The 57671-nt window shown below is 39.1% G+C and carries 45 protein-coding genes and 2 tRNA genes (1 of these 47 running past the window's edge); 20 read left to right on the top strand and 27 right to left on the bottom strand.

All coding sequences use genetic code 11. The features are described from left to right. On the bottom strand, positions 1-692 hold the 5' portion of the coding sequence (locus R3X28_RS16980; RefSeq protein ID WP_154369039.1) for a DUF5686 family protein. 1804 nt of this gene lie to the left of the window's left edge; the window shows 692 of its 2496 coding nt (coding positions 1-692); the start codon lies at positions 690-692; its stop codon lies beyond the left edge, outside the window. 108 nt (positions 693-800) lie between these two features. Beyond that, positions 801-1778 (bottom strand): pyruvate dehydrogenase complex E1 component subunit beta, encoded by a 978-nt coding sequence (locus R3X28_RS16975; RefSeq protein WP_154369041.1) that lies wholly within the window; start codon positions 1776-1778, stop codon positions 801-803. Between the two features lie 184 nt (positions 1779-1962). On the opposite strand from R3X28_RS16975, the gene R3X28_RS16970 reads away from it, so the two are divergent. The 5 genes from R3X28_RS16970 to R3X28_RS16950 all read left to right on the top strand — a co-directional run bounded on the left by R3X28_RS16970 (position 1963) and on the right by R3X28_RS16950 (position 6923). Beyond that, positions 1963-2709: an electron transfer flavoprotein subunit beta/FixA family protein gene (locus R3X28_RS16970; RefSeq protein ID WP_317665926.1), complete on the top strand. Its 747-nt coding sequence runs from the start codon at positions 1963-1965 to the stop codon at positions 2707-2709. A 94-nt stretch (positions 2710-2803) separates the two neighbouring features. Then, positions 2804-3772, top strand: a complete 969-nt coding sequence (locus R3X28_RS16965) for an electron transfer flavoprotein subunit alpha/FixB family protein (protein WP_317665925.1) — start codon at positions 2804-2806, stop codon at positions 3770-3772. 87 nt (positions 3773-3859) lie between these two features. Continuing rightward, positions 3860-4489, top strand: a complete 630-nt coding sequence (locus tag R3X28_RS16960) for a bifunctional nuclease family protein (RefSeq protein WP_154369047.1) — start codon at positions 3860-3862, stop codon at positions 4487-4489. A gap of 20 nt (positions 4490-4509) precedes the next feature. Beyond that, positions 4510-5973, top strand: coding sequence for a NupC/NupG family nucleoside CNT transporter (locus tag R3X28_RS16955; RefSeq protein ID WP_282056769.1), 1464 nt, complete (start codon positions 4510-4512; stop codon positions 5971-5973). Positions 5974-6098: 125 nt separating this feature from the next. Next, entirely contained in the window at positions 6099-6923 is an 825-nt protein-coding gene (locus R3X28_RS16950; protein WP_282056767.1) for a thymidylate synthase, read from the top strand. Between the two features lie 77 nt (positions 6924-7000). Here the strand turns inward: R3X28_RS16950 and R3X28_RS16945 are convergent, their stop codons facing one another. After that, positions 7001-7297, bottom strand: coding sequence for an isoamylase early set domain-containing protein (locus tag R3X28_RS16945; protein WP_154369052.1), 297 nt, complete (start codon positions 7295-7297; stop codon positions 7001-7003). Between the two features lie 497 nt (positions 7298-7794). Between R3X28_RS16945 and R3X28_RS16940 the strand changes: the two genes are divergently transcribed. Together R3X28_RS16940 and R3X28_RS16935 are read left to right on the top strand one after the other, a co-directional pair. Continuing rightward, positions 7795-8181 (top strand): 2TM domain-containing protein, encoded by a 387-nt coding sequence (locus R3X28_RS16940; protein ID WP_154369054.1) that lies wholly within the window; start codon positions 7795-7797, stop codon positions 8179-8181. A gap of 92 nt (positions 8182-8273) precedes the next feature. Further along, positions 8274-8768 (top strand): dihydrofolate reductase, encoded by a 495-nt coding sequence (locus R3X28_RS16935; RefSeq protein ID WP_317665921.1) that lies wholly within the window; start codon positions 8274-8276, stop codon positions 8766-8768. Between the two features lie 4 nt (positions 8769-8772). Here R3X28_RS16935 and murI read toward each other — a convergent pair whose 3' ends face one another. Next, entirely contained in the window at positions 8773-9561 is a 789-nt protein-coding gene (murI, locus tag R3X28_RS16930) for a glutamate racemase (protein ID WP_317665919.1), read from the bottom strand. 18 nt (positions 9562-9579) lie between these two features. Beyond that, positions 9580-11262, bottom strand: coding sequence for an alkaline phosphatase PafA (gene pafA / locus R3X28_RS16925; RefSeq protein WP_317665917.1), 1683 nt, complete (start codon positions 11260-11262; stop codon positions 9580-9582). A 111-nt stretch (positions 11263-11373) separates the two neighbouring features. On the opposite strand from pafA, the gene R3X28_RS16920 reads away from it, so the two are divergent. Together R3X28_RS16920 and R3X28_RS16915 are read left to right on the top strand one after the other, a co-directional pair. Continuing rightward, positions 11374-12111, top strand: coding sequence for an MlaE family ABC transporter permease (locus R3X28_RS16920; protein WP_154369060.1), 738 nt, complete (start codon positions 11374-11376; stop codon positions 12109-12111). Next, complete coding sequence (locus R3X28_RS16915) at positions 12111-12878, top strand: ABC transporter ATP-binding protein (RefSeq protein WP_154369062.1); 768 nt, start codon at positions 12111-12113, stop codon at positions 12876-12878. The genes R3X28_RS16920 and R3X28_RS16915 overlap by 1 nt, the downstream gene beginning before the upstream one ends. On the opposite strand, the gene R3X28_RS16910 is transcribed toward R3X28_RS16915, so the two are convergent. From R3X28_RS16910 to R3X28_RS16900, 3 genes are read right to left on the bottom strand one after another with little or no spacing between them, the layout of a single operon-like run. Continuing rightward, positions 12875-14341: a DUF389 domain-containing protein gene (locus R3X28_RS16910; protein WP_317665914.1), complete on the bottom strand. Its 1467-nt coding sequence runs from the start codon at positions 14339-14341 to the stop codon at positions 12875-12877. The two genes, R3X28_RS16915 and R3X28_RS16910, sit on opposite strands and share 4 nt — an antisense overlap. Positions 14342-14343: 2 nt before the next feature. After that, positions 14344-15423, bottom strand: a complete 1080-nt coding sequence (locus R3X28_RS16905) for a mannose-1-phosphate guanylyltransferase (protein WP_317665913.1) — start codon at positions 15421-15423, stop codon at positions 14344-14346. Between the two features lie 4 nt (positions 15424-15427). Further along, a complete protein-coding gene (locus R3X28_RS16900; protein ID WP_154369068.1) occupies positions 15428-16030 on the bottom strand; it encodes a SprT-like domain-containing protein in 603 nt (200 codons plus the stop codon). A gap of 124 nt (positions 16031-16154) precedes the next feature. Between R3X28_RS16900 and R3X28_RS16895 the strand changes: the two genes are divergently transcribed. Together R3X28_RS16895 and R3X28_RS16890 are read left to right on the top strand one after the other, a co-directional pair. Beyond that, positions 16155-16505 carry a ribose-5-phosphate isomerase gene (locus R3X28_RS16895; RefSeq protein WP_317665910.1) on the top strand — a complete coding sequence of 117 codons (351 nt, stop codon included), beginning with the start codon at positions 16155-16157 and terminating at the stop codon, positions 16503-16505. An 88-nt stretch (positions 16506-16593) separates the two neighbouring features. Then, the gene (locus R3X28_RS16890) at positions 16594-16812 is read left to right on the top strand and encodes a DUF2892 domain-containing protein (RefSeq protein ID WP_282056753.1); all 219 of its coding nucleotides are present in this window, start codon (positions 16594-16596) and stop codon (positions 16810-16812) included. A gap of 86 nt (positions 16813-16898) precedes the next feature. On the opposite strand, the gene R3X28_RS16885 is transcribed toward R3X28_RS16890, so the two are convergent. The 6 genes from R3X28_RS16885 to porV form a co-directional block, all read right to left on the bottom strand. Continuing rightward, positions 16899-17579, bottom strand: a complete 681-nt coding sequence (locus R3X28_RS16885) for an SDR family oxidoreductase (RefSeq protein ID WP_317665908.1) — start codon at positions 17577-17579, stop codon at positions 16899-16901. Next, a complete protein-coding gene (locus R3X28_RS16880; RefSeq protein ID WP_317665906.1) occupies positions 17579-18625 on the bottom strand; it encodes a M28 family metallopeptidase in 1047 nt (348 codons plus the stop codon). The genes R3X28_RS16885 and R3X28_RS16880 overlap by 1 nt, the downstream gene beginning before the upstream one ends. 81 nt (positions 18626-18706) lie before the next feature. Then, on the bottom strand, positions 18707-20335 hold the full coding sequence (locus R3X28_RS16875) for a pyruvate dehydrogenase complex dihydrolipoamide acetyltransferase (RefSeq protein ID WP_317665904.1): 1629 nt from the start codon (positions 20333-20335) through the stop codon (positions 18707-18709). Positions 20336-20342: 7 nt separating this feature from the next. Next, the gene (pdhA, locus tag R3X28_RS16870; protein WP_317665902.1) at positions 20343-21338 is read right to left on the bottom strand and encodes a pyruvate dehydrogenase (acetyl-transferring) E1 component subunit alpha; all 996 of its coding nucleotides are present in this window, start codon (positions 21336-21338) and stop codon (positions 20343-20345) included. 213 nt (positions 21339-21551) lie between these two features. Next, entirely contained in the window at positions 21552-22034 is a 483-nt protein-coding gene (gene cdd, locus R3X28_RS16865) for a cytidine deaminase (RefSeq protein WP_317665901.1), read from the bottom strand. 77 nt (positions 22035-22111) lie between these two features. Then, a complete protein-coding gene (porV, locus tag R3X28_RS16860) occupies positions 22112-23257 on the bottom strand; it encodes a type IX secretion system outer membrane channel protein PorV (protein WP_282056749.1) in 1146 nt (381 codons plus the stop codon). A gap of 438 nt (positions 23258-23695) precedes the next feature. Here porV and gldJ point away from each other — a divergent pair, with 438 nt between their 5' ends. After that, positions 23696-25366 (top strand): gliding motility lipoprotein GldJ, encoded by a 1671-nt coding sequence (gene gldJ, locus R3X28_RS16855; RefSeq protein WP_154369083.1) that lies wholly within the window; start codon positions 23696-23698, stop codon positions 25364-25366. 63 nt (positions 25367-25429) lie between these two features. Further along, positions 25430-26707 carry a UDP-N-acetylmuramoyl-tripeptide--D-alanyl-D-alanine ligase gene (locus tag R3X28_RS16850; RefSeq protein WP_317665900.1) on the top strand — a complete coding sequence of 426 codons (1278 nt, stop codon included), beginning with the start codon at positions 25430-25432 and terminating at the stop codon, positions 26705-26707. A 31-nt stretch (positions 26708-26738) separates the two neighbouring features. On the opposite strand, the gene R3X28_RS16845 is transcribed toward R3X28_RS16850, so the two are convergent. Both R3X28_RS16845 and R3X28_RS16840 read right to left on the bottom strand, forming a co-directional pair. Further along, positions 26739-26813, bottom strand: a tRNA-Val gene (locus R3X28_RS16845). Positions 26814-26935: 122 nt separating this feature from the next. After that, positions 26936-27220, bottom strand: coding sequence for a hypothetical protein (locus R3X28_RS16840; RefSeq protein WP_282056745.1), 285 nt, complete (start codon positions 27218-27220; stop codon positions 26936-26938). A 586-nt stretch (positions 27221-27806) separates the two neighbouring features. On the opposite strand from R3X28_RS16840, the gene fsa reads away from it, so the two are divergent. The 4 genes from fsa to R3X28_RS16820 all read left to right on the top strand — a co-directional run bounded on the left by fsa (position 27807) and on the right by R3X28_RS16820 (position 32680). Next, complete coding sequence (gene fsa, locus R3X28_RS16835) at positions 27807-28463, top strand: fructose-6-phosphate aldolase (protein ID WP_154369087.1); 657 nt, start codon at positions 27807-27809, stop codon at positions 28461-28463. Between the two features lie 578 nt (positions 28464-29041). Then, positions 29042-30187, top strand: a complete 1146-nt coding sequence (locus R3X28_RS16830) for an endo-1,4-beta-xylanase (RefSeq protein WP_317665899.1) — start codon at positions 29042-29044, stop codon at positions 30185-30187. A 27-nt stretch (positions 30188-30214) separates the two neighbouring features. Beyond that, entirely contained in the window at positions 30215-31642 is a 1428-nt protein-coding gene (locus R3X28_RS16825; RefSeq protein ID WP_317665897.1) for an MFS transporter, read from the top strand. An 18-nt stretch (positions 31643-31660) separates the two neighbouring features. Beyond that, positions 31661-32680: a glycoside hydrolase family 43 protein gene (locus R3X28_RS16820; RefSeq protein ID WP_317665895.1), complete on the top strand. Its 1020-nt coding sequence runs from the start codon at positions 31661-31663 to the stop codon at positions 32678-32680. 83 nt (positions 32681-32763) lie between these two features. Here R3X28_RS16820 and R3X28_RS16815 read toward each other — a convergent pair whose 3' ends face one another. The 11 genes from R3X28_RS16815 to R3X28_RS16765 all read right to left on the bottom strand — a co-directional run bounded on the left by R3X28_RS16815 (position 32764) and on the right by R3X28_RS16765 (position 49556). Then, the gene (locus R3X28_RS16815) at positions 32764-34422 is read right to left on the bottom strand and encodes a glycoside hydrolase family 43 protein (RefSeq protein WP_317665893.1); all 1659 of its coding nucleotides are present in this window, start codon (positions 34420-34422) and stop codon (positions 32764-32766) included. A gap of 3 nt (positions 34423-34425) precedes the next feature. Beyond that, positions 34426-35472 (bottom strand): endo-1,4-beta-xylanase, encoded by a 1047-nt coding sequence (locus R3X28_RS16810; RefSeq protein ID WP_317665892.1) that lies wholly within the window; start codon positions 35470-35472, stop codon positions 34426-34428. A gap of 283 nt (positions 35473-35755) precedes the next feature. Further along, the gene (locus R3X28_RS16805) at positions 35756-39940 is read right to left on the bottom strand and encodes a two-component regulator propeller domain-containing protein (RefSeq protein WP_317665890.1); all 4185 of its coding nucleotides are present in this window, start codon (positions 39938-39940) and stop codon (positions 35756-35758) included. Between the two features lie 16 nt (positions 39941-39956). Beyond that, positions 39957-42821: a DUF5060 domain-containing protein gene (locus tag R3X28_RS16800; protein WP_317665888.1), complete on the bottom strand. Its 2865-nt coding sequence runs from the start codon at positions 42819-42821 to the stop codon at positions 39957-39959. A 622-nt stretch (positions 42822-43443) separates the two neighbouring features. Beyond that, a tRNA-Val gene (locus R3X28_RS16795) sits at positions 43444-43518 on the bottom strand. A 58-nt stretch (positions 43519-43576) separates the two neighbouring features. Further along, positions 43577-44788: a folylpolyglutamate synthase/dihydrofolate synthase family protein gene (locus R3X28_RS16790; RefSeq protein WP_317665886.1), complete on the bottom strand. Its 1212-nt coding sequence runs from the start codon at positions 44786-44788 to the stop codon at positions 43577-43579. After that, the gene (locus tag R3X28_RS16785; RefSeq protein ID WP_317665884.1) at positions 44789-45688 is read right to left on the bottom strand and encodes an energy transducer TonB; all 900 of its coding nucleotides are present in this window, start codon (positions 45686-45688) and stop codon (positions 44789-44791) included. It abuts the gene before it with no gap. 146 nt (positions 45689-45834) lie between these two features. Beyond that, positions 45835-46221: an ExbD/TolR family protein gene (locus tag R3X28_RS16780; protein ID WP_154369110.1), complete on the bottom strand. Its 387-nt coding sequence runs from the start codon at positions 46219-46221 to the stop codon at positions 45835-45837. A 6-nt stretch (positions 46222-46227) separates the two neighbouring features. After that, positions 46228-46920, bottom strand: coding sequence for a MotA/TolQ/ExbB proton channel family protein (locus R3X28_RS16775; RefSeq protein WP_154369112.1), 693 nt, complete (start codon positions 46918-46920; stop codon positions 46228-46230). Positions 46921-46970: 50 nt separating this feature from the next. Then, complete coding sequence (nhaD, locus tag R3X28_RS16770; protein WP_154369114.1) at positions 46971-48308, bottom strand: sodium:proton antiporter NhaD; 1338 nt, start codon at positions 48306-48308, stop codon at positions 46971-46973. Positions 48309-48323: 15 nt separating this feature from the next. After that, positions 48324-49556: a Glu/Leu/Phe/Val dehydrogenase dimerization domain-containing protein gene (locus R3X28_RS16765; RefSeq protein WP_154369116.1), complete on the bottom strand. Its 1233-nt coding sequence runs from the start codon at positions 49554-49556 to the stop codon at positions 48324-48326. Positions 49557-49829: 273 nt separating this feature from the next. Between R3X28_RS16765 and R3X28_RS16760 the strand changes: the two genes are divergently transcribed. From R3X28_RS16760 to R3X28_RS16750, 3 genes are all read left to right on the top strand, one after another. Beyond that, the gene (locus R3X28_RS16760) at positions 49830-50972 is read left to right on the top strand and encodes an acyl-CoA dehydrogenase family protein (protein WP_317665879.1); all 1143 of its coding nucleotides are present in this window, start codon (positions 49830-49832) and stop codon (positions 50970-50972) included. Between the two features lie 315 nt (positions 50973-51287). Then, entirely contained in the window at positions 51288-55796 is a 4509-nt protein-coding gene (gene gltB, locus R3X28_RS16755) for a glutamate synthase large subunit (RefSeq protein ID WP_154369118.1), read from the top strand. Positions 55797-55804: 8 nt separating this feature from the next. Beyond that, on the top strand, positions 55805-57271 hold the full coding sequence (locus R3X28_RS16750; protein ID WP_282056731.1) for a glutamate synthase subunit beta: 1467 nt from the start codon (positions 55805-55807) through the stop codon (positions 57269-57271). Positions 57272-57671: the final 400 nt, after the last annotated feature.

Genomic DNA, 57671 nt, shown 5'->3' with positions numbered 1-57671 from the left:
TACAAATCCTCAACAAAAGCAATAATCGCTTGATTGTTTTCAAAACCCGAATTCTTATTACCTAGTAAATCTTCCTTTTCAACATTTGTGGTATTGTCACCATAAACCTTTGAGAAAGTTTCGTTCAAGAAAATAGGGAGGTAGGTCTTACCCGTAATACGGGAAGTATCAAGATCTTGAAAAACAAATTCCAACCCTTTGAAAATCTTCTTTTTCATTAGGGCACTATCAATAGTATTAAGATCGAACTCTACTTTTTCGTATTTATCATATTGGTATTGTTTAAACTTACGTAAACCATTTTCCCTCTTCTTGGACCATATTTTTCGAAGAATATCTATCGCCGGATTGTTCTTTTTGGGTTGTTTTCCTCCAAAAACCACAACCTCACCCAATTGCTGGCTAGACTCTAGCAACTCTACCCGCATTTTATAGTTCACCCGGTTGGGCAATTCGATTTCTTTGGTTTCATATCCCATAAAGGAAACCACCAAAACTTCATACGTAGTATCCGATTCAAGATAAAAGCTACCGTTTTCATCTGTTATGGTTCCCTCGGTAGAATTCTTGAAGAGCACATCGGCAAACGGAACAGGCTCACCGAATTCATCCACAACAGCACCCCCGACCTTGGTTTGCGAAAGGGCCACAACACAGAAAAACATAAAAAAAAGAAATAGGAATCTATTCATTTGCAACCAATATTCTATCTACCCCTAAAGTAGGGTATTGCTCAATTAAAAAAGCTTCGCCAACACTTGGTCGGAGAAGCTAAATTTCCTTTACAATTATGTACTCCTTTATTTATAAAGAACCTTTTTAACAGCGTTGATAACATCGTCTTTATTCGGCAACCACTCAGCCAGTAAAACAGGTGAATATGGTGCTGGGGTATCGGCGGTGTTTATTTTTTGGATAGGAGCATCCAAATAATCAAATGCATTATTTTGAACATGGAAAGTAATTTCTGTTGCCACATTTCCAAAAGGCCAAGCTTCTTCCAAAATAACCAAGCGATTTGTTTTCTTTACTGAGTTCAAAATGGCATCATAATCCATAGGCCTAACCGTACGTAAATCTATGATTTCACAGCTAATACCTTCTTTAGCCAATTCATCTGCAGCTTTATCAGCTTCCTTTATGATCTTTCCAAACGATACAATAGTAACATCGGCACCTTCCCTTCTAATATCGGCAACACCCAAAGGAATGGTATAATCACCTTCTGGAACTTCACCTTTATCACCGTACATCTGCTCAGATTCCATAAATATTACAGGGTCGTTATCCCTGATAGCTGACTTTAACAAGCCTTTGGCGTCGGCCGGATTTGATGGAACAACTACCTTTAATCCGGGACAATTCGCAAACCAGCTCTCTAAAGCCTGGGAATGCGTGGCCCCCAATTGACCTGCAGAACCAGTAGGTCCACGAAAAACAATAGGACAACTAAATTGTCCGCCGGACATTTGCCTGATTTTCGCAGCGTTACTTATAATTTGATCAATCCCGACCAATGAAAAGTTAAAGGTCATGAATTCGATAATCGGCCGATTACCGGTTAACGTAGAACCTACGCCAATTCCGGAAAAGCCTAATTCAGAAATAGGGGTGTCGATAACACGATCAGGACCAAACTCGTCCAACATGCCTTTAGAAGCCTTATAAGCGCCATTGTACTCTGCGACTTCCTCACCCATTAAATATATGGACTCGTCTCTTCTCATTTCCTCTGACATAGCCTCTGCTATGGCTTGCCTAAACTGTAATGTCTTCATCTAATGCTTTTATATTAATGTTATCCGTTCGGATAAAAACGAAAGCAAAAATAGCAAATTATATATCAATTTAAAGACTCATGGAATTAAAAAAATAACAAATTTTACTATGCGTGCATAGTATTTTTGAAAAAGATTACCTATCTTAGCTCGATTCTTTTAAAGACTTGAAAACATTACATTTATGAAGATATTAGTTTGTATAAGCAACGTTCCGGACACAACCTCCAAGATAAATTTTACCGATGGAGATACTAAATTTGACACTAATGGTGTTCAATTTGTGATTAATCCAAACGATGAATTCGGGCTTACACGAGCCATGTGGTTCAAAGAAAAACAAGGAGCTACTGTTCATGTTGCATCCGTTGGGGGCCCAAGTGCCGAACCCACAATAAGGAAAGCCTTGGCAATCGGCGCAGACGAGGCCATTCGTGTGAATGCAGAACCGACCGATGGTTTCTTTGTAGCCCAACAGCTGGCCGAGGTCGTGAAAAATGGTAGTTACGACCTTATTATTGCAGGTAGGGAATCTATAGACTATAATGGTGGTATGGTTCCCGGCATGTTAGCTACCTTATTGAACATGAATTTCGTAAACACCTGCATAAACATTGAAATTGACGGCAACGATGTTACTGCGGTACGAGAAATAGATGGTGGAAAAGAGAAAATCGGCACCACCCTTCCTTTGGTCATCGGAGGCCAAAAAGGCCTCGTTGAAGAAAGTGACCTGCGAATACCCAATATGCGGGGAATCATGATGGCCAGAAAAAAGGTATTGACCGTGGTAGAACCTATTGAGGCAACAATCGCTACCACTGATGTGAAATTTGAACAACCCGCACCTAAAGGAGCAGTAAAACTTGTAGATGCGGACAATGTAGGTGAGTTGGTAAACCTCTTACATAATGAGGCCAAAGTGATTTAAGTCTTTCTCAAATGCTTCGGGCCATAATACCCGAAAAACTAACCCAATAACAAATTCCCGAAAAAAATTCAGGAAAAAAATCAAAGATAAATTTATGTCAGTATTAGTATATACAGAATCAGATAATGGCAAATTCAAAAAGAACGCCTTTGAAGTTGCCTCATATGCCAGTGAAGTCGCAAGGCAGATGGGCACAACAGCCACAGCAATTTCCATTAATGCAAACGATAATGAAAGTTTAGGTCTATACGGCATTTCAAAAGTATTGAATGTCGCTAACGACCAATTGAAAGTTTTCAACGCCAAGGCATATGCCCATGCGATAGCGCAGGCCTCTAATAAGGAAGAAGCCAAGGTCATTATCATAAGCTCTAGCTCGGACACCAAGTTCCTTGCCCCTATCTTGGCGGCAAAATTGGAAGCGGGCTATATTGCCAATGTGGTCGCAGCACCCGAAAGCACAAGTCCTTTCATCGTTAAAAGAACGGTGTTCAGTAATAAAGGATTTGCCCATTCGCAAATCAATACCGAAATAAAGGTAATCGGAGTATCAAATAACTCATTCGGACTGGTCGAAAACAATACATCGGCCAATATTGAAGATTTTTCACCTTCCCTTGATGATACTGCATTCTCAATAAAATCACTTGAAATAGACAAAGTGGTCGGTAAAGCGACCATTGCGGACTCCGAAATAGTCGTATCCGGTGGACGAGGTCTTAAAGGCCCGGAAAACTGGGGCATGATCGAGGAACTTGCCGAAGTACTCGGAGCTGCAACAGCATGCTCAAAACCCGTATCGGATATGGGATGGAGACCACATAGTGAACACGTTGGGCAAACTGGAAAGCCAGTAGCCAGCAATCTTTACATCGCCATTGGTATTTCCGGAGCCATACAGCATTTGGCAGGGGTCAGCTCCTCTAAAACAAAAGTGGTCATCAATACCGATCCTGAAGCACCCTTTTTCAAAGCCGCGGACTATGGAATTGTGGGCGACGCCTTTGAAGTAGTACCTAAACTCATCGAAAAATTAAAAGAATTTAAAGCGCAAAACGCTTAATTTTTGTTAATTTGCGCCTCTAAGGGCTGTTCAATCTATTGGCCATGCCCTTTGATTTGAACAGCCCGTTGTGGTTTATTACAGCCTATGAGTTTAGTACGATTAAAAATTAAGGGGATTTCCTATAGCCAAACCCAAAATGGTGCATATGCCCTTATATTGAACGAGGTTGACGGTGATCGCAAGCTTCCTATAGTCATTGGGGCCTTTGAGGCCCAATCTATCGCCATAGCCCTTGAAAAGGAAATAAAACCTCCTAGACCTTTAACGCATGACCTATTCAAGAATTTTGCGGACAGGTACGATATTGTCATCAAACAGGTTATCATTCATAAATTAGTCGATGGCGTGTTTTATTCCAGTATTATCTGTGAACGTGATAATATAGAAGAAATAATTGACGCCAGGACAAGCGATGCCATAGCGTTGGCACTTCGATTCAATGCTCCTATATTCACTTACAAGACCATACTTGACAAAGCCGGTATATTCCTGAAATTTACATCGAAAGAAACAGATGAAGATAAAAATGACGAAAGTATCATGGTAGATGAGATTTTGCAAGAGGGCGATACCGTGGAGATTGATCAAGGAGCGAGCGATGCCTTTACCGAATTGACCATTGATGAGCTGAACAAGGAATTGGAAAAAGCCGTTGCCAACGAAGACTACGAAAAAGCGGCCAAATTAAGAGATGAAATTTCAAAACGAAATTAAACTAAAAGAGCATTCTACCTATGAAAACTAATTACTGGATGCTTTTTTTGCTTCTGCTAATATCCTCAACATCATTCGCCCAAATAAATGCAGTCCAAGACACTTTAGCCTCGGTCACCGAAACCATTGCATTACATTCAACAGACACCAACCAGGTAACTGAGATTATCCCGAATGCAGGATTTTCAATCAATAGTCTTTGGCGAGGTATACTAGGCATGATTTCCCTTATTCTGATTTCATTCCTTTTTAGTGCCAACAGAAAGGCCATTAATTGGAAGACCGTAGGTATGGGCCTAGGTATACAGGTTTTGTTGGCCATTGGAATTCTACAGGTTCCTTTTATTAGAAGGATCTTTGAATTCTTGGGAATGATTTTCAACGAATTATTGAATTTCACTTTGGCAGGTAGTGAGTTCATTCTAGGTAACCTTCTTAATCTTGACAATCCGAACATCGGCTATATTTTTGCCTTTCAAATTCTGCCAACCATAATATTCTTCTCGGCATTGACCTCGGTTTTATTCTATTTGGGAATTATCCAAAAAATAGTAAAAGGATTGGCATGGTTACTCACCAAATCATTAGGCATCTCAGGGCCCGAAAGCCTCTCTGTTGCCGGTAATATATTCTTGGGCCAAACCGAATCACCACTCATGATCAAAGCTTATCTCGAAAAAATGAATAAGTCGGAAATTCTTTTGGTAATGATCGGAGGCATGGCTACGGTTGCTGGAGGGGTTTTAGCAGCATATATTGGTTTTTTAGGAGGAAATGACCAACAATTAAGACTTGAATTCGCCAGACACCTTATTGCGGCTTCCGTTATGGCAGCACCCGGGGCAATCGTGATTTCAAAAATATTATACCCACAAACAGAAGAGGTAAATACCGATGTATCCGTTTCCTCGGAAAAAATCGGGGCAAATCTTCTTGATGCTATAGCCAATGGTACATCAGAAGGACTAAGATTGGCCGTTAACGTAGGCGCAATGTTATTGGTTTTCGTAGCTTTTATCGCCATGATAAACGGTATCTTGGGCTGGGTCGGGGACATGACCACACTGAATGACTGGATTGCCTCAAATTCTTCTTATCAAGCATTTTCCCTGGAATCTATCCTAGGAACCATCTTTGCACCACTAATGTGGTTAACGGGCGTACAATCAGAAGATATAATGCAGATGGGACAGTTATTGGGCATTAAATTGGCCGCAAGTGAATTTGTAGGATATATTCAATTGGCTGAATTAAAAGATGTTGCCAGTGCCACCCACTTTACTTATAACAAATCAGTTATTATGGCTACCTATATGTTATGCGGATTTGCAAATTTCGCATCTATAGGTATTCAAATAGGCGGTATTGGATCGTTGGCACCCGGCCAACGGAAAACGCTGTCCGAATTTGGAATGCGAGCCGTTCTTGGAGGCTCCATTGCTTCTTTACTTTCTGCTACGATTGCAGGAATGATATTGGGCTAATCGTCTATCGTTGATAAAATTTCATAAGAATAACCCTTACGTTCGTAAAAGTAGATGGCCATTTCATTATTTTTAGCCGATTAACAAATAACTTTTGAAAACCCATATTCGGGTCAGCGGTTCATATGAAACAATATCACGATTTACTAAAGCAAGTTTTGGAAAATGGTTGCCAAAAAGGCGACCGAACAGGAACAGGGACCTTGAGTGTTTTCGGTCACCAAATGCGTTTTGACCTAAGTGAAGGTTTTCCCATGGTAACCACCAAAAAATTACATTTAAAATCGATTATTCACGAATTATTATGGTTCTTGAAAGGTGACACGAACATTGCATACCTTCAGGAAAACGGAGTGCGAATTTGGAACGAATGGGCAGATGACAACGGTGATTTAGGCCCTGTTTACGGACACCAGTGGCGTAATTGGAACAGTGAGGACATAGACCAGATAAAAGAGGTTGTCCACAGCCTTAAACACAATCCGAACAGTAGAAGGATGCTGGTATCCGCTTGGAATCCCAGTGTACTGCCGGACACTTCCAAATCATTCGCCGAGAATGTCGCCAATGGCAAAGCTGCACTTCCGCCATGCCACGCTTTTTTCCAGTTTTATGTTGCAGATGGCAAATTATCATGTCAATTGTACCAACGTAGTGCAGATATCTTTTTAGGAGTCCCTTTCAATATTGCATCTTATGCCTTGTTCACTTTAATGATGGCACAAGTCTGTGGTTACCAACCCGGGGAATTCATCCACACCTTTGGGGATGCCCACATTTATAACAATCACATGGAACAGGTTGAACTTCAATTAAGCAGGGAACCTAGACCATTACCTAAAATGCTGATCAATCCTGACATCAAGGACATATTCGATTTCAAATTTGAAGATTTCACGTTGGTAGATTACAACCCCCACCCACATATAAAAGGGGTCGTGGCGATATGACCAAAAAAAGTAACCCAAAATAAAAAGGCCCAAAAGTGTATTCTTTTGGGCCTTTTTATTTTCTTTATTTTCTATTCTCAAACATCAAGAACCGCATTCTCAGCTCCTGCATAATCATTCCATTGGTAACGATCAGCTTCCGCCTCGTTCACATAATTTCCATCTACCAAATACCTGAATTCATAGGTGTTCTCTTTAGGAAGGTCTAACGTACCCTTGAAAGTCCCGTTCTTTAATTTTTTTAATGAGCTCCCTTTAGGGTTCCAATTGTTGAAATCACCAACAACGGCAACTTTCTTAGCTTCTTCAGCCGGAACTGTAAATGTAACTTTACAAACTGGCTTTGATTTTAAATATTTTTTTACAATTCCCATAACATGAACAATTTAAATTTAGTACAAAATTAAAGCATTAAACATCTCATTACCAATGATTAATGTCATTTTTATCATTTTAACAATATATAGGGTACATTTGGCATTGCTTCTTAAAAACCATACATCCAAATTCCTAACTAAGTAATAAGAACACGCTACTTTTAAAGCACTTACTATGTTATTTATAGCATTTATGGTTTCTTCGGCTTTATAAGGATGAAATCCCAACCGATTTGCTTCCCTCCTTTGCGAACAGATAATTGTATTGATCATTACATATTCAACCCATAAATCACCTCCTAATCAATTAGATATAAATATGATTATGGTCATTTCATAAAGCAATAGAACTTACGTATATCATCCCAGAAGAAGCTGCATTGGCATATAAAAATTCTTTATAATCCGCGAATATTTATGACAACCATTCATTCATCTAAATAATCAATAAAGGCCAAATAACGTATCTTTGTATCTTAAAGAAAGTCATTCGTATGTTTAATAAGGATAAAAAGCAAACGGAATTAAATTTAGAACAACACGACTTAATGGAGTCTGCCCAAACTCGTATAAAGCAAAAGAAAAGACTTTATGAGCATTTTGTCATATTCCTTGTCGGAAGTGTTTTTCTTGTGTTGATCAATAAAATATTGAAATTCGGCGAAGCGTATGATTGGTTTATTTGGGCCATTACTTTCTGGGCCTTTTTATTCGCAATACATGTTTTCAATGTTTTTATAACGCAAAAATTCATGGGAAAGGAATGGGAAAGGAATCAACGCGAGAAGTTGGTCATAAAACAAAAACAGCGAATAGCGGAAATACAAAAAGAAATTGAAACGGAATTTCCCCTTTCGAAAATCAACAAAAAAATCGATTGAGATCCTGCCTCCCAATTTCTTTCAAATTTTCGGCTTTATGATGATCGGTCTATTTTTTGTTACTATTTAACTAAAACAAAAATAAAACAACAGTGCAGACCATCACCATCATAGCGGCTGTAGGCGAAAACAACGCCTTAGGAAAAGATAATGACTTGCTTTGGCATTTACCCGATGACTTTAAACGATTTAAAAAATTAACGACCGGACATTTTATTATAATGGGAAGAAAAACCTTTGAGAGTTTTCCCAAACCTTTGCCCAATAGAACCCATATTATCGTAACCAGGGACAAAAACTACACGACCGATCATGACCAATGCTTAGTGGTGCATTCCTTGGAAGATGCCATAAAACTAACACATAAAGATGACTCCCCTTTTATCATTGGAGGCGGGGAAATTTATAAGCAAAGTGAGAAATTTGCCGAAAAATTGGAAATCACCAGGGTTCATTCAGAATTCAAAGCCGATACTTTCTTTCCGGAAATCGATGAAACGATTTGGCAGTTAACGGAATCCGAATTTCATCCTATCGACCAAAAACATAAATATGCGTTCACTTATTTAACGTATCACAGAAAATAGATTTTTAAAAATCTAGGTATGACAATTTAAGAGAAGGACCGTATCCTTGTAAAAAACTTTCGAGAATATTCACATTGGCATTTGATATAAATTGGAAAGTGGTTTTCTCACCGGCATTGCACAATAGATCGTTCTTTTCCAAAACGGCTTTTGTTTGCCGAGCAACCGCCTCGCCAGAATCTATTATATTGATATGGGCCGGCAACATATCTTTTATGACAGGAAGCAAATATGGATAATGGGTACACCCCAGGACCAAATGATCTATTCCTGCAACTACCATTGGATTCAGGTATTTTTCCAATAAAGCTTTTGTTTCCGGAGCGTTTATTTTATTACTCTCTATCAATGGTACCAAACCGGTCCCTACTTGTTCATAGATGTGTATTCCGGCAGCATGGTTCTCCGTTGTACTATGAAATAAAGAGCTGGATAACGTCCCTTGCGTGGCCAATACCCCGACCTTTTTCGATTTTGATTGTAATGCAGCTGGCTTAATGGCCGGTTCAATACCGATAAAAGGTACAGTATAATGTTTGCGTAAATAATCTATGGCATTGGTCGTTGCGGTATTACATGCTACCACGACAAGCTTACAACCTTTAGCCAATAACAATTCGGTGTTCTTAATGCACAACTGAATTATTTCATCCTTGGATTTCTCCCCATAAGGAGCATTTTTGCTATCGGCCAAATATATGGTACTCTCATTAGGAAGTAATGAATGTATTTCTTTCCATATAGATGTACCACCAATTCCTGAATCAAAAATACCAATAGGGTGATCATTCATACATTTCCTGTAATATAATTACTCCAACACTTTTGATATCGGCATACCGATGTCCCCACTGGGAAAGGCAATACCCAATAATGCGGATATGGTCGGTGCCACATCCGAAATTTCGGTACGAGCAGTGGTGCTCCCCTTTTTAATGCCCTTACCGTAAAAAAGCAGCGGTACGTGCGTATCGTATATCTGGGGTGAACCGTGGGTAGAACCTGTCATGGAATAGCTTATTGTCCCTGGCTTCAAGACCATTAGAATATCACCGGAACGCTTTTGATTGTAACCATTCTGTAAAATATAAGGAATACCTTGGACATAATCATTCTCCCACATTTGATGCGCCGTGTACACCCTATCGAAATCCTCATAGTTCAACAACTCCATCGCAATATCTTCCTGTACCTCTTTCAACTTCAAATCAAGGTTTTTAATAATGTCATGATCCAAAAACATTTGATTGTTCGAAATATTCTTTACTATATCGGTAGTACCGAACTTGTATTTTAGATATTCGTTAAACCTCGTTTTAAGATTATCCCCGTTCACATAACCTGCAGGTATTTTCAAGTCCCTCAAATACGCTGGTACATGTATGGCCGCATGGTCGGCCGTTAAAAAAACGGTATAATCATGTTCTCCGACTTTATTGTCCAATGCCTTGAATAAACGGGCCAAATCCTCATCCAGTCGAATGTAAGTGTCCTCTATTTCTTTTGAATTTACACCGAATTTATGCCCTACATAGTCGGTACTTGAAAAACTCACTGCTAAAAAATCAGTAATTGTATCACTTCCTAAATTCTCTCCTGCCAAAGCAGCAATGGCAAAATCAGCCGTTATACTGTTGCCAAATGGCGTGGCTTTTATCATATCGAATTCCCCATTAGTGTCCCACAATGAAGGTAAATCATGAGGGAAAACCGGAGCACTCTCCCCTTCGAACAAACCTTCATAGTTATTATTGTCAGAACCACTCTCAAGATAAGTATTGATGTCTTTTATTGTCGACCATTGTTTTTTATAACTTTCTGCCACATTGGAGGCATTGAAATCCATGACCCATTGTGGCAATTCATCCATATAAAATGAACTTGTTATCCATTTGCCCTCATTTTTACCTTGAAACCAATAAGCTCCATTGGCCAAATGCCCTCCGGGCAGTACCGCACCCCTATCTTTCAAAGCAATTGCAATGGTCTTGCCCCTTAATTGGGAATGCAAGCGCAATTGATCGGTTACAGTGGTAACCATCATACGGTGTGGCGACATTTTACCGGCGTCCGAGGTGGTTCCCACCGAATTATAAGAATCATCGGCCGCACAATAGACCGATTTACCCAAATCCTTATCATACCAGTCATTTGCAATAATACCATGCGAAGCAGGTGTTGTACCGGTATAAACCGAAGCGTGTCCCGGGCCTGTATAGGTAGGTGCATAATTAAAATGATTGTTCTTGCAATTAAAGCCATCATTGACCAATCTTTTGAACCCGCCGTCACCAAATTGCCCCCAAAAACGGGTAATATAATCGTATCGCATTTGATCCACGACTATACCTACGGCCAATTTAGGCGTAGTTCGCAATTGGGCCGTATTTTCAATGTTAATTTTGTTCTTGGATTTTTTTTGACCCGATGCGTCAAAAGAGTTGAAGATTACTAAAAAAAGGAGTAAAACTAAGGGAAATCTATTCTTGTACATTTAATGAAAATTGATGCTACAAAAATATATAAATAAACCCTTAAAAGATTAAATCAAGGTTAAAAGACATTCTTAATTCCTATTTTTACAGTCATAAGTCTATACCATTCTATGAATTACCTAGCATCAATCGGAAGTTATGCAATAATGATTAAAGAGGTTTTTAGGAAACCTACAAAATGGCGCATAATGAAATCATTGATACTCAAAGAGATAGATGAACTCATTTATGGTTCATTGGGTATTTTAATTTTTATTTCCTTTTTTATCGGAGGTGTCGTAGCCATACAGACCGCACTGAACATCACCAGTGAACTTATACCCAAAAATTTAGTGGGCTTCGCAACACGGCAATCTATCATTTTGGAATTCGCCCCCACTTTCTGCTCTATCATCATGGCAGGAAAAGTAGGTTCTTACATTACCAGTAGTATCGGCACTATGAGGGTTACCGAACAGATTGATGCTTTGGAGGTGATGGGGGTCAACGCACTTAATTATTTGGTATTCCCCAAAATAATCGCACTATTATTATATCCTTTCATAATAGCAATATCAATGTACGTGGGAATTTTTGGAGGATGGGTCGCAGGTGTTTTTGGAGGCTTTAGTACAAGCGCGGATTTTATCGAAGGTGTTCAACTCGATTTTATCCCTTTTCATGTCACCTATGCATTTTTAAAAACACTGGTATTCGCCTTTGTTTTGGCCACCATACCTTCTTATCATGGTTTTTACATGAAAGGTGGGGCACTTGAAGTGGGCAAGGCCGCAACGACCTCTTTTGTTTGGACAAGTGTAGTGATCATTATTTTGAACTATATACTAACACAACTTTTATTGGGCTAATGATAGAGGTAAACGACATACATAAATCTTTTGGTGACACCCATATTTTAAAGGGTATCAGCACCGTTCTTGAAAAAGGAAAGACCAACTTGATCATTGGACAGAGTGGCTCAGGAAAAACAGTGTTCATTAAATGCCTTTTGGGACTTTTTACGCCTGACAAAGGAACAATAAGTTTAGACGGTAAAATATATTCTCAATTATCGGCCCGTGAACAACGTAATCTAAGGCAGGACATGGGTATGGTATTTCAAGGAAGTGCCTTGTTCGATTCTATGACCGTGGAAGGTAATGTCATGTTTCCTTTGGAGATGTTCACCAATCAATCCCGATCGGAAATGCAAGATCGTGCCAACATCGTATTGGAAAGAGTGAATCTTGTCGATGCCCATAAGAAATACCCTTCTGAAATTTCCGGTGGTATGCAGAAACGGGTTGCGATTGCCAGGGCCATTGTCATGAACCCAAAATATCTCTTTTGCGATGAACCTAATTCGGGGTTAGACCCAAGAACCGCAATAATCATTGACAACCTTATTCAGGAAATCACCAAGGAATTCGATATCACTACGGTAATCAACACCCATGACATGAACTCGGTGATGGAGATCGGTGAAAAAATCGTTTTCCTTAAACATGGAATCAAAGAATGGGAAGGCACCAAGGACGAAATCTTCAAGACCGACAATGAGGCGGTAACGAATTTCGTTTATTCTTCCGAATTATTTAAAAAAGTAAGACAAATGTATATTGAAGAACGTAATTAATCCTGAATCACTTCTTTCAATTGAATCGTTGAGTCCTTTAACCTGAGTTTTAACCAAGCATGTAGTTTCTTGGTATCCTCGACCGTTTGCACCCTTTTGGCATCCCTTTTCCATTTAACCTCAAAAATGGGGATAGTATCCATCTTCTTAAAATCGGTCTGTATGGTCGGTGAAAAACCAAGGGATTCCAAGTTCGTATAATTGGTTTTTGCCTCAACACTAACATCTGCAAAAGGAATGGACATTTTTCCCAATTTACCCAACTCTTCTTCCAATAGTTTAATACGGGTATCCTTATCCTCTATTTGCGTTTTTTGCGTTTCATATAATTGATCTACATATTTCAGCTGATCCACTTGCTCATTTTTGGCTCCTTGTATTATATGCAGTTCCGTATTCTTCAATCGATCAAAACTTGCCTCATCTTCCTTTTGTTTGTTCCAAGTGGCAATCACATTATCCGGCACGGTCTCATTACCCATAAACACCAACTCTATATATGGATTTTCACCTTTATTGAATTCGATATCAGTAAAGTCATCCATAAACCTACCAGATCCCTCAAATTGATAAGGGGCTATTTTTTCTTCTACAAAACGTTGCGCTTGCTTTCTAAATAAGGATTCTTGAAGGGCATCCCAAAAGGTCATTCCTGCCGGAATCATAACCAAAATGGCAAAAAGTGAAGCTACCCTACCGATAAGCCTTCGCTTTTGCGAATTTACATATCGCACCATGGGAAAACGAAGCAATTTCAATACTAGAAAAGTTGCCAATGCAATAAATATGGTATTGATACTGAACAAGTACATAGCACCCGTTGCATAATCGTAATTACCTATGGCCAATCCAAAACCTACTGTACATAAAGGCGGCATCAATGCAGTGGCAATGGCCACACCAAAAATAACGGATGCTATGGTACCTTTTTTGGCCCTGGCTATCACGAGGGCGAGACCACCAAAAAATGCGATCAATACATCCCTGATATCAGGTGCAGTACGGGCCAATAGCTCCGAAGACTCATCCCGCAAAGGAAATATGGCAAAAAACAAATAGGCCGTTAAAACACTGAGTACGACCATTACCGTAAAGTTTTTTAAAGACCTACGTAAGGTATCCACATCATTCACAGCCAATGAGAGCCCAATACCCAAAATCGGGCCCATTAATGGGGAAATTAACATGGCGCCGATTACAACAGCAGTTGAATTGGCATTTAATCCGATCGAAGCTATAAAAATAGAACAGATCAAAATCCATGATGTATGCCCCTTAAAAGGAATATCTGCGATAATCGCTTCCTTAGTGGCTTCTTGATCGGTATTACTTCGGATATCCAAAAGCTCTAAAAGAAACTTTTTTGTGCTTCCGAGCAAACCTTGAATATCTTTCTTTACCTCTTCCCCACTATTGGAATTGTTAGGCGGAACCGCGTGATTATCGTTTCTATTCTCTTCCATATTTAAGCGTACTTATCACCATACTTGTCTTTTACCTTGGCCAACACTTGTTTTATATCCTGCTCTTTGGATTTTGGATAAATCAAAAGCACTTCTTCCTTGTCTACAATGATATAATCCTCTAGGCCATCCACAACCACGATTTTGCCTTTTGGGGACCTGATCATGTTGCCATGGGCATCTTGACTCAAAACCTTGCTATTGACCACCGCATTGTTATCCGAATCCTTTTCCAATTTATCGTACAAGGACCCCCAAGTTCCCAGATCGTTCCAATCGAAGGTGGCCGGACGCACATAAATAGATTTGGATTGTTCTAAGATAGCATAATCTATCGAAATATTTTCTGCCTTAGGGTAGTTCTCCTTAATGAATTTACTTTCACTGGAGGTATTATAATCATCCATACCGGAACAAAACAACTCGTATTGGGAAGGCTGATAATTCTTAAAAGCGTTGACTATAGTATTTACACTCCACATAAAGATTCCGGCATTCCAAAGAAAATTGCCTTGGGCCACAAACTCCTTAGCGGTTTCATAATCTGGCTTTTCCCTAAATTGGTTGACTTTCTTCAACGTTGAATCGTTATCTTTCTCGAATTCAATATAGCCAAAACCTGTATTGGGAAATGTGGGTACAATACCCAAGGTACATAAAACCTCTTCTTTTTCACACTTATCAAAACACTCAATGACATCACTTGCAAAAGCATTCTCATCTTCGATCCAGTGATCACTTGGAGCTACGATCATAACACCATTGGGATTCATTTTCTGGATTTTCAATGCTGCATACAGAATACATGGTGCCGTATTACGCATTGCAGGTTCCAGAACAACCTGTTCTTGCTTAACCAAAGGCAATTGCTCCAAGACCAAATCATTGTAACGCTCATTGGTAAGGATCAATATATTCTCGGTAGGCACGAATTTGTTCAGGCGTTGAAAAGTCTTCTGGATCAGGCTTTGCCCAGCACCTAACATATCGTGGAATTGCTTTGGGTTTTCTGTTGTACTGATTGGCCAAAAACGGGAACCTACCCCTCCGGCCATTAAGACTGCATAATAATTTTTATTCATTTTTTTAATCTTTTATTAATTCCACTTCGGCATTCGGTTGAAACAAATATAGTTTTCCCGAAGATAGTTCTACACATTCGTAACGTTTTATACGTTTATTCCCTTTTTTAAATAGTTTACCATTATATATACGGAATACACTTCCTAAAGGTAATTCGAAAACGTAGGTTTTATCAAGATGTTGTGAATCATATTGTTTTAAAGCTAGCGATAATACAGCATCGGTATCACTGCTCGCCTTAGGATTTTTAAAATGTTTGGCAAGGACCGGAAGAAGTTTTGAAGGGAAAATTTCCGGTCTTATAAAGGGTAACATGAGGTATTGAAAAGTCTTCTTCCATTCCAACCCATGGGGCTTTATATGTCTACCATACTTTTCAAATGCCGCCAAATGGGCAATTTCATGAACTAACGTTATTAGAAAACGATACTTGTTCAACGTCGCATTGATTGTAATTTGGTGCATCCCATTCGGCAATCGGCGATAATCACCATGTCGTGTAACCCGTTTATTAACTATTTTTAAATTTACGCCCGTAGATTTTATAAGTTGTAAACAGGGTTCAACAGCCCTTTCCGGTAAATATTTTAGAAGAATGCCATCCATCTGGACAAAAATAGGATTTTTAGGAATCCATATTTATTAACTGTCCAGATTCTCCAAAAATTAATCCAAAATATACTAATTTGGTCTTTAAAAGTGAGTTATCACCCATTGAATAGACAAGAAAATGCCTAAAACCGTTTACCGAGTTTATGTTATTGAACTATCTAAAAGGGTTTTTACGGATAATTACAAGTTCAGGGCGGCCAACCCGCAATTCAATGGCGTACTTCAATGCCTTTATGTTGGTATGACCAGTAAATCTCCCAAAGAGCGTTTCGATCAACATAAAAATGGTTTCATAAATAAAAAAGGACATAAGTTATCTTCCAGAATCGTCGAAAAATACGGCATGTACCTTAGACCTAGTCTTTATAACCATATTGCTCCTTTATATTCCCGTGCCGAAGCCCTTAAAATGGAAGAAACCCTTGCTTTGGAATTACGAAGACAACGGTATGCCGTATGGTTCAATTAGCTGAACATCAACGTTTTCATTTTGTTTTTTCGTTCTTTTGATGTAATTTTAATCCTACACAACCCGTCAACCACTAATTCTTAGAACAATGATAAAAAACATGGGGCTTTCCGATAGAATGGTCCGGCTCGCATTAGCGGTCGTTATTACAGGACTCTATTTTACGAACAATTTACCGCAATCCGAAGGGCTGGTATTTTTAGCAATAGCCGGTATTTTCATGTTCACCAGCTGCATTAGTTTTTGCCCTATTTATGGTCCCTTTGGGCTCGATACTACTAAAAAGAAGGACAAACAATCCCGGTAGGGAATTTAGTCGCTTTTAGGATAGGTTGCTGCCATTATCGTAACTTTTCCAAATAGCTGTTTTTTCGTAGGAACCCTACTATTAAACTATGGTGTACTATTACTTACCTGTAGTAATTTGCCATTGAACATTTGATGTCCTTTAAGGGCAAAATCCTTTATATAATTTGCCATTTCAAAAGCAGTAACAGGTGCTTGATAACCTGGAAAAGCTTCCTCCAACATTTCGGTCTGAACAGCCCCCAATGCCAAAACATTGAATGACGGACCTGTTTCCTTGAACTCCTCGGCCCAAAGTTCGGTCAACGTAATCACGGCCCCTTTACTAGAACTATAAGCGGATAATCCCGGAAATTTCATACTCCCTTGAACCCCACCCATAGAACTTATGGTAACAACATGACCCTTTTCCGACATTTTAGGAACTACCAATTTCGTAAGGTTGGCAACACCAAAAACATTAACCTGATATACGGCCTCGAATTCCTGCGGTTCTATCTCCAAAAATGGTTTGTTCAATAACCGCCCTGCATTATTAATCAATACATCAACCGTTTCCCAGTGCTCATCCAAATAGGCACTAACCTTTTCCAAATCATCTTTTTTAGTGATATCAAAAGGAATGGTCTTTATATTAACAATCTTCAAAGAATCTAAAGTTTCAGTATTCCGTGATAAAGCCAAAACCTTGTGACCCTCCTTGGCGAAGAGCTTCACCAACTCAAAACCTATTCCACGACTGGTACCTGTTATGATTATATTTGCCATTAATTGTACTTGATTTCTTGAACTTCTGAATTGGTTATCCCTATTATGACGGGTATGAATGAATTTATTAGTTTGGCCATATGCTCAAAATCCATTTCTGAAACTTCATCCCCTACTTTATGATAGTGATCAAAATTGGTGAAATCAAAAGTCGAGAATGTTTGGGACGGTACATTGAATTCTTGGTGAAACGGAAAATTATCAGAACGCATGAACAAATTGAATTCTTTTGCAGAAGGAAGGAACCCAACAAGCTTTTCCGTAGCATACCCATTACAGATGTCTGCCAAATTAGACTCTCCGAACCCTGTCAAATAAGCATCATAATCCTTAGCTATCATCGGCACACCGACCATTTCAAAATTCAACATAGTATATAGATTGAATTCTTCTTCTTTTAGTCGTTTGGCCAACTGTTTGGAACCGAGCAAACCTTTTTCCTCTGCTGTGAAAAAAGCAAAAACCAAACTTCGTTTATTAGCATGGGTCATTCCGAAATATCGAAGTAGCTCCAATACTACGGTTGTTCCTGAAGCATTATCATTGGCCCCATTGGCAATGGCATCACCGTTAACCGGTCTTTTGGTCCCAATATGATCATAATGGGCCCCTATCAAAACAAATTCATTCTTCAACTCAGGATCGGTACCTTCTAAAACTCCAACAATATTATAAGCTGGCTTTCCAAAGTCAGTAAGTGTATCCTTATAGGTTTTAAAATATGGACGAATCTTATTCTCCTCCAAAATATCTTCAATATATTGGGCGGCCTTTTCTATGCCCGGACTTCCCGTATCCCTTCCGTTTAAATCATCAGAAGCCAAAAACCCCATAAGTTGGGCAACTTTGTCACTCTTGGTAAACCCATAACCTAAAGTCCCGTTCAAAGAACCAACTACCTTAGCATCAACCTCCTCATTAGAGACCGTACTACCTTTTAACCCCTCAGGGCCACCCGGAACACCTGGATAATCAGTAGATTTTGATTGAGTTGCACCACAACCAAGGAGTAATAACAATAAAACGGATTGAATGATTTTTTTCATGGAGTTCGGATTACGATTTAAAGATAAAAAAACATCCGCCATAGGCGGATGCTTTAATTCAATAATATTTTACCGACAAACTTATGCCAGCATGGTTACAGGGTTTTCCAAATAAGCCCTTAGTGTCTGTAAAAATTGTGCTCCTGTAGCACCATCAACCGTTCTATGGTCACAAGCCAAAGAAAGTTTCATGGTATTACCAACAACTATCTGACCATTCTTTACCACAGGTTTTTCTATGATCGCCCCTACGGATAAAATAGCCGAATTAGGTTGATTAATGATCGAAGTGAATTCTTGAATTCCGAACATACCCAAATTGGAAACCGTAAAGGTACTACCGTCCATTTCTGCAGGGGTCAATTTTTTGTTTTTGGCCCTACCTGCCAAGTCTTTTACCGATGCTCCTATTTGGGTTAGGCTCATTTGATCGGTGAACTTAAGCACTGGCACTACCAATCCGTCTTCAACGGCAACGGCAACACCAACATGAATATGGTGGTTATATTTCGTCGTATCGCCTTTCCAAGACGTATTTACTTGTGGATGTTTTTTTAGAGCCATCGCACAAGCCTTAACGACCATATCGTTAAACGACACCTTAATATCAGGCAAACTGTTAATCTGAACTCGTGAAGCGATCGCATTATCCATATCTACTTCTATACCCAAATAATAATGGGGAGCAGTGAATTTGGATTCTGATAGTCTTTTCGCAATAGTCTTACGCATTTGCGAATTTTTCGTTTCTTCAGAACTTTCCTCTCCTACAGGCAAATTAACCGGTGCTACAGGGGCACTGGAAGCAACTGCCGATGCAGTTGAGGCTGGTTGAGCTGCTTTTTGGGCGGGTACGAAATTCTCTATATCTTTCTTAACTATCCTACCGTGTTCTCCGGAACCTTTGACTTCATTCAAGGAAATTCCTTTTTCCTTGGCGATTTTCTTGGCCAATGGAGAAGCGAAGATTCGCTGACCATCATTACTTGTTGTACTAGCAGCTTCCTGAGTGGTTGCGGCAGCCTTTTCTTCCTTAACCGGTTCTGGGGAAGCTTCTTGGGCTTTACCTGCAGTCGAACCTGCATTCAAAACAGCATCAACATCTGTGCCTTCTGGTCCTATAACGGCCAAAACAGCATCTACTGGTGATGATTCTCCCTCTTGGATACCTATATATAATAAAGTCCCGGAATAAAAAGACTCGAATTCCATAGTGGCCTTGTCAGTTTCTATCTCGGCAAGGATATCCCCTTCTTCGACAGTATCACCAACTTTCTTAAACCAAGAAGCAACGGTACCTTCCTCCATGGTATCGCTCAAACGCGGCATTTTCACGATTTCAACACCTTCTGGAATTTCTGCCGTACCCGCATTACTTGGGGCAGGGGCTTCAGTTGCCGTCTCTTCTACTGGTTCGGATGTGGCCTCACTTGTTACAGCACCACCATTCAACAATCCAGAAATATCCTCACCCTCTTCACCTACAATGGCCAAAAGTGAGTCTACCGGCGCACCTTCTCCTTCAGGAATGCCTATATGCAACAAAGTACCTTCATGAAAGGACTCAAATTCCATCGTTGCCTTATCAGTTTCAATCTCGGCCAAAATATCTCCCTCTTCAACCTTATCTCCAACTTGTTTAAGCCATTTTGCCACGGTACCTTCTTCCATGGTATCGCTCAAACGCGGCATATTAATCACTTCTGCCATCTAATTATTATTTATGTTGTACAAATGGGTAGTCTTCTTGATCATAGACTACATCATATAATTGATTTATTGGAGGATAATCAGATTCCTCAGCGAATTTCTCACATTCGGAAACGCGTTTTTTAACCCGACTATCTATTTCCTTTAGTTCATCTTCAGATGCATATTTCTTATCCAAAATCACTTCTTTTACCTGTGTTATTGGATCGATTTTCTTATACTCTTCGACCTCATCCTTGGTTCTGTAGTGTTGCGCATCTGACATGGAATGACCTCTATAACGATACGTTTTCATTTCCAAGAAAGTTGGACCACCACCACTTCTGGCACGTTCGATAGCCTTACTCATTTCTTTGGCTACGGTCACAGGATCCATACCATCGACAGGACCACATGGCATTTCGTAGCCCAATCCCAATTTCCAGATATCAGTGGAATGTGATGTTCGTGCTACCGATGTTCCCATTGCATAACCATTGTTCTCACAAACGAAAACCACTGGTAATTGCCAAAGCATGGCTAAGTTGAAACTTTCGTGAAGGGAACCTTGACGAACGGCACCATCACCCATATAACACAAGGTTACAGAATCCCTTTTAAAATACTTATCGGCAAATGCCAAACCGGCACCCAAAGGAATTTGCCCCCCAACGATACCGTGACCACCATAAAAACGGTGTTCTTTAGAGAAAATATGCATAGAACCCCCCATACCTTTAGAGGTACCTGTGACCTTACCATATAGTTCGGCCATCACATTTTTCGGATCCACTCCCATACCTATAGGCTGAACGTGGTTCCTGTATGCGGTTATCATTCTATCTTTTGTAAGATCCATGGCATGTAATGCCCCTGCCAATACGGCTTCCTGACCATTATACAAATGAAGGAATCCCCTAACTTTTTGCTGTATATAAACCGCAGCCAATTTGTCTTCGAACTTCCTCCAGAATAACATATCCTCGTACCACTTCAGATAGGTTTCTTTGGTGATTTTTTCCATTAATCGTTGTTTAATTAAAATTTATTTCTTCATGAAGCCACTAAAATCGGACTTTAAAGCTCCGAAAAACAGCGGAACAAAAATACACATATTAATCAATCAGTAAAAAAATAAAGATAAAAGCTTCTCACAAAAAATATAGCGTTAATCCAAAGAATAACAAAACCGACGCATTTAATGATATTTGAAACCACTCATTTTAATACTCGCCTCCTATAAATAGGTGTTATTGAATCCTAACGGAAGAATATCGGCGAGAGACTTACATTTAATCACCTCCCCTTTTTCTCCCATCATAAGAATGGGAATAGGCGCTTTCTGCCTAAACTCATACTCTGAAATGGCCTGCCTACAATTGCCACAAGGAGCGGCCGGAGTATCTACCAAGTGATTTTTGGACATTGCGGTTATCGCAATTGCCTTTATGACGACACCGGGAAATTTTGCCCCGGCATGGAAAACGGCAACCCGTTCAGCACATAGACCCGAAGGATAGGACGCATTTTCCTGATTATTACCGATAACTACTTCCCCATTTTCGAGCAACACGGCTGCCCCCACCAAAAAATTGGAATAGGGTGCATAAGCATCTTTTCTTGCCTTTATGGCAGCTTGCATCAATTCTTGATCTTGTGAACCTAATTCCTCTACAGACCCATAAACTTGGTATTCAAAGGAAATCGTTTGTTTTTTCATAGCTAAAGACCATATGTAATCGTCTAAAATAACAAAACCTGCACAATGGCAGGTTTATTTTTCAATTTTAATTTTGTTTAATCATTATAAAACTCTTCCCCTAAACTGAAAGTCAAGGAAAAGCGAAGTGTATTTTCTAAAGGGTTCTTAACTTGGGATGTGGAGAATAGATAAGAAAGATCAATCTGTGCGGCCTTGAATTTGAATCCGGCCCCCATGGTGAAAAACTTTCTAGAGCCCTTATCCTCACTTTCATTGAAATATCCCGTTCGGAGCATAAAGGCATCTTGATAGGTATATTCGGCTCCTAAGGCCCAGGTAAACTCTTTTAATTCTTCACCGAAACCATCGGGTGCATCACCGAAAGATTTAAAAACCCCACTAAGAAATCCTACCTGTTGGTACTCATCATTATCTTCAGAGTCTATATCCCCATCTTCGTCGAAATCTTGAGGGGTCGGCACTAAAAGTTTATTGAATTCCGAAGTAATCCCTATCACATTATCTTGATCAAGAATAAAATCGAATCCGGCTCCGAACGACAGATTGGTCGGCAAAAAGTTTTCCTGCCCACCTTCATCATAGGTCATTTTTCCTCCGAGGTTAGATATATTGAATCCGGCCCTCCATCTTCCATCGAAATTGTCATATGCGATTTCCCTAGAACGGTAATACCCTGCGATATCTACCGCGAACGAACTTGCCGCCTGAGAATCCTCACTGCCATTTTGTGGCAATTTTAAATTTGACCGTATAAACCTACCTCCTACGGCCATTGAAAAGGTAGGGCTAAGTTTTAAAGAATACGACCCATCAAATGCCAATTCATTGGGCTTGGCCAATGTACCAGGGTCATTGGCGAACTGCCGAAGTTCTATTTCACCCAAAGTAAAATACCTTAGACTAAGGGCAAACGCACTACGCTCGTCTAATTTATTGTAAAAACTAGCGTTCAATAATGATATATCGGTAATTAAACTTTCTAAATAAGGAGTGTAACTAACCCCAATACCCATTTTTCGTTCCGCGAAAGCGAACTTTGCAGGGTTCCATTGTTGTGAAAATGCATCGGTCGAGGTTGCAACCCCCATATCCCCCATACCGGCGGATCTAGCATCGGCCGCAATGGTCAAAAAGGGTACTGCCGTGGTAATAACCCTATCATCTTGGGCCGACATTTTCGCAACAAAGGCCAATAATAGCAAAAATGGAATCTTCTTCATCGGTATTGGTCTTATTTTCATTAGATTTAATGTATTAGTAATTCTCCGAAAAGAATTTAGGCTTATTGTATGGTAAACGGGCTTTTTAAAAATATCTTATACCGTTTATCGAAAATATTAAAAAGGTTATACGTACTCTTACCTCTTTTTACATTCTAAATCTACATTCATATTTTCGTCGACTATCCTTTAGTAACAAAAACAAATAGGACAAAAGAATTGTTCTGATCCATACTATAATGGCAAATACGCCGTTATCAATTTTAAAGAAACGCTTTTAGGCATCAATTAAAATGGCAAACACATAAAAATTTTTTAGCAATAAAATATTATGGCCAAAACATCGTTTAATATGCCGAAAGTGACACCAAATTAATCAGAATAAGAATTTCAAACTACGTAAAAGGTAGTTTAAATATTTGAACTCAAGTCCTAATTATGAAAAAACAGTTTATCAAAATTGTACTTTCTTGTGCAGTAATAGCGGGAGGTTGCAGTGTTACAAGTTGTAGCAAAAAAACCTCATCTTCCAAAAATGTATCAAGAGCTACAGGTTGGAAAATCAATGCTAAAGAAGGTGGTTTCCAATATAACACTGACTTTAAAGAGCAAGAAACGGCTCCAGGTCTTGTTTTTGTTGAAGGCGGAACGTTTACCAAAGGTAAAGTGCAAGATGATGTAATGCACGACTGGAACAACACTCCTACTTCACAACACGTTCAGTCATTCTATATGGATGAAACGGAAGTCACGAACGTAATGTACTTAGAATACTTGGATTATTTAAAGAGTGTTTATCCTCCCGAAAATCCTAAATACGCAAATATTTACAAAGGGGCTTTACCCGATACCTTGGTATGGAGAAACCGATTAGGTTTCAACGAGACCATGACCAACAACTATTTAAGACATCCTGCATATGCAGAATATCCGGTAGTTGGTGTTAACTGGATACAAGCTACGCAGTTTGCCGAGTGGAGGACAGACCGAGTAAACGAAGTAATGCTGGAAAGGGAAGGCTATTTGGCAAAAGATGCCAAATACCAAGCTGCTACGGGCGAAGTTGCAGGTACGTTCAGTACTGAAGCGTATCTAAACAGACCAGAATCAGTTTACAACGGACAAATAGATTCCCTACAAGGGAAAATGAAAAAGGACAGTGTCAGCACTTTCGCAAAAAGAAGTAGTGGTGTAATAATGCCAGAATATAGATTACCAACAGAGACCGAATGGGAATATGCTGCCCAGGCCCAAGTTGGCTCTAGGGAATACAATAACTATAGAGGTAGAAAAAAATATCCTTGGGAAGGTGATTACACAAGAAATGGCCAACGAGTTGGTCGTGGAGACCAATTAGCCAACTTTAAACAAGGTAAAGGTGACTATGGCGGAATCGCAGGTTGGTCAGATGACGGTGCCGATATCACTGCACAGGTAATGTCTTACAAACCAAACGATCTAGGTCTTTATGACATGGCTGGAAATGTTGCCGAATGGGTATCTGATGTTTATAGACCTATAGTTGATGACGAAATCAGTGACTTTAACTACTATAGAGGAAACATTTACTTAAAGACAGCTATTGGCGAGGACGGTAAAGTTAATATATTGAGAGATTCAGTTGTTTACGACACCCTTCCTAACGGTAAAGTTGTTGCAGTAAACCTACCAGGCGAAATTAAAATGGTACCTGTTGATGAAGAAGAAACATATTTAAGAACAAACTTCTCATCTAGTGATAATAGGGGCTATAGGGATGGAGAACCAAGTTCTTCTAGGTTCTTTGACAGGTTCTCTGATGAAGAAGACCAGGCAGATGCCAAGAAAATGTATGATTCCCCCAAACATAAAGTAGAAAGGGATTCATTAGGAAACTTGATTAGACAATATGACCATTCCAACAACAGAACCACTTTGATCAATGATGAAGTAAGGGTTTATAAAGGAGGGTCTTGGAAAGACAGAGCCTATTGGCTAGATCCCGCACAGCGTAGATACCTACCACAATATATGTCAACTGATTATATTGGATTCAGATGTGCAATGTCTAGGGTTGGTTCTAAATCCAAAACAAAGAACAAAACGGTAAGAGGCAAAAAAGCCAAATAAATTTACCTACGTAATATTTAAAGCCTCGACCATATGGTCGGGGCTTTTTTTTATCTTTGATTTATGAGTATAGCGAAATTGCACCAAATCTTTTTAGAGTTCCCCGTTGTTTGTACCGACACTCGCAAAATAACGGAAAACTGTATTTTTTTCGCCCTGAAAGGCGAGAATTTCAATGGTAACGATTATGCCGAGGCAGCCTTGAAAAAAGGGGCCTCTTATGCGGTTGTTGATGAAGATAAATACGCTGGAGTTCAAAATATCCTTGTAGTCGATGATGTATTGACTACACTTCAAATGTTGGCCAATTACCACAGAAAACAATGCGACGCGAAGATAATTGCCTTAACAGGAAGCAATGGCAAGACCACTACCAAAGAACTTATAAACGCTGTACTCTCCCAAAAATACAAAACCGTTGCAACCATTGGCAACCTTAACAACCATATCGGGGTGCCCCTTACCCTATTGTCGATAAAACGGGAAACCGAAATTGCCATTATTGAGATGGGAGCCAACCATCTAAAGGAAATCGAGTTCCTCTGTTCCCTTGCCGAGCCCGATTATGGTTATATCACAAATTTCGGAAAGGCCCATTTAGAAGGATTTGGCGGTGTCGAAGGTGTAATAAAAGGAAAGAGTGAACTTTATGAGTACTTAACAAATCATAAAGCCATAATCTTTATAAATGCAGACGACCCCAATCAACTGGAAAAAACCGGGACGTACATTAAAAAATATGGTTTTACACAGGGTAAAAAAGAGTTTTATAAGATTGAATTTATAAAAGCTTCCCCTTATGTATCTTTGCAGTTTGAAGATACAACCGTACAATCAAACCTTATCGGAAGTTATAACTTTACCAATTGCTGTGCAGCGATACTCATGGGCAAGTATTTCAATGTCCCTGTAAACCTTATTAAGGAAGCCATCGAAAGTTATGTTCCACAAAATAACAGGTCACAGATCATTGAAAAAAATAGCAGACAGATTATCCTCGATGCCTATAATGCCAATCCTTCGAGTATGAAGGTCGCGTTGGAGAATTTCAGTAATTTAGAAGGAGGGCCTAAAATAGCATTTTTGGGTGATATGTTCGAACTGGGATCCTCTGCCCCTAATGAGCATCAGAAAATAGCTGATTTGTCCGCCCAATTAAATATCCAAAAAGTAGTTTTATTGGGTGAAAATTTCAAAAAGACAAATAGTTCTGTAACGAAGTTCAAAAACTTTGAGGACATTGCCCGGAATTTCAAGGACATTGAGTTGCCCACTACAGGTAAAATCTTGATAAAAGGATCTAGGGGCATGGCCTTGGAACGCCTGCTCGACTTACTTTAACTATTTATTTTGGTTTGGGAACGGAAAGAAGTGGGATATACTGGATTCGAACCAGTGACCTCTGCCCTGTCAAGGCAGCGCTCTAAACCAACTGAGCTAATATCCCAAAGAATTTTCAGGGCGCTAAGGTATGACTAATTTTTTATTCCCGAAACATCATTGTTAAGAATGATTATCGTTTTTGAAAATATGTTAATCGGTCTCGAATGGAAAAAAAAGTTACGTCTTTTATTGACTTTGCCCTTTTAAACTATCCATTTCCTTTCTGAACCTAAGAATCATAAGACTATCGAATTGTTGCTCTATGCTATCTCGCATATACCTCCAGTTCGAAGGATTCATCTTCAAATTATAATTTCTTATTTTATTGAAACGCTCAAGATTGAAACGATTTGCCTGCCACGCGGCCTCGGTACTCTCTTGATGTTTAAGATCTTGAAGGTATATACCTATACCAAAGCCCATGACCACAACAACCAATACAAGCATCCAAAATTTTGAATTTGTCTTCATAACATTTTGTGATTTAAAGCATTATATCGAACGGCATATTTGGAGGAATCTATCACAATTAGAAGAATAAAGTTACCTTTTTACTCCTTTACTTCAAAAAATATCTACCAATCTCTATATAATACGGACAAAACGCCACTTTGGTTCAGAGTTTTTTTTTAAATAAAACGGCCCTTTGATAGTTAAGCAATGTGAAAACATTTTAAAACAAACCAAATCCGTGTTTTTTATGAGATTAAACTGGTATATAATAATTTTAGCTGCCCAAATTTATCAATTCAATAAATAAATGTCCATTTACAACGAAAATTTACGAAAGGCCTTTCGAAAAAACAACGAAACACAATACATCTATTCAACTTGCTCTATATCTGATATTTACGACAAATATTTTATTCAAACACAATTCCGAGCAATAACGCCTAACCAGGTTGATTGTGTTAAAAAATAAGCAATAAAGCCGCTTAAGCATACATTTGATAGGTAGATTAATAAGATTAGTATCCTTAAATCATAAACCAAGCATAACCACTAGTACAAATTACCCTTTTTATACCATTAAAAACAATTATCAAAAACCTAGAATATGAAATTTTTTATTGATACCGCGAACTTAGATCAAATTAAAGAAGCCCAAGCATTAGGTGTTTTGGATGGAGTAACAACAAATCCATCTTTAATGGCCAAAGAGGGCATTACCGGAAAAGCGAACATATTAAAGCATTATGAAGCCATCTGCGAATGTGTAGATGGAGACGTTTCTGCCGAGGTTATAGCGACCGATTTCGAAGGAATGGTAAAAGAGGGAGAAGAATTAGCCGCTCTAAACCCACAGATTGTAGTAAAATTACCGATGATAGCCGATGGTGTCAAAGCGTGTAAATACTTTGCCGACAAAGGCATCAGGACCAACGTTACCTTGGTTTTTTCAGCAGGCCAGGCATTGCTTGCGGCAAAGGCCGGAGCCACATATGTATCCCCTTTCTTAGGAAGATTGGACGATATTTCAACTGACGGACTTAATCTTATTGAAGAAATAAGGCAGATTTATGACAATTACGATTTCAATACCCAAATTTTAGCTGCCTCAATTAGGCACACGATGCATGTGATCAATTGTGCCAAAATAGGATCCGATGTAATGACCGGTCCCCTTTCTTCCATTGAAGGTCTATTAAAGCACCCCTTGACCGACTCCGGATTGGCCAAGTTTCTTGAAGATGCAAAATCTTTTGATTTGTAAATTCACTGCCAAAAAAGCATAGATATAAATAGATATTATACCTATAAGAACACTTTCCATTTCATTCATAAATAAGGGGAGTGTTCTTTTTTTGTTTTGATGATTCTATTATTCCGGTAATTTACCCACCTTCTTTCTACTTAAAACCGTATTCCCCGAACGAAATAAGGTTATTTCACCAATCCCAAATACAAACTTGCCCGATTGCCAAGTTTTACTTAAATCAGGATTCTTTTTTTAATATCAAGTCCACAATTTGGTAAATATTTAAAATGGAACAAAAGATCCATACAATCGGTTATTCAATATTCAATCAGAATATCAGATTAAAATAACAAACGAACAGTCCAGTTCTATTCCTTCCTTACTCATTTGGGAAAAACACCTTCACAAAATCGTCCTAAAAGCCCTTAAAAAAGGAGAATGCAACAAATGTTTTACAGTTTGCTTCAATACTAATACCCTTTAATTGTAAGTAAAAATACCTTTAGAAATTCAAAACAACTACTAATAATAGCTGTTCATTACACTTTGTTTTTCCTATAAATTAATTGAGCCGAACTAAATAATTTTCAATTATGACCATGACATATAAAATTCGTTTATTACTTATCGTTTTCGTTTTTAGCATCAGTGCTTGCCAAACCAAGAACAAGGAAACTAAAAAAGAGAATTCGAAATCCGAAATTTCTTTAAAGGATCATTTTAAAGGGAGCTTTTTAATAGGGGCCGCAATAAACGATGGCCATATTGACAGGTCAGATTCTCTTGGCATTCAACTCCTAGAAAAGGAGTTCAATTCCATAACCGCTGAAAATATAATGAAATGGATGTATGTTCATCCTGAAAAGGATTCTTATTTCTTTGACACTACAGATAAATTCGTTGCTCTCGGACAGGAGAATGGGATGTATATCGTAGGTCATAATTTGGTATGGCACAGTCAGCTGGCCGAATGGGTCAACCCTATCAAAGACAGCCTCGAAATGGCCACTCTACTAAAGAATCATATTAATACTATTGTTAGTAGATATAAAGGGAAAATCGATGCCTGGGACGTTGTCAACGAAGCCTTGAATGAGGATGGAACATTAAGGGAATCTGTTTTTTCCAATACAATGGGCGATAGTTTCTTGGAAGTGGCCTTTAAAGAAGCTGCCAAAACCGATCCGGATGCAGAACTTATATACAACGACTATAACCTTTGGAAACCCGAAAAAAGGGACGGGGTTGTTCGATTAGTGAAAAAATTACAGGAAAAGGGCGCTAAAATCGATGGTGTCGGTATACAGGCGCATTGGAGTCTCGAAGGCCCTTCCATAGAGGATATTGAAAATAGCATTATTGCTTTTTCAGAACTTGGGGTAAAGGTCTCGTTCACAGAATTGGACGTTACGGTTTTACCAAACCCATGGGACTTGGACGGTGCTGCGGTTAATCAGAACTACAACGAATTTGAAGGTGACCCAACAATGAACCCTTATCCTAACGGATTACCGGATTCAGTTAAACTTCAACTCAGTAATCGATACCAAGACATTTTCAATCTTTTCACTAAACACAAGGACAAGATAAACAGGGTTACCTTCTGGGGCGTTCAAGACGGACAATCATGGCTTAATAATTGGCCTATAAACGGCCGTACGAACTATCCGTTGTTTTTTGATAGGAATTATCAACCTAAGAAAGTGTACACGGATATTATCAGTGCTAAAAACAACTAATTGTTTAAATTTTATACGACCTACTAAATGGAAGATTTGAGTAATGAAAAATTATCGATTAAAGAAAAAATAGGGTATTCCTTAGGTGATCTTGCTGCCAACTTGGTATTTCAAACCTTAGTAACCTACCTATCTTACTTTTATACTGATATTTATGGGTTAAAACCCGAACATGCCGCCATGGTAACCCTAGTGGTAGGCTTAATCGCTGCATTTGCCTTTAACCCGATCGTTGGTGCCTTGGCAGATAGAACCAACTCTAAATGGGGAAAATTCAGGCCGTGGATACTATGGACCGCCATTCCTTTGGGTATTGCTTCCTTACTCGCCTTTAGCACTCCAAATTTTGATTATCAAGGCAAGGTAATTTATGCGGTTGTGACATATACCCTATTATTGCTACTCTATGCTTCCAACAATTTACCGTACTCTGCATTAAGCGGTGTGATAACCGGCAATATGAAAGAACGAAACAGCATTTCTGCCTATAGATTCGTTGCCGTTATGTTTGCTCAGTTCTTTGTACAGGTATTTATGTACGACCTTATCTTAAAAGCTGGTGGAGGTGACAAAGCCATGGGTATGGAAAAAGTCATGACGTTCCTCGCCGTAATCGGTACGGTTATGCTCTTGATCACCTTCTTTACCACTAAAGAAAGGGTAATCCCAAAAATTGAACAAAAATCTAGCTTAAAAGAAGATTTAAGCGATTTATTCAAAAACAAGCCTTGGATCATTATGCTGGTCACCACGACCTTAGTGTTCGTAACCCTGGCCCTGAAAGGTGGCGCCTATGTATATTACTTTGAAAACTACGTGGACAATGCCCAATTAAAATTGTTTTTAGACCCATTAAGGCCTTATCTACCGACTTTCGAAAACGAAACTTCCTTTGGTTTGGGCATCTTCAACGGAGGCGGTATTCTCTTTGGTTTGATAGGTATTATGCTATCTAAAAGATTCGCCGACAAATACGGTAAGAGAACCGTTTTTTCGACCACGTTGTTCATCTCAACACTTTTCATTATCCTTTTCTACTTTTATCCTTCAAAATCCATTGGATTAATATTCGGTACTCAAATTTTACATGGATTCTTCTATGGCATATGTACTCCTATATTATGGACCATGATCGCCGATGTTGCCGATTACTCCGAATGGAAGAACAATAGAAGGGCAACTGCTATCATATTTTCGGCAATGATGGTTGGCCTAAAAGGCGGATTAAGTATAGGAAGTTCACTTTTAGCATGGATTCTAAGTCTTTACGATTATATTCCGAACAGCACCGCTATAGGTCAGGAAGAACATACCATAAATGGAATAAAAATGCTGGTCAGTATTTATCCGGCCATTCCTTTTTTAATTGCTATCTGCCTTATGACCTTTTATGAAATAAACAAGAAAATGGAACTAAGGATAGAATCCGATCTACGCGAAAGAAGAAACCAATAATTCAAAAGAAAAAGAAGTATGCCAGAAGAAAGTATTGAACATATAGATTTTGAAGAGCTTAATAAAAAGGCGATTTCAAAACCTTTAGTACAACATATGTACACAGCGGATCCTTCCGCCCATGTTTTTGATGGAAAAATATATATTTACCCATCACACGATATTGATGCCGGTATCCCTTTTAATGACAACGGTGATCATTTTGCAATGGAAGACTACCATGTAATTTCAATGGATTCGGTCAATAGTGAAGCCAAAGACAATGGAGTAGCCCTGCACGTTAGAGACGTGCCTTGGGCCGATAGACAAATGTGGGCTCCGGACGCGGCCCATAAAGACGGAAAATACTATCTGTTCTTCCCTGCAAGAAATAAAAAAGGACTGTTCCAAATAGGTGTGGCCATTTCTGACTCCCCCACAGGCCCCTTCAAAGCGGAACCAAAGGCCATAGAAGGCAGTTACAGTATTGATCCTGCCGTTTTTGAGGATGAAGATGGCAGTTATTACATGTATTTTGGCGGGATTTGGGGCGGACAGCTTCAAAAATACCGAAATAACATCTACGATGAAGCGAATGAACTCCCATTATCGAACCAAGAAGCCCTATTGCCCATAGTCGCTAAAATGACCGACGATCTATTAGGTTTCGCAGAGGAACCCAAGGGTATTGAAATCATAGATGAAAATGGAGACCTACTGCTAGAAGGTGATAACGATAAACGATTTTTTGAGGCCTCCTGGCTTCATAAGTACAACGGAAAATATTATTTTTCATATTCTACCGGAGATACACATTTTATCTGCTATGCCATAGGTGACAACCCGTACGGGCCATTTACTTATACCGGCAAAATATTGGAGCCTGTTGTTGGATGGACATCACACCACTCTATTTGCGAAGTAGCCGGCAAATGGTATTTATTCTACCACGATTCTAGCTTATCAAAAGGAATAACCCATTTGAGATCAGTTAAACTAGCAGAAATAACACATAATTCCGACGGTACAATAACCACCTTAAAACCATATTTGGATTAGTTTAATTTTAGATTGAAAAAAGGGGCATTGAATGTATTCAATGCCCCTTTTTATTTATAATGGTACTTTCTCGCCCACACTAACTAATCTTTGAGCTTTAACCACTCGTATGTAGCTCTATTGGCACTCTCATTACCCAATGACGTAGTGTACATAGCATAATAACACCCTACAAAACCACCAGCGGTTGTAGTGCTTAAAAACCTAGCATCGACATTTTCTGCTATTGGAATCCAATTTTTATTATCGTTGGAACAATAGAAATGATAAAATTCGTTATCCGCAATTATTTTCAAGTACACTTTTTTCGAGTCTATTTTTACGAAGTTCATCTCTTCTACTTCACTATCATTGGATTTGAGTAATTGAATTACATTTTCACCATCCTTAAAAGATTTACTTAAATAATAATAGTGTTCGGCATTCTGAAAAACCACCAAACCGGCTTTCTCATCCTTAATTATGGTTTCAAAGTTCATTGCTACTGAAACCTCTCCTCTTAAACGGGGTTGACGAATACCGATAAAGCTGGGATTCTCCTTATTGGAACAAGATTCTGGGCGTGTTTGCAATGTAAGTCCATCTTTTCCAAGTGCAAACCATTTTGTTCTGGGCGTTCGTAAAAAATTATATTTAAAGTTTAAATGATCACCGGAAAAATCATCAAAAAAAGTAGAGTCTCCTTTTACTTCAACTATTCCTTTGGGAACTTGAATATCATAACTTTTCTTAACCACATCGCCCTTTAGGTCGAACACAGGCCAGTTATCTTTCCAAACAACAGGGGCCATAAACGTTTCCCTCCCTGTATTAAAGTGGTTTCCCGAATAAGGTCTACATCCTAAAAAAACACCCCACCAATCACCGTTCCCGTCTTCAAAAATATCGGCATGACCGGTTGAGGTTACCGGATTTTCCCGATCCTCTGGTAATTGACGCTGGGTCAATATTGGGTTTTGGGGATAACTCTCATACGGTCCGGTTACTGAATGGCTCCTGAACACAACTTCTGAATGATCCTCTGCAGTGCCACCCTCTGCGGCCATTAAATAATAATAACCGTTTTTCTTATAAATATGCGGACCTTCTATCCAAATTGGTTTTTTGCTTAGATCAGTGCCTCCATTGACCAAAATGATGGGCTTACTTTTTACCTTCAGTTCAGCAACATCAAATTCCACCATTTTAATCGTTCTATGTCCATCGTATAATGGTTTTTTATCTGGAGCATCACTATTATAAATAATATAGGAGCGATTGTCATCATCAAAAAAGAAAGATGGATCAATCCCTTCGACTTCGGGCACCCATACTGGATCGGACCAAGGACCTGATGGATCGGTAGCGGTAACCACAAAATTATTTTTTCCGCCAACAATGGTACATGTAACATAATACACACCATTGGAATAGCGTATGGCCGGTGCGAACACCCCTTGCGAAACCTCTAGACCATCTAAATTCAATTGTTCTGGCCTATCGAGAACATTACCGATCTGTTCCCAGTTGATCAAATCATCACTTTTAAAAATAGGGATGCCTGGAAAATATGCGAAGGTTGAATTAACCAGGTAATAAGACCCCTCTACCTTACAAATACTGGGGTCCGGATAAAATCCCTTAAGAATAGGATTCGAGAAAACCATAGTTTTCAGATCCGACTGCTTGGACCGTTCTTTTTTTTCAGAACAACTTAAGGCTACAAAACCAATTGCAATCAGTAATACCAATGTCTTTTTCATTCTTTATAATTTTACTTTTAATCCTTCTAAAAAACCAAAATAAGCTGGCTTAGGCTGCAGATACTCGTCAAAAATAGTTGGCCAATCTTTTAGATTGAAAAAAGGGTTGATCCATGTATCCCTATCGGTAAAATCCCATAAGGTGATTCCAAACTGTTGTTCTTTTGGAACAATGGAACGATACATACGAACAAGGTTCTTGTATTTATCCGATTGGGCCAATTTCATTTCCTCGGTCAATTCATTGTACACCTGAACACCACCATTTCTGGTATCGTCATGTGTATTGAAAATAATATCCACCTCAGAAAGATGTATCTGTAAACCGGTTTCAGAGGCCTTTTTCAGTGCATTGGCAATTACCTCATCGGGAATATCCATTCGTATGTGCATTTGAAAACCTATACCGGAAATAGGGACTCCCTTACTTCTTAAATCTTGGATTAAATCAAGGGTTGCCTTCAATTTTACCGTATCCCTTTCTATATTGAAGTCATTATAAAAAAGAATGGCATCCGGGTCGGCCTCATGGGCATAAGTGAAGGCCTTGGCAATATAATCCTTACCCAGGGTTTTGTACCAGATGGTTTCTCGCATTGCACCACCTGCGGATTCCAATCCTTCATTCACAACATCCCATGCCTTTACTTGTCCTTTATACCTCCCAACATAGGTGTAAATGTATTCTTTCATGAATGCGGCCATCCACTTTTTATCTTTCAGTGCTTTTTGCTTTACCCATGTGGGAGTGGAACTATGCCAAATCAAATTATGCCCGAATAAACGCTGATTGTTCTTATGTGCATAATCAAGGATACTATCTACCCTATCCCACTGATACTCCCCTTCTTTGGGAAGTATTCTATTCATTTTCATGTCACTAGCAGAAGTGACACTATTAAAATTCTTTTTTTGCAACGCTTGTAATTCGGCATCCCTTGTTAATGTTTCTATTCTAATGGCCGTGCCTATGGGAAAATCGGCATGATCTTTTAAACCTGTATCAACATCTTGCCCCAAAAGAGCATTTGAAAATAAAGATATTGCCATAATCGTGAAAAAATACTTATAATTGAAAAGTCTGTGCATAATGATTGGAATTAAAATAAATCCCGAATAATTTTTAATTTTAAACGGGACACTACCACCAAAAATACAATCGCTATTGCATATTTTATGGTATTAATTGAGCAGTATTTGTTACTAATGTTGCACAACGTATATTTTTATGCTTTCACAATATGTACATTAAAGAACATAACATTGTATTATTAAGTACAATCATATAACTCTTTACAAACAACAGAGCCATAATTAATGTTATCAGAGAAAATCAGGGTTTCATGATTTCAGTAGGAAGTACTCCAAAAAGGGTTTTGAAGCATTTGGTAAAATACGAGGGTGAAGAAAAACCAACTTTATAACAAACCTCACTAATGTTTATATCCTTGTCAGTCTCTATAATCTGCTTGGCTTTTTGCAATCTTACATTTCGCAAAAATTCATTTACGGTCTGCCCAGTCAGTGTTTTTATCTTTCGATACAATTGGCTACGACTCAAGTTGAGTTCCTTGGCCAACAACTCTACATTTAAATCGGGGTCGCTTATATTCTCATGTACATAATTCAACACCTTTTGAATAAAACCTTTATCCAATGAAGTACTATTGGCGTTCTCGTCCCCACCACTTATATTTCTAAAATATTTGTCGAATATTATTTGCCGACTTGTAATCAACTGGTTAAGTCTAAGCCTTAACAGCCTCATATCAAAAGGTTTGACCATATATGCATCTGCACCGTACTCTATACCCTCGATCCTATCATCGATCTTGGCCTTTGCCGTTAGCATCAACAAGGGGATATGACTTGTGGTTATATCTTCTTTAATTAATTTACAGAACATAAACCCATCCATATTGGGCATAATAACATCCGTCAATATGATATCAGGTAATATATCCTTGGCTATTTTTAGTCCTTCCTGACCATCTTTTGCTACTACTACCTTATATTGTTCAACAAATTCATCCTTCAGATAATTACGTAATTCGGCATTATCCTCAACGATCAATAAGGTATAGGATTTTGCATTATTGGATTTCTCCCTTGGATCAACAGAGTTCATATAACCATTCTCAATTACTCTACTTGTCCCTTGTAAAGGTTCTAGGCTTTTTGATTCTTCTAACAATAGTTCGTTTTCGTTAAAATACTCTTTGCCTTTTGGCAACACGATTCTAAAAGATGTACCTCTTCTCAACTCGCTTGTCACTTCGATTTTACCCCTATGTAATTGTACAAAATTTTGAACCACCTCTAGGCCGATACCTGTTCCGCCATAATAGGTTTTGTTGAGGTTGTTAACTTGATAAAAACGCTCGAATATTTTACTTACCTGTTCTTCCGTTAATCCTGGGCCCGTATCGGAGATTACAATTTCAACAACATTAACCGGTTCGGATTCATTGACCAAGGGTAATTTCTCAACCATATCATGGGATAAGATATCCATTCTAATCGCTCCACCCTCATTAGTGACTTTTATTGCATTCGAAATAATATTGAAAATTATTTTTTCAATCATTTTTTCATCGGCCCAAATAGGAATATAATTATTATCGCTATCAATGGACAATTGAATGTTCTTGCTCAAAGCTTCCTCTTGGAAGTAACCAACTACTTCATCGGAAACACCTTTTAAATCCATTTCCTTTACTTTGACACTCATCTTATTGTGTTCCAACTTTCTAAAATCCATTAGTTCATTTATCAGCCTATAGAGCCTATCGGTATTTCTATAAATAACCCTATGTTTTTCACGAATTCTCTCAGGAAGGTTTAAGCTGGCATCATTAATAATATCTTTCAGTGGGTTTATGATCAATGTTAGAGGAGTTCTAAACTCATGGGAAATATTGGTAAAAAATTGTAATTTTTGCTTTTGCAACTCATCCTCCCTTGCTCTTTGATCCCTCTCGTTCCTTATCTGTTGTTTTTCTTTTATTCGTTTCTGTGTAATCGAATTAAGTAGAAAAAAACTTACAAAAAACAATAAAAAATAACCCCCGAGGGCCATATTCGTCTTCCACCATGGGGGTAGAACCGTTATTTTCAAAGTTAATGGTGCCTCATTCCAAACCCCATCACTATTCGCGGATTTTAACTTGAAAGTATATTCGCCTTGATCAAGATTCGTATAGGTCGCGCTACGTTGGCTTCCAACATAATTCCATGAATCTTCCAACCCTTCAAGGTAATAAGCATATTGGTTCTTTTCTGGCCGGGTATAGTTAATACCTACATAGTCTATTGTAAAAACAGACTGGGTGTGGTTCAATGTGATTTCCTTTGTTTGGGAAATAACCCTTTTTAAAGGGGAATTTTCTTCCTTAGGAAAAATATTTCTATTAAAAAGCTTAAACCCTGTAAAGAAAAGTCTAGGCATACGTTTATTCGCACTTATTTTCTCAGGATCAAAAAAATCGATACCCTTGTAATTGCCAAAGTAGAGCAATCCTTGATTATCTTGGGTTACCGCATTAAAATTAAAGTCATTTGAAAGTAGACCGTCATTCTGGGTATAGTTTGTAAACTCGCCATTATTCAAGTCTATTCTTGAGATACCCGAGTTACCACTTATCCAAATATCCCCATTTTGACTTTCAATTATACTGGCAACCGTTTCATCTTTTAGACCGATTTTTCCGTTATAAAAAACATATTCTTGCTTTTGATCATCGAAACTGCATAGGCCCGAACCCCTCGTACCAATGAAAATCTTACCATCAGAACTTTCGTATAGTGAAAGTATATGGTTGGCACTTGTTAAATTTTGTTCCGTATTCTTAACAAGATCTGCTAACGCTTTTATCTTAAAATCCCCGGAATTTCCTTTGACTACTTTGAACAGCCCCTGCGTAGTCCCTAACCAAATATTATCTTTTGAATCGACCAAAACTTTGCGTATAGCACTTGTATGAAGCTCATTATCGGTAAAAGGTTCAGAAGTATGCCTTACGAATTCTTGTTTTTTTGGATCATAGGAAATCAACCCATCATAAAATGTGCCTATCCAAATGGTGCCATCGGAACTTTCATCAAAACTCATTATTCGATTAGAACTAAATACATCGGGAAGGTTATTACTATTGAAATTGGTGAAGGAATACGACCCTTTTTTCAAAAGGAACAATCCATCATTCCAGCTTCCGGCCCATATATTCTTTTGGCTATCCATGAAAATAGCCTGAATGTCAGAATTATTCAATCCTGAATATCTACTAGTGCCCTTTCCTATATGCTCGAATTTATTGGTAGATGGATCATAAGTATCAATACCACCTCCATCCATACTTATCCAGAACTTACCATCATCACTCTTCAAAATCCCTGAGACTGATCCAGAATAGAGGGAATTCGAGTTATAAGGCAAACTCTCTATCCCCTTGAACTTATCGTACAAGCTATCATAAACAGAAATACCACTATTGTAACAGCCCACCCATATTCTATCTTCGGCATCTGACAACAAGGCCCAGATAGAATTGGAACTTATACTGTTTTTATCGGCTTTATCGAAAACATAAGTATTCAGGAGCGCACCATCCTTGTCCATGTGAAATAAACCATCATTCTCAGTACCAATTAAGATAGTCCCATCGGATAGCGGAATCATATCAAGAATTCGTTTATCCGTAATTGCATAATGGTTCACTTTGTCTAGCCCACCCTCTTTTGTCTTACCTTTTTCTATGATATAAACCCCTTTTGAAACCGTACCCAACCAAATGGTACTATCATCTAACAACAAAATTGATTGCACTTGATGGTTGAAGGATACGAGACCTTCATGGGTGTTGAAATATGAGAGTTCAAACTTGTTCGTTTCTTTGTCATATTCTTGTAAACCAAGGCTGGTTCCCGCGAAAATATCACCTCTATCACTAACTTTTATTTCATTGACATTAACAATGTTCTTTGTGTCGGTTATCTTCGATGGCACCCTTCGAATAATAGAGTCCGTTGCGCCCAATTTAAAAAAACCGTTCTCAAAACTACCTATGAAGATATTATCCTCAGCATCGCCATATATGGTAAAGGCCGAAAAACCGGAATTATCTTTTCCGACTTTAGATGCGAGAGGAATACGTCGAAATTTATCCAAATCCCTATCATAAAGGTTCAATCCGTTTTCCGTACCGACCCAAAGCCTATTTTCATGGTCTAAATATGCGCAATGGATCAAACTACTATTTAAAGACGTAGAGTCATTAATCTGATATTTATAGGATGTATAATCCGTGCCGTCGAACTTATATAGCCCCTCTCCATTGGTTCCGATCCATATAAATCCACTATGGTCTTGGATAATCGTAGAAACCGCAACTTTAGAAATACCATCCTTAATATTTACAAAATCGAAGTGCTTCCTTTCTTCTTGTGCTCTAAAAAGTGTACAATTCAACACACTTAGACACATAAAAAATATAAGATGCAGTTTACTTTTATTGACCATATCTACAAAGTAGGTGTTATTCGGGGTTAAAGCTATTATCTGTCGTAATAATCCATTTATCCATCTCAAATCCATCCTCCCTCATGGAAAAAGAAACTATATATTCCCCTGCAGATTCAAAATTAAGAAAAATGGCATTTGGGACACCACAATGGTTATCCGGAAGTCTTTGTGACGAAGACCAGGCCCATTGATGCTTACCTTCGCACCACTGCATACGAGAACCGCTTTCCGGCCATTTTTCGTCAACACCCACATGAACCCCATTATCTTCGGAACCACTAGAGAACGCACTGGCCCAAACGTAATACTTTCCTGGATTATTTATCCTTATCTTATAAGAAACGACACCTCCTATGCCTGCTATGGGGAAAAAATTCTCTCCATGTAACAATGCATCGTCATGAGTAACCCTTGTATCAGGGAGCGCCTCAATATAAGCACCCATACTCGCTGTTCGAGCATGCCCGGATACTTCCTTATCATCCATATCCTTGGACTGTATAACCCAATCGCGTTTAGTTCCGTTATTGGTTTTAAAATGAAAGGACTCGGCCTCTACTTCTAAATAACCGTTCTTTTCCTCGAATGGTTCCGTATCTTTCAATTGTTTTTTTATTGAAAGGTTGTTAGGCACTAATTTCAATGCACTCCATCTACCTCTAGACCATGCCGTTCCATTATTTTCCGGTATCTTTCCATTGGTCATTACTTTAGATTCTATTTGGATAACATCATACTTATATAAAAACACCTTTTCCAAAACATGTTCTATGTTTTTAAAATTTTCAGAGACTTCTGGATTTACAACCGTATCCAGAACAGTCCCGTTCAAACGAATTATATATTCCGACTCCCCATCGTTTTCTGCCATAGCCATAAAATAGGCTTTATAAAGACCTTCTTCCCCTAAGAATACGGAATGGGCCACGGCATAATCCTCTCGGTTATTTTCATTGGCGGCATCGATAGCTAGGACGCCATTAAGCTCATCACGATAAAAAGAGGGTCCTTCTTTGTTTTGGTCAACTTCAAAATCGCTAAGGGCATCCAATGTAATTACCCCAGGTTTTGAGGCCATTTCTTTTTTTAGAACTTTCTTGCGTTTTAAAAGTGCGACCCAGTCACCCTCTTTGTTCGGAGGAAGACCGATATCAATACCTTTACCACCCTTAATTTGTCTTTTTGTTCCTTTTTGGAGCTTTCCTCCCGTTCGCGGATTAAACCATGACACTGTATATGTTTCATTCAAATCTAAAAGGTCTATCTCTGTTTTCCTCACCTCAGGTATATAGATAGCATAGATTTCCCTGTTTTTCGCGAAAACAAAATCATCATCGTTCTTCGTTAAATCATCTGCATTATGCATCTCGGAAAACGGTAGATGGCTATGAAAAAAATCAAGGGCTATTTTCGTTTGGTCCCATAGGGCATCCCTAGAACGCCAGTCTTCACAATTCAAATCCATATGAGCGAACTTATACCCAAAATACCATTCAACACCGGCCCCACCAGCCATAAGATTACCCCAGAGTACGGGTCCACGTACCTCATCATGTGCAGGGTCATCGGCATCAGGTTTTGCCCCGACATCGGCGGGTCCTATCTCATCTAGGTTCACCACCCATATTTTATCGGTTTTTTGTGATTCCCGAATCCATTTTTTTGTTGTTTCATGTACCAAGTTTGGATCATGAATTTGGATGGAAGGACCATCTAGATTCCGGTTACCAAGAAGGGGCAGCAGTATTTGATCCTGTTCTTCAGGTACGGAATGTGTGTGTAATGCAACAAAATTTTGATACGGATCATTGAGTTTAATGTACTCCATCATCGCCTTTCTGTCATTATCATCTTGACCTTTAGGCGACCAATGAACGGGACCATTCTCTTCACCTAAATTCCATGTAACACCTAAGTGATGTGAAAAGCGGGCAATCAATTCCCTTAGGTAAAGCTTCCTTTGAACACCCAACTGACCAATATCCAACAACAATTCATTTTCAGTCTCTTGCAATACAATATGCAGCATTAACCCTAGCTTGTCCATATGATCAAAAACAACCTCCCATTGATCAAGCTTACTGCAATCGAAACGATAGCGCTCATTTTCATGGATCCAAGGCCACACATCTTTTCCATCTCCTTGAACGTTCATAGTCAAAAAATATACCGCGTTCATTCCTTTTGATGCCAAATAATTCAGCGCACCGATTATATTTTTCCCTTTATTCTTCTGCCATACCGGGTCACCAAGCTTCCAATCCTTGGCATGGGGGCTATACTTATGGGAAGCGGGAGTTTGATCAAATTCATAATACCCCAAAAAATCCTCAGGGCTATCGGCACCTCCTTTTAAAAAAACCTCATTGGTTTCCGCATATCTCAGATACCTTTCCCCTGTATATTTAATACGCCCTTTAGATTCAGGCGTCGATGAACCACTTTCTACATCGGCAACAACAAACGAACCATTGGCCCCATTGAAAGATATGGGTTCCCCTGCTTCTATTGAGTCGTTAACAGCAATGTTCACCCCTTTTCTAAACGAAACCCTATACTCCCATTTTCCCGTTTTATCGGGTCTAAACCGTACTTTCCAAATCTTTCCTTTGGTAGAACTACTTTCCGATGCATTACCATCGGCAGCATAAAACCCCGGAACTACATATGTTAGATCTCCATTTTTAAATGTAACATTGAGTCGATAATTCAAAAAAGGATTAAAGGCATCATCTTCACTTAATTCTTGCCCTTCAAACGTCAAGGTTATTTTGTGCCATTTTCGTAAATCCCCCTCAATTTTAGTGTTCTGCCCTTGTGCTAGATAACAGAATACAAATAGTGCATAGAAATAAAATAGCTTATTTGTTCTTTTCATAAATGGTTTATTTGATTGTTTGTCAGAATGAGCTTATCCGCATATACCTTCCAGCCTTTAAAAATATTTAGATAACCTGATAATCGCTGTTACTTATGAAGCATCTTGTGATACAATTGTGTCATTTTAAATCTACCCATGACATTAAGGTCTTAATGCCATTATATGAATATCTATAGTAGGTTATCCCAATACAACATAGAGATCAGTAACCCACGAACCTATAACCAGGAAATCTATGAATGGAATTATATTTATGGAGTCAATCCTGGGAAGTACCCTAGGTTTGAACCTTATAGTATCCTTCAAACTTTTTAAAAAAATAGATAGAACGCAAATGAAAATAGGCTATCACATTTAGATAGCTATTATGGATGATACTGTCACAAAGCGTGGGGAGAACCGGCACCCCTCTCCTATACAATCAGAATGCATTCGACCCCAGCACTTTTTATTCAGAACTATCATTTTTCGCCCATAAATCTCTAAATGGAATAGTATTCAGGGAGTAAACCCCAGGAAGTAAGATATGCTCGAACCTTGTACTATCTATCCAACTTTTTAGAATAAAAATGGATTTAGCGCAAATAAAAAAAGGCTATCTAAATTTAGATAGCCTTTGTGGGCCCTACTGGATTCGAACCAGTGACCCCCTGCTTGTAAGGCAGGTGCTCTGAACCAACTGAGCTAAGAGCCCTAACGGGGTGCAAATATAGAATAGTTTTCTAATCCCCAAAAGAAAAAATTAAAAAAAATCACACTACTTCTGCAACTGTAAATGTACTACCACCAATAAAAATTAAATCTTTTTTACCTGCTGTTTTCAAAGCAGCTTTAAACGCCTTATCCACAGAGTTATATGATTCTCCTTTCAATGCGTGCATTTTAGCCTTGTTGACCAAAATCCCAACATCCAAACCACGCATTATATTCGGCTTACAAAAATAATAATGGGCATTTTTAGGAAAAAGAGGTAATATACTATCAAGATCCTTCTCTTTAACAAAGCCAAGTACCATATGCAACTCATTAAAATCCTGCTGTGCCAATTGTTCGATCACATAGGTAAGACCTTCTTTATTGTGGGCCGTATCGCAAACAACAAAAGGTTTTTTATTCAAAATCTGCCATCTACCTAACAATCCTGTATTCTTTACAACATGCTTCAGCCCCCTTTTAATATGTTTTTTCTTGATCTTACAGTCCTTAAGTTCGGTAAGTACGGCAAGCACCCCTTTCACATTCTTGGATTGATAATTTCCCAATAAAGATGTCTTGAACGTCTTGTGTATGACTTTTTCAGCAAAAATCACCTTCGCATTCTTTGATACTGCTACATTATGGAAAACCTCGGCAATTTCCTCTTGATATTCACTGACGACTACTGGAATGCCCTCTTTAATGATACCTGCTTTTTCCTTAGCAATTTTCCCTAGAGTATCACCAAGCATATCCAAATGATCCATCCCGATATTGGTTATCAACGCTACTTCGGGATTAAGGATGTTCGTTGAATCCAAACGACCTCCGAGACCAACCTCGACCACGGCTATATCTACCTTTTCAGATGCAAAAAAATCGAAGGCCATTCCTACGGTCATTTCAAAAAAAGACAATTGGTGCTCTTCTAAAAATGCTTTATTCTTCTCGATAAACCGAACTACCTTCTTTTTCCGAATAGTTTTCCCATTGATTTTTATACGTTCCCTAAAATCTTTTAAATGTGGCGATGTATACAATCCTACTTTATATCCTGCCTCTTGTAATATTGAAGCCAACATATGACTACTGGAACCTTTACCATTGGTACCGGCCACATGAATACTTTTGAATTTTGTTTCGGGATGGTTTAAAAAAGTTGAAAAAGCCCGGATATTATCCATTTTGCCATTATATGCGACTTTTCCTTTTTGCTGATAGGCTGGAAGTTGGGCAAACATCCAATCCAAAGTTTCTTTATAGGTCACTTATCCCCCTAATTTAAAATTGACCACCACAAAACCAATTTGTTGGCTGGGTGCATTGGAATCTAAGTTCCACTTATGTTTAAAAGCAGTTTTCTTTGCAGGCTCCAATAAACAAGGATTATTATTTGTAGTCCCTTTTACGCCAGGTGTCGCGCTTATCACTTTTCCTGTACGATCTACTACGATTTTAACAACCACCCTGCCCTCTTGGTTACACTCTTGCTGCACTTTACCCTTACTTACCAAGGAACGACCATTAAGGCCATACCCTCCTGTTCCGCTGCCAGACCCGGGACTACCATAATAACTTGTTGCATAGGGATCCCCATCAGGTTGCCCTTTATCACCGGGGCGGTTATCATCACCTTCACTTCCTGATGCCGTACCGTCAGATTTGTTGAGTCCGCCCATTAGCTTATCCAACTCTGCTTTCTTGGCTTCCTGTTCTTTTCTTTTTTGTTCTTCGGCTTCCCGCTTTTCACGTGCTACCCTATCCGCTTCAGCTTTGGCCTTTTTGGCTGCTGCATCAGCTTTCCGCTTGGCTTCTTTTTGTTGCTTTATCTTTATGGATTCCTCACTTTCTTGTGTAAGTACTTTTTCCGTAGGCTGCTCTTTCTCGACCACTTCATCTTGCACTTCTTCGGGTATGGCCTCCTCTATTTGTTCTTGCTGAACATTTGGCGGCTCAGGTATATCCAATGGTTCTGACCTAATTTTCTCCATGGGTTGTTTATCGCCCATACCAAAGTCCATAGAACCAAAATTTACCGAAATACCATTCTCAATTGGGGGATCCATATAGGTAAGTCCTATATAAAAAAGCAATAGTACGAGCGCACTCAACAAGGCCGTCGTAAGTGTGAATGATTTTTTCTTGTGTCTCGTATCTAAAAATGACATTGTACCTATTGCGTTTTAAAATGTCGATTTGCAAGTTCGGATTGTATCTCCTACGGATGAAAACATTCCAAAACCATATCCGGAATAACAATAGTGAAATAGAAGTGTCTCAATTGCACTTTCTTACTGAGGTTTACCCTTTACGTTTAGTTAGGTCGTACGGCCAATATTACCTTATAATTGTTCCTATTGGCAATATCCATAACATGCACGGCCTCCTTAATGGCAACGCTCTCTTCTGCCCTAAGGATGATAGTGGGCTTGTCTTGCCCTTCAAGTGCTTTCTTTAATTCAATTTCAATATATTCTCCGTTTATTCTCTCATTGTTCACAAAATATTCCAAGTTCTTATTGATACTTACCGAAACATTTTGTGTATTCGTGGATTTTCCTTTCGCCTTAGGCAAAAGTAAATCCAAGGCATTAGGTGAATTCGCTGTTAACATAAAAAATATCAACAACAAAAAAACAATATCGGTCATGGACGACATACTGAAGTCCGGACTCACCTTATTTCTTCCTTTTAATTTCATCCTAAGTTATAGTGGTTCGTTCAACAAGTCGAGGAACTCAACTGCATTTGCTTCCATTTTATGAACGACTTTATCGGTTCTGTTCACCAAGTGGTTGTAACCAATATAAGCGATAATACCAACTATCAAACCTGCCACTGTAGTTGTCATCGCCGTATAAATACCTGAAGCCAAAGAACCCATTTCCGCTTGTCCCCCACTGGTTGCCATTTCATGGAATGCCAAAATCATACCAATAACGGTTCCTAAGAAACCGATCATTGGCGCTGCACCGGCCACGGTTGCCAAAACACTTACGTTTCTTTCCAACTTATAAACTTCTAAGGTACCGGCATTTTCAATGGCCGTATTTATGTCGTCCAAAGGTTTCCCTATTCTTGAGACGCCTTTTTCAGTCAATCGGGCTACCGGGGAATCTGTTTGGGCACATAATAATTTTGCCGCTTCCAATTTTCCATTGGTAACATGATCTCGTATCTGGTTCATAAAATCCTTATCTATTTTTGAAGCGGCCTTAATGGCAAAAATGCGTTCAAAATAGATGTACAGGGCAACGAACAACAAAACAAATAAAATTGCAATAATGACGATACTTCCCGTACCCCCACTAAAAATCAAATCTATGACCGAGAGTGTCTTTTCTTCGGATAGAACTTCACCCACTGCTGGGTCTTGAGCAAGATCTTGTAACATTGACATATAATTTCTATTCTTTAAGTTGCCTTAATAACGGAGTTTTATCGATTAAATTATGCGTTTAACATAAAATCCCTTAATAAAACAAAGGTTGCGGCACCTGCCAGAAAACCTACCAAAGCAAGCCATGCGATTTTTTTAAGGTACCAGAAGAAATCTATTTTCTCCATACCCATGGCCACAACACCTGCAGCCGAACCTATGATCAACATACTACCCCCCGTACCAGCTGAATATGCTATAAAATGCCATAAGGGATTATCAATTCCTTCTGAGAACATACCCATACTTGCCGCTACTAACGGAACATTATCTATAACTGCAGAACCTACACCAAAAAGCATTACTACGATATCCGTATTCGGTATGGCCGTATTTAAACCGCCCGCTGCGTGAAAAAGTATACCCAACGATTCCATAGCGGCAACAGCCAAGAGTATCCCTAAGAAAAACAGTATACTTGGCAACTCGATTTTTGACAATGAATGGTGAACAGGGCTGTGATGCCCAACATGGCCATTATCATGCCCATTTACGTTAGAGATATTGAATTTTGCATTACTATATATTTCAGCAAAGGTAGCCACTACGGCCAAGGAAAGCATCATTCCTACATAGGGAGGTAAATGAGTAACGGTCTTGAAAATCGGCACAAATACAATCGCGGACAATCCTAAATACAACATGGTAGGTCCAAATTTGGACTTTGGCCCCTCATCCTCATTGATTGCCCCTTCAATCTGACCCTTGAAAGCTTTATTTCTACTGGCCAAAAGTACCGGTACCACCATACATACTATTGATGGTATCAGTACATGCTCGATCAATTGCATGGCACTTACCTTATGGGCGATCCAAAGCATTGTTGTCGTAACATCCCCAATAGGTGACCAAGCCCCACCAGCATTCGCAGCGATAATAATAAGACCTGCAAACCATAAGCGGGTATCGCGATCATTTATAACCTTCTGTAAAATGGTTATCAATACGATCGTGGCCGTTAGGTTATCGATTATAGCGGATAAGATAAAAGCCAATATGGCGAATAACCAAAGTAATTTTTTCTTACTCCTGGTTTTAATGAAACTCTTGATCGCAGCAAAGCCGTCGAAATAATCTATAATTTCAACAATGGTCATAGCCCCTAGAAGGAAAAACAATATTTCTGCCGTTTTCCCCAAATGATGCAGTAATATTTCATCTATATGGGTAGGTTCCAATTCCCTAAGCTCGGCATTCACCTCAAAGACGGGCATATGCCCTAAGGCAATAACGGCCCATAGCAAGGCCATCATGGCCAATGCTGGAATTAATTTGTCTATTTTAAGATTGTGCTCTAGCGTAATGGCAAGGTACCCTGCTAGGAAAATGGCAATAATAATGGTTTCCATATGTGTAAAAATTTATTAAACTAATTGCTTTAAGGCAATTTCAAATCCGGTTTCACTTAAATTCTGTTTCGATTGATTTTGCTTAAAGATATTCAAAATTGCTTTTCGAATGGTATCGGAAGTATCTTTAAATATTAATTCATCATCCATTCCTACTCTTTTCTCCATGAAATATGCAAAAACCCTTGCCATTCCACAATTGGATATAAAATCGGGAATCAAACTCACTTTTCCATCGGCATATTCCATAATAGGACCAAAGAAAATCTCTTTATCCGCAAAGGGAACATTGGCCCCGCATGATATTACTTCGAGTCCTGTACCGATCATTTTTGAAATCTGGTCCTTGGTTATGAGCCTCGAAGCAGCACAAGGTGCGAATATTTCTGTTTGGAGTTCCCAAATTTTCCGATTGATTTCATCAAAAGGAATCATTTGATCGGCACTGGCCATTAGATTATTACCCTGCTTATTCAAATAAAAATCCTTTATTTCTTCAAAAGAAAACCCTTCTTCTTTTATAACTCCCCCAGTCCTATCCAATATACCAACGATCTTTGCCCCCATTTGGGCCAGATAAAATGCCGCCGCTCCTCCTACATTCCCAAAACCTTGGATCACCGCCCGTTTGCCCATTACATTACCTCCGAAAATATCGTAATAATGACGTACGGCCTCAGCCACGCCATAACCGGTAATCATATCGGCAACCGTATATTTCCTAGAGACATCGGGCGAATACCGACTACTCTCAAGAGGCTTTATAACCCCCAAGCGCAATTGACCTATCCTATTTATCTTATCGGCCTCAGTAGGCTTAAAATGACCATTGAAAACCCCTTCTTGTGGATGCCATACCCCAGCATCTTCCGTGATGGGTATAACTTCTTTTATTTCATCAACATTAAGATCCCCTCCCGTACCATAATAACTTTTCAACAAAGGGGCAACGGCATGGTACCAACGTTCCAAAACGCCTTTTTTCCTAGGGTCATGTGGATTGAAGTTTATTCCTGACTTGGCCCCACCTATAGGAGGTCCCGATACAGTGAATTTAACCTCCATGGTCTTTGCCAATGAAAGAACCTCGTTCAGGTCCAATCCTTCCCTCATTCGTGTACCACCACCGGCAGCACCTCCCCTGAGCGAATTGATTACCGCCCAGCCTTCAGCTTCTGTCTCCGGGTCTTTCCAATTGAATATAATTTCGGGTTGCTTGTCCTCGTATGCTTGAAGAAGTTTCTTCATTATTTTGATTTTATAGATTATGTGACTTTGATTTCATTCTAATAGCTGGCATCATTCTAACATTAATTCCCCAAAAGGGGTTAGTGTTGTCTCATAATCTTGTTTTAATCAAATTGAGGTAAACTCTGAAACAAATATAAAATACAGAATTTAAATAATAGCTTTTCCTTCTTCCAATCTTTAAATTTTCACACTTCTGAAACATCTCCCCATTACATTTTGAAATTTGCAACATAACTGTATATTTGTTGTGAATACAAAAATTATTTTACCATGGATTTCTCTATTTCCGAAGAACAAAAGATGATACAGGAGGCTGCACGTGAATTTGCACAAAACGAACTTTTGCCCGGTGTAATCGAAAGGGACGAAACCCAAAAATTTCCGGCCGAACAGGTCAAAAGAATGGGAGAACTCGGTTTTATGGGAATGATGGTAGACCCAAAATACGGGGGTAGCGGCCTTGATACTGTTTCCTATGCCCTTGTCATGGAAGAATTATCCAAAATAGACGCCTCATCCTCGGTAGTAGTATCCGTTAACAATTCATTGGTTTGCTGGGGGCTTGAAACCTATGGCACCGAAGAGCAAAAAATCAAGTATTTAAAACCTCTGGCAACAGGAGAGATCATCGGGGCATTTTGTCTTTCAGAACCGGAAGCCGGTAGTGATGCAACTTCACAAAAAACCACTGCAATTGACAAGGGCGACCATTATATCCTGAATGGCACCAAGAACTGGATCACAAATGGCAATTCGGCCTCGGTTTACCTTGTAATCGCCCAAACGGACAAAGATAAAGGGCACAAGGGCATAAATGCGCTTATTGTAGAGAAAGGTATGCCGGGTTTTGAAATAGGCCCCAAAGAAAATAAATTGGGCATACGAGGAAGTGATACCCATTCCCTAAATTTCAACGATGTAAAAGTGCCAAAAGAAAATAGGATCGGTGAGGATGGATTTGGTTTCAAATTTGCCATGAAAACCTTGGCCGGAGGCCGAATCGGTATTGCCTCACAAGCTTTGGGCATAGCTGCCGGTGCTTACGAACTAGCGAAAAAATATGCAAAAGAACGAAAGGCTTTTGGAACAGAGATCGCCAACCACCAAGCCATTGCATTTAAATTGGCCGATATGCACACACAAATCGAAGCGGCCAGGCTTTTAGTCTATAAAGCTGCCCGAGATAAGGACATCGGTGCTAATTATGATCTATCGGGTGCCATAGCGAAATTACATGCATCCAAAACAGCGATGGACACTACAATCGAAGCTGTTCAAATTCATGGCGGCAATGGTTTTGTAAAAGATTATCACGTTGAACGACTTATGCGAGATGCCAAAATAACTCAAATATACGAAGGCACTTCCGAAATACAGAAAATCGTTATTTCACGAAGCATTCTACGGAATTAAGTTTATCTTTAACGTAATACGTGATAAGGTCTTTGAATTCGTTCCATTGATTTTTTCCAGAATAGTCGAAATAGGAAAATGAACCCTTAAAATCCGGTTTTTATACCTATTATACAACAAGAAGCAATCACAGTCCATAATATGGACTTTCATTCTTTCGAACATTTGCGGATTTCTCAAAAAAACCATCCTAAAAATCCGATTTTAAGGGTAATTAATCAAATATTTAAAAACGTTGGATTTTTTTGTTATAAATCAAATCAGTGCTAAGGATAATTCATAGAATGTAATATTTTTACACAAATACCTTAATTTATGAAGTTGACAAAACAAGGATTGTACCTACCCGAATTTGAACATGATAATTGTGGTGCAGGTTTTATATGTAGCCTTAAAGGAAAAAAATCAAATGATATTATCCATAAGGCATTGGAGATTTTGGACAAACTTGAGCACCGTGGTGCGGTAAGTGCAGATGGCAAAACCGGGGATGGGGCCGGTATACTTATTGATATACCCCATGATTTCTTTACCGATGTTTGCGATTTTGACCTACCATCTGCAGGAGAATATGCGGTTGGCAATATCTTTCTTCCACAGAAAGACAACCAAAGGGTTTTCTGTATATCCGAATTCGAAAAGAACATTGAAAATCAAGGTTTAAAATTACTCGGATGGCGTGATGTCCCTGTAAACCGTTCGATTCCCGGCCGTATTGCCATGGAAACCGAACCTTTTGTCAAACAGATTTTCATCGCAAAGGAAAATGAGGATCAAGATGATTTTCAATTCAATTTGAAATTATTCATTGCCAGAAAAATTACCGAACATGCTATATTAAAGTCTAAATTATCTGAGAACAAATTCTTTTATGTTCCCAGTCTTTCAACAAAAATAATCATATTCAAAGGGCTCTTAATGCCTAAGGATATAAGCCTTTATTATACCGATTTGATGGATTCAAGGGTAGTCACAAGACTGTCATTGGTACATCAACGATTCTCTACCAACACTTTCCCTACTTGGGATTTGGCACAACCTTTCAGGTACATGTGCCACAATGGGGAGATAAATACCCTACGTGGAAATGTTACACGTATGAAATCTAGGGAAGAATTATTGGAAAGTGATTGGTTCGGCGATGATATCAAAAAAATATTACCGGTTGTACTTCCAGGAAAATCAGATTCAGCTACCATGGACATGGTTGTTGAACTACTTTTGATGACCGGCCGTTCTCTCCCTGAAGTAATGATGATGCTCGTACCCGAAGCTTGGGAAAAGAATACGGAAATGTCCGAGGCCAAACGTGCCTTCTATGAATACAACTCATGTACCATGGAGCCTTGGGACGGACCTGCATCAATCCCTTTTACCGACGGAAACTATATTGGCGCACTTTTAGACAGAAATGGCTTAAGACCTTCTCGCTATACGGTGACCAAACAAGGTAACGTTATAATGTCCTCAGAAACCGGGGTTATAGATATTAAACCGGAAGATGTAGAATTTCACGGAAGACTTGAACCTGGTAAAATGTTCTTGGTGAACATGGAAGAAGGCAGGATCATAAATGATGAGGAAATCAAGGAAGAAATAGCCCAACGTCATCCTTATAAAAAATGGCTGGATGACAACCTTGTACACCTTAGGGATATCCCTTACAACGATTGTCCGCTATTTTTAGGCGAAGCTTCCTTGGAAAAACGTAAATCTGTTTTCGGGTATACCCTTGAAGACATTAATACGATCATCCTTCCTATGGGCAAAACAGCCAAAGAACCTATCGGTTCAATGGGATCAGATACGCCAATAGCAGTCTTATCGGAGCGTCCACAGCACATATACAACTATTTTAAACAGCTGTTCGCACAAGTTACCAATCCGCCTTTGGATGGTATTCGTGAAGAACTGATTACAGATATAAGCCTAACTTTAGGCAGTGACCACAATCTTTTTACAATCACCGAGAACCACTGTAGAAAGTTAAAGATTCAGAATCCGGTAATATCCAAGGAAGATTTGGACAAAATAAAAAATTATGATGCAAGTCCAGATTATAAAGTTGTATCCATTCCTATCTTATATGAGATAAAAAGAGGGTTAAACGGATTGGAAGATGCCCTTGAATCGGTATTGAACCAAGCCTCGAAAGCCATTGATGAAGGTGCGAATATCATTATTCTATCTGACAGGAACACCAATGAGGAAAAGGCCCCGATCCCCGCTTTATTAGCTTGTTCTTTCGTAAATAACGGCCTTCAGAAAAAAGGCAACCGTTCTAAATTAAGTATCATCATCGAGTCTGCTGAACCTCGCGAAGTACATCATTTTGCGCTCTTGTTCGGTTTTGGCGCCAGTGCCATAAACCCTTATTTGGTAAATGAGATTATCGCGGAACAAATTGAAAAGAACGATATCACGGAAATCACTTTTGAAGAGGCCGTAAACAATTATAATAAGGCCATAGGAAAAGGTATTCTTAAAGTGATGAATAAAATCGGGATATCTACACTAAATTCCTATCGCGGATCACAATTGTTCGAATGTATAGGAATCAATACCAAGGTGGTGAACAAATATTTCCCGAACACCCCAACCAGAATACAAGGAGTCGGACTTTATGAAATAGAGAAAGAAATCGCAAAAAGGCACCATAATGCTTATTCGAAAAAAGAAATAGCTGGGAACCTTGATCTAGAAATGGGGGGTGAATACCGTTGGAGAAGAAATGGTGAAAAACACATGTTCAACCCCTTAACGGTTGCCAAACTGCAAAAAGCCGTTCGGGGCAACGAACCAGAAACTTATAAGGAATTTGCAGAGCTGGTAAATGAACAATCAAAAAGTTTGATGACCATTCGTGGGTTGTTCGAATTCTCGAATTACGACCCCATTCCTTTAGATGAAGTTGAACCATGGACCGATATCGTAAAACGATTCAAGACCGGTGCAATGTCCTATGGATCGATTAGTAAAGAAGCCCATGAAAATTTAGCTATAGCCATGAACCGTATCGGTGGCAAGAGCAATTCGGGCGAAGGTGGTGAAGATGCGGCACGTTTTTATAAAAACCAAACAGGTGATTGGCGAAACAGTGCCATTAAACAGGTGGCATCGGGTAGGTTCGGGGTTACCTCGAACTATTTGACCAATGCACAGGAAATCCAAATAAAAATGGCCCAAGGGGCCAAGCCTGGTGAAGGCGGGCAATTACCCGGACCAAAGGTTAATCCGGCCATTGCGAAAACCCGGAATTCAACACCCTATGTAGGACTGATTTCCCCACCTCCACATCACGATATATATTCCATCGAAGATTTATCACAATTGATTTTCGATTTAAAATCCGCCAATAGAAAAGCACGTATCAATGTTAAATTGGTATCCGAAGTAGGTGTTGGTACAGTTGCCGCAGGAGTTTCAAAAGCAAAAGCAGACGTTATACTTATCTCAGGTTTCGACGGTGGAACGGGAGCCTCTCCTTTAACTTCGTTGAAACATGCAGGACTACCCTGGGAATTGGGAATTGCGGAAGCACAACAGACATTAGTTCTAAACGACCTAAGAAATAGAATCGTACTAGAATGTGACGGGCAATTGAAAACAGGTCGTGATGTCGCCATTGCATGTCTTTTGGGAGCAGAGGAATTTGGTTTTGCAACCGCACCTCTTGTAGCTTCAGGCTGTGTGATGATGCGAGTATGCCATCTCAATACTTGTCCAGTAGGTATTGCAACACAGAATCCTGAATTACGCAAAAAGTTCGAAGGTAAACCGGAACATGTTGTAAATTACATGTATTTCGTTGCTCAAGAACTTAGGGAAATCATGGCCCAATTGGGATTCAGGACCATAAACGAAATGGTAGGCCAAGTACAAAAATTGGATCGTAAAAAAGCCATTGACCACTATAAAGCGAACGGAATAGATCTTACACCTATTCTTCATGAAATCGACGTACCTAAAGGAACTAAGTTCCACAATACGACAAAACAGCAGCACGATGTAAACAAATCCATTGAATTTGAAATTTTGGAAAAAGCCCATCCGGCATTATTCCGAAAAGAAAAAATCTCATTGGACTTTCCTATCAAAAATACCGATAGGGCTATCGGAGCAATAATCAGTAACGAAATTTCAAAGGTTTATGGTGCTCAAGGCCTTCCGCTGAATACAATTAAATTGAACTTTACAGGTTCTGCTGGTCAAAGTTTCGGAGCATTTGCCACACGTGGACTTACAATGACCGTAAACGGTAACACCAACGATTATTTGGGCAAAGGACTTTCAGGCGCTAAATTGGTCATCAAAGTTCCAGAAAAATCAACCATTATACCTGAGGAAAACGTGATTACCGGGAACGTGACACTTTATGGGGCTACCGCAGGTCGGGCCTATATCAACGGTAAGGCCGGTGAACGTTTTTGTGTTCGTAATTCTGGCGCAAAGACGGTAGTAGAAGGTATAGGTGATCATGGATGCGAATATATGACAGGCGGAGTTGCAGTTATACTCGGTGAAGTAGGTCGTAATTTCGGAGCTGGCATGAGTGGTGGTATTGCCTTTGTATATGATAAGAACAAAACATTCGAAAGCCATTGTAATAAAGAAGCATTGAACTTATTACCTGTGGAAGAAGATCAAGACATAAAACAGTTGAAAGACCTTATCGAAAGTCATTATAACTATACAATGAGTCCTTTGGCGCAGCGCATTCTTGAACATTGGGAGGAATGTCTTCCTGATTTCGTGAAGGTATTCCCAGAAGAATACAAACAGGCGTTGATCCGTTTGGAAAAAGAAAAATTACAAACAATATAAATCGAAACATGGGAAAGATTACAGGTTTTTTGGAATTCGATAGGAAAATAGAAGAATACGCTCCAGTAGAGACAAGGGTAAAAAATTACAAAGAATTTACCCTCCCGATGAAAGAAACGGAATTAAAGGATCAAGGTGCCCGATGTATGGATTGCGGTATTCCATTTTGCCATAGTGGTTGTCCATTAGGGAACCTAATTCCTGATTTCAACGATGCAGTATATAGAGGCAAATGGGAAAAAGCAGCTGAAATTTTACATTCCACGAACAATTTTCCGGAATTTACAGGTAGATTATGTCCCGCACCATGTGAAGAAGCATGTGTATTGGGTATTAATGAAGACCCTGTGACTATTGAGAATATCGAAAAGAATATTGTAGAGACCGCTTTCACTAACGGTTGGATAAAACCAATGCCCCCCACCGAACGAACTGGGAAAAAAGTAGCGGTCATAGGTTCAGGACCATCAGGATTGGCTGCTGCGCAGCAACTTAATCGTGCCGGACATTTGGTCACGGTTTTCGAAAGGGATGAAAAACCAGGTGGACTACTACGATATGGAATTCCTGATTTTAAAATGGAAAAGAATGTCATTGATAGGAGATTGAAAGTCTTGGAAGAAGAAGGTATCATATTTAAATGTGGAATACATGTTGGGGTAGATATCAAAGCTGAAGAGTTAAAGAATGATTTCGATGCCTTGGTACTGTGTGGTGGAGCTACTGTTAGACGTAGTTTACCCATAAAAGGAATAGAATTGAAAGGAGTTGTTCAGGCCATGGACTTTTTAGGGCAAAACAATAGAAGGGTCGACGGTATCAAAGATTTAGGAGAAGAAATATTGGCAACTGATAAGGATGTTATCGTAATCGGCGGTGGGGATACTGGCTCGGATTGTATCGGAACCTCAATCAGACATGGTGCCAAATCCGTATCTAACTTTGAAATTATGGGTAAAGGCACACCTGAAAGACCCGAAGGGCAACCTTGGCCTTTCTGGCCAATGCGTTTACGAACAAGTTCTTCACATAAAGAAGGAGCCCAGCGATTTTTCAGCATATCAACCAAAGAATTCATTGGTGATAAAGATGGAAATCTTAAAGGTCTGATAACTTCTGAAGTGGAGTGGATCAATGAACCTGGGAAACGCCCTGTATTAAAAGAAATAGAAGGCACTGAAAAAGAATGGAAGTGTGAATTGGCTCTTTTGGCCCTAGGTTTTACAGGATCTGAAATGACGATTGCCGAACAATTAGGATTGGAAGTCGACCCAAGAACAAACATCAAGGCAACAGCAGTCGATTACAAGAGTAATGTACCCGGTGTTTTTGTTGCAGGTGACCAACGAAGAGGTCAATCTTTGATAGTTTGGGCCATTTCCGAAGGGAGACAAGCTGCTCATCATGTAGATAAGTACCTTATGGGCAAATCTTACCTTCCATTAAAGGGAGAAGGAGATTTACCAAGGGTTTAAAAAATTAATTTTCACTTTACAAAAACCCCCTCTACAATATTGTAGAGGGGGTTTTTGTTTACTTTAATATTTAATTATACCGAAGTAATAAAACTATAATAAACAAGTGTAAGAGTTTTACAATAGTTTGTTTTATCAAAAAACACTTTTCTATCCCATACTCTGTTAATTTATTTCAATTAATTAATATTATAGAATGTATACCCAACAACTCGCACATAGCTCACCCTATATTAAGTATTAGGCATTTTCAGAAAACTATATCCTAATTTTCCTGACTATAGGTTCGGATGAAGTGTTATTGAATTATAAAGACTTTAGGGTTCCAAGAAAAACCTCCTTTGAAGAATGATGACCTATAAATGATTGATCATGAAGTTTAGAGGTGAATAATTTTTTG

Source organism: Maribacter sp. TH_r10 (genome assembly GCF_033101095.1).
GTDB classification, from domain to species: Bacteria; Bacteroidota; Bacteroidia; order Flavobacteriales; family Flavobacteriaceae; genus Maribacter_A; species Maribacter_A luteus.
The sequence above is the reverse complement of the archived record's forward strand: the minus strand, read 5'-3'. Positions and strand labels throughout refer to the sequence as shown.

Excerpts from the sequence above, each read along its gene's own strand:
- R3X28_RS16955 (WP_282056769.1), top strand. The coding sequence starts at position 4,510 with ATGAAAACTAATTACTGGATGCTTTTTTTGCTTCTGCTAATATCCTCA.
- R3X28_RS16840 (WP_282056745.1), bottom strand. The coding sequence starts at position 27,220 with ATGAAGACAAATTCAAAATTTTGGATGCTTGTATTGGTTGTTGTGGTC.
- R3X28_RS16920 (WP_154369060.1), top strand. The coding sequence starts at position 11,374 with ATGAATTACCTAGCATCAATCGGAAGTTATGCAATAATGATTAAAGAG.
- R3X28_RS16875 (WP_317665904.1), bottom strand. The coding sequence starts at position 20,335 with ATGGCAGAAGTGATTAATATGCCGCGTTTGAGCGATACCATGGAAGAA.
- pafA (WP_317665917.1), bottom strand. The coding sequence starts at position 11,262 with ATGTACAAGAATAGATTTCCCTTAGTTTTACTCCTTTTTTTAGTAATC.
- murI (WP_317665919.1), bottom strand. The coding sequence starts at position 9,561 with ATGAATGATCACCCTATTGGTATTTTTGATTCAGGAATTGGTGGTACA.
- fsa (WP_154369087.1), top strand. The coding sequence starts at position 27,807 with ATGAAATTTTTTATTGATACCGCGAACTTAGATCAAATTAAAGAAGCC.
- R3X28_RS16805 (WP_317665890.1), bottom strand. The coding sequence starts at position 39,940 with ATGGTCAATAAAAGTAAACTGCATCTTATATTTTTTATGTGTCTAAGT.
- R3X28_RS16975 (WP_154369041.1), bottom strand. The coding sequence starts at position 1,778 with ATGAAGACATTACAGTTTAGGCAAGCCATAGCAGAGGCTATGTCAGAG.
- R3X28_RS16905 (WP_317665913.1), bottom strand. The coding sequence starts at position 15,423 with ATGAATAAAAATTATTATGCAGTCTTAATGGCCGGAGGGGTAGGTTCC.
- R3X28_RS16785 (WP_317665884.1), bottom strand. The coding sequence starts at position 45,688 with ATGTCATTTTTAGATACGAGACACAAGAAAAAATCATTCACACTTACG.
- R3X28_RS16910 (WP_317665914.1), bottom strand. The coding sequence starts at position 14,341 with ATGGAAGAGAATAGAAACGATAATCACGCGGTTCCGCCTAACAATTCC.
- R3X28_RS16945 (WP_154369052.1), bottom strand. The coding sequence starts at position 7,297 with ATGGGAATTGTAAAAAAATATTTAAAATCAAAGCCAGTTTGTAAAGTT.
- cdd (WP_317665901.1), bottom strand. The coding sequence starts at position 22,034 with ATGAAAAAACAAACGATTTCCTTTGAATACCAAGTTTATGGGTCTGTA.
- R3X28_RS16900 (WP_154369068.1), bottom strand. The coding sequence starts at position 16,030 with ATGGATGGCATTCTTCTAAAATATTTACCGGAAAGGGCTGTTGAACCC.
- R3X28_RS16765 (WP_154369116.1), bottom strand. The coding sequence starts at position 49,556 with ATGAAGAAACTTCTTCAAGCATACGAGGACAAGCAACCCGAAATTATA.
- R3X28_RS16880 (WP_317665906.1), bottom strand. The coding sequence starts at position 18,625 with ATGAAAAAAATCATTCAATCCGTTTTATTGTTATTACTCCTTGGTTGT.
- R3X28_RS16820 (WP_317665895.1), top strand. The coding sequence starts at position 31,661 with ATGCCAGAAGAAAGTATTGAACATATAGATTTTGAAGAGCTTAATAAA.
- R3X28_RS16965 (WP_317665925.1), top strand. The coding sequence starts at position 2,804 with ATGTCAGTATTAGTATATACAGAATCAGATAATGGCAAATTCAAAAAG.
- R3X28_RS16895 (WP_317665910.1), top strand. The coding sequence starts at position 16,155 with ATGCCTAAAACCGTTTACCGAGTTTATGTTATTGAACTATCTAAAAGG.
- R3X28_RS16970 (WP_317665926.1), top strand. The coding sequence starts at position 1,963 with ATGAAGATATTAGTTTGTATAAGCAACGTTCCGGACACAACCTCCAAG.
- R3X28_RS16830 (WP_317665899.1), top strand. The coding sequence starts at position 29,042 with ATGACCATGACATATAAAATTCGTTTATTACTTATCGTTTTCGTTTTT.
- R3X28_RS16960 (WP_154369047.1), top strand. The coding sequence starts at position 3,860 with ATGAGTTTAGTACGATTAAAAATTAAGGGGATTTCCTATAGCCAAACC.
- R3X28_RS16850 (WP_317665900.1), top strand. The coding sequence starts at position 25,430 with ATGAGTATAGCGAAATTGCACCAAATCTTTTTAGAGTTCCCCGTTGTT.
- pdhA (WP_317665902.1), bottom strand. The coding sequence starts at position 21,338 with ATGGAAAAAATCACCAAAGAAACCTATCTGAAGTGGTACGAGGATATG.
- R3X28_RS16950 (WP_282056767.1), top strand. The coding sequence starts at position 6,099 with ATGAAACAATATCACGATTTACTAAAGCAAGTTTTGGAAAATGGTTGC.
- R3X28_RS16775 (WP_154369112.1), bottom strand. The coding sequence starts at position 46,920 with ATGTCAATGTTACAAGATCTTGCTCAAGACCCAGCAGTGGGTGAAGTT.
- gldJ (WP_154369083.1), top strand. The coding sequence starts at position 23,696 with ATGAAAAAACAGTTTATCAAAATTGTACTTTCTTGTGCAGTAATAGCG.
- R3X28_RS16750 (WP_282056731.1), top strand. The coding sequence starts at position 55,805 with ATGGGAAAGATTACAGGTTTTTTGGAATTCGATAGGAAAATAGAAGAA.
- nhaD (WP_154369114.1), bottom strand. The coding sequence starts at position 48,308 with ATGGAAACCATTATTATTGCCATTTTCCTAGCAGGGTACCTTGCCATT.
- R3X28_RS16810 (WP_317665892.1), bottom strand. The coding sequence starts at position 35,472 with ATGGCAATATCTTTATTTTCAAATGCTCTTTTGGGGCAAGATGTTGAT.
- R3X28_RS16780 (WP_154369110.1), bottom strand. The coding sequence starts at position 46,221 with ATGAAATTAAAAGGAAGAAATAAGGTGAGTCCGGACTTCAGTATGTCG.
- R3X28_RS16760 (WP_317665879.1), top strand. The coding sequence starts at position 49,830 with ATGGATTTCTCTATTTCCGAAGAACAAAAGATGATACAGGAGGCTGCA.
- R3X28_RS16940 (WP_154369054.1), top strand. The coding sequence starts at position 7,795 with ATGTTTAATAAGGATAAAAAGCAAACGGAATTAAATTTAGAACAACAC.
- R3X28_RS16890 (WP_282056753.1), top strand. The coding sequence starts at position 16,594 with ATGATAAAAAACATGGGGCTTTCCGATAGAATGGTCCGGCTCGCATTA.
- R3X28_RS16915 (WP_154369062.1), top strand. The coding sequence starts at position 12,111 with ATGATAGAGGTAAACGACATACATAAATCTTTTGGTGACACCCATATT.
- gltB (WP_154369118.1), top strand. The coding sequence starts at position 51,288 with ATGAAGTTGACAAAACAAGGATTGTACCTACCCGAATTTGAACATGAT.
- R3X28_RS16825 (WP_317665897.1), top strand. The coding sequence starts at position 30,215 with ATGGAAGATTTGAGTAATGAAAAATTATCGATTAAAGAAAAAATAGGG.
- porV (WP_282056749.1), bottom strand. The coding sequence starts at position 23,257 with ATGAAGAAGATTCCATTTTTGCTATTATTGGCCTTTGTTGCGAAAATG.
- R3X28_RS16815 (WP_317665893.1), bottom strand. The coding sequence starts at position 34,422 with ATGAAAAAGACATTGGTATTACTGATTGCAATTGGTTTTGTAGCCTTA.
- R3X28_RS16800 (WP_317665888.1), bottom strand. The coding sequence starts at position 42,821 with ATGAAAAGAACAAATAAGCTATTTTATTTCTATGCACTATTTGTATTC.
- R3X28_RS16885 (WP_317665908.1), bottom strand. The coding sequence starts at position 17,579 with ATGGCAAATATAATCATAACAGGTACCAGTCGTGGAATAGGTTTTGAG.